The organism is Simiduia curdlanivorans (assembly GCF_030409605.1).
GTDB classification, from domain to species: Bacteria; Pseudomonadota; Gammaproteobacteria; order Pseudomonadales; family Cellvibrionaceae; genus Simiduia; species Simiduia curdlanivorans.
In genome coordinates, this window is record NZ_JAUFQG010000004.1 from 692058 (window position 1) to 749728 (window position 57671).

General features: G+C 51.0%; 54 protein-coding genes and 1 tRNA gene (2 of these 55 cut by a window edge). 18 read left to right on the forward strand and 37 right to left on the reverse strand.

Annotated features, from left to right (window positions below; genetic code table 11):
• The 7 genes in view from QWY82_RS03200 to QWY82_RS03230 are tightly spaced (at most 41 nt apart) and all read right to left on the reverse strand, a layout consistent with a single transcriptional unit that may run on beyond the window.
• A protein-coding gene (locus QWY82_RS03200) for a sugar phosphate isomerase/epimerase family protein (protein ID WP_290259833.1) crosses the window boundary here: on the reverse strand, positions 1 to 187 show its 5' portion. 668 nt of this gene lie to the left of the window's left edge; only the first 187 of its 855 coding nucleotides appear in the window; it begins with the start codon at positions 185 to 187; its stop codon lies off the left edge, out of view.
• 22 nt (positions 188 to 209) lie between these two features.
• Positions 210 to 1943: a GMC oxidoreductase gene (locus tag QWY82_RS03205; protein ID WP_290259835.1), complete on the reverse strand. Its 1734-nt coding sequence runs from the start codon at positions 1941 to 1943 to the stop codon at positions 210 to 212.
• Positions 1944 to 1984: 41 nt separating this feature from the next.
• A complete protein-coding gene (locus tag QWY82_RS03210; protein WP_290259836.1) occupies positions 1985 to 2626 on the reverse strand; it encodes a gluconate 2-dehydrogenase subunit 3 family protein in 642 nt (213 codons plus the stop codon).
• Positions 2627 to 2634: 8 nt separating this feature from the next.
• Entirely contained in the window at positions 2635 to 3567 is a 933-nt protein-coding gene (locus QWY82_RS03215) for an MFS transporter (RefSeq protein WP_290259838.1), read from the reverse strand.
• Positions 3540 to 3854, reverse strand: a complete 315-nt coding sequence (locus tag QWY82_RS03220) for a hypothetical protein (RefSeq protein WP_290259841.1) — start codon at positions 3852 to 3854, stop codon at positions 3540 to 3542. Before QWY82_RS03220 ends, QWY82_RS03215 begins: the two co-directional genes overlap by 28 nt.
• 21 nt (positions 3855 to 3875) lie before the next feature.
• Complete coding sequence (locus tag QWY82_RS03225) at positions 3876 to 4928, reverse strand: sugar phosphate isomerase/epimerase family protein (RefSeq protein ID WP_290259843.1); 1053 nt, start codon at positions 4926 to 4928, stop codon at positions 3876 to 3878.
• Positions 4925 to 6118, reverse strand: a complete 1194-nt coding sequence (locus QWY82_RS03230) for a Gfo/Idh/MocA family protein (RefSeq protein WP_290259845.1) — start codon at positions 6116 to 6118, stop codon at positions 4925 to 4927. Before QWY82_RS03230 ends, QWY82_RS03225 begins: the two co-directional genes overlap by 4 nt.
• A gap of 191 nt (positions 6119 to 6309) precedes the next feature.
• Between QWY82_RS03230 and QWY82_RS03235 the strand changes: the two genes are divergently transcribed.
• Positions 6310 to 7077: an AraC family transcriptional regulator gene (locus QWY82_RS03235; RefSeq protein WP_290259847.1), complete on the forward strand. Its 768-nt coding sequence runs from the start codon at positions 6310 to 6312 to the stop codon at positions 7075 to 7077.
• On the opposite strand, the gene QWY82_RS03240 is transcribed toward QWY82_RS03235, so the two are convergent.
• Complete coding sequence (locus QWY82_RS03240) at positions 7046 to 8110, reverse strand: MBL fold metallo-hydrolase (RefSeq protein WP_290259849.1); 1065 nt, start codon at positions 8108 to 8110, stop codon at positions 7046 to 7048. The two genes, QWY82_RS03235 and QWY82_RS03240, sit on opposite strands and share 32 nt — an antisense overlap.
• A 163-nt stretch (positions 8111 to 8273) precedes the next feature.
• On the opposite strand from QWY82_RS03240, the gene QWY82_RS03245 reads away from it, so the two are divergent.
• Positions 8274 to 8891 (forward strand): TetR/AcrR family transcriptional regulator, encoded by a 618-nt coding sequence (locus QWY82_RS03245; RefSeq protein ID WP_290259852.1) that lies wholly within the window; start codon positions 8274 to 8276, stop codon positions 8889 to 8891.
• Positions 8892 to 8894: 3 nt separating this feature from the next.
• Here the strand turns inward: QWY82_RS03245 and QWY82_RS03250 are convergent, their stop codons facing one another.
• Together QWY82_RS03250 and QWY82_RS03255 are read right to left on the reverse strand one after the other, a co-directional pair.
• On the reverse strand, positions 8895 to 10625 hold the full coding sequence (locus QWY82_RS03250) for a DUF3592 domain-containing protein (RefSeq protein ID WP_290259854.1): 1731 nt from the start codon (positions 10623 to 10625) through the stop codon (positions 8895 to 8897).
• Positions 10615 to 11568: a LysR family transcriptional regulator gene (locus QWY82_RS03255; RefSeq protein WP_290259855.1), complete on the reverse strand. Its 954-nt coding sequence runs from the start codon at positions 11566 to 11568 to the stop codon at positions 10615 to 10617. The genes QWY82_RS03250 and QWY82_RS03255 overlap by 11 nt, the downstream gene beginning before the upstream one ends.
• A 125-nt stretch (positions 11569 to 11693) precedes the next feature.
• Between QWY82_RS03255 and metE the strand changes: the two genes are divergently transcribed.
• Entirely contained in the window at positions 11694 to 14009 is a 2316-nt protein-coding gene (gene metE, locus QWY82_RS03260) for a 5-methyltetrahydropteroyltriglutamate--homocysteine S-methyltransferase (RefSeq protein ID WP_290259858.1), read from the forward strand.
• Positions 14010 to 14084: 75 nt separating this feature from the next.
• Here metE and QWY82_RS03265 read toward each other — a convergent pair whose 3' ends face one another.
• The 10 genes from QWY82_RS03265 to QWY82_RS03310 form a co-directional block, all read right to left on the reverse strand.
• On the reverse strand, positions 14085 to 14540 hold the full coding sequence (locus tag QWY82_RS03265) for a group I truncated hemoglobin (RefSeq protein WP_290259859.1): 456 nt from the start codon (positions 14538 to 14540) through the stop codon (positions 14085 to 14087).
• Between the two features lie 10 nt (positions 14541 to 14550).
• Positions 14551 to 15453: a DUF3034 family protein gene (locus tag QWY82_RS03270; RefSeq protein ID WP_290259861.1), complete on the reverse strand. Its 903-nt coding sequence runs from the start codon at positions 15451 to 15453 to the stop codon at positions 14551 to 14553.
• A gap of 4 nt (positions 15454 to 15457) precedes the next feature.
• Positions 15458 to 17791 (reverse strand): putative bifunctional diguanylate cyclase/phosphodiesterase, encoded by a 2334-nt coding sequence (locus tag QWY82_RS03275; RefSeq protein ID WP_290259864.1) that lies wholly within the window; start codon positions 17789 to 17791, stop codon positions 15458 to 15460.
• Positions 17784 to 18491, reverse strand: coding sequence for a cupredoxin domain-containing protein (locus QWY82_RS03280; RefSeq protein ID WP_290259867.1), 708 nt, complete (start codon positions 18489 to 18491; stop codon positions 17784 to 17786). Before QWY82_RS03280 ends, QWY82_RS03275 begins: the two co-directional genes overlap by 8 nt.
• An 80-nt stretch (positions 18492 to 18571) precedes the next feature.
• Positions 18572 to 19912, reverse strand: coding sequence for a chromate efflux transporter (gene chrA / locus QWY82_RS03285; RefSeq protein ID WP_290259869.1), 1341 nt, complete (start codon positions 19910 to 19912; stop codon positions 18572 to 18574).
• Between the two features lie 107 nt (positions 19913 to 20019).
• Entirely contained in the window at positions 20020 to 21066 is a 1047-nt protein-coding gene (gene rsgA, locus QWY82_RS03290; protein WP_290259871.1) for a ribosome small subunit-dependent GTPase A, read from the reverse strand.
• Between the two features lie 63 nt (positions 21067 to 21129).
• Entirely contained in the window at positions 21130 to 21453 is a 324-nt protein-coding gene (locus QWY82_RS03295) for a cupin domain-containing protein (protein WP_290259873.1), read from the reverse strand.
• Positions 21454 to 21512: 59 nt separating this feature from the next.
• On the reverse strand, positions 21513 to 22163 hold the full coding sequence (tmpT, locus tag QWY82_RS03300; RefSeq protein WP_290259875.1) for a thiopurine S-methyltransferase: 651 nt from the start codon (positions 22161 to 22163) through the stop codon (positions 21513 to 21515).
• Between the two features lie 42 nt (positions 22164 to 22205).
• On the reverse strand, positions 22206 to 22814 hold the full coding sequence (locus QWY82_RS03305) for an HD domain-containing protein (RefSeq protein WP_290259876.1): 609 nt from the start codon (positions 22812 to 22814) through the stop codon (positions 22206 to 22208).
• Between the two features lie 334 nt (positions 22815 to 23148).
• On the reverse strand, positions 23149 to 23787 hold the full coding sequence (locus tag QWY82_RS03310; RefSeq protein ID WP_290259877.1) for a glutathione S-transferase family protein: 639 nt from the start codon (positions 23785 to 23787) through the stop codon (positions 23149 to 23151).
• 93 nt (positions 23788 to 23880) lie between these two features.
• Here QWY82_RS03310 and QWY82_RS03315 point away from each other — a divergent pair, with 93 nt between their 5' ends.
• Positions 23881 to 24423, forward strand: a complete 543-nt coding sequence (locus QWY82_RS03315; protein ID WP_290259878.1) for a TetR/AcrR family transcriptional regulator — start codon at positions 23881 to 23883, stop codon at positions 24421 to 24423.
• Positions 24424 to 24538: 115 nt separating this feature from the next.
• On the opposite strand, the gene gcvH is transcribed toward QWY82_RS03315, so the two are convergent.
• Both gcvH and gcvT read right to left on the reverse strand, forming a co-directional pair.
• Positions 24539 to 24928: a glycine cleavage system protein GcvH gene (gene gcvH / locus QWY82_RS03320; RefSeq protein WP_290259880.1), complete on the reverse strand. Its 390-nt coding sequence runs from the start codon at positions 24926 to 24928 to the stop codon at positions 24539 to 24541.
• A 187-nt stretch (positions 24929 to 25115) separates the two neighbouring features.
• Positions 25116 to 26201 carry a glycine cleavage system aminomethyltransferase GcvT gene (gcvT, locus tag QWY82_RS03325; protein WP_290259883.1) on the reverse strand — a complete coding sequence of 362 codons (1086 nt, stop codon included), beginning with the start codon at positions 26199 to 26201 and terminating at the stop codon, positions 25116 to 25118.
• A gap of 183 nt (positions 26202 to 26384) precedes the next feature.
• On the opposite strand from gcvT, the gene QWY82_RS03330 reads away from it, so the two are divergent.
• The 4 genes from QWY82_RS03330 to QWY82_RS03345 are packed head-to-tail and all read left to right on the forward strand — an operon-like array spanning position 26385 to position 30632.
• Positions 26385 to 28499, forward strand: a complete 2115-nt coding sequence (locus QWY82_RS03330) for an AsmA family protein (protein WP_290259885.1) — start codon at positions 26385 to 26387, stop codon at positions 28497 to 28499.
• A complete protein-coding gene (gene mutY, locus QWY82_RS03335) occupies positions 28486 to 29553 on the forward strand; it encodes an A/G-specific adenine glycosylase (RefSeq protein WP_290259887.1) in 1068 nt (355 codons plus the stop codon). The genes QWY82_RS03330 and mutY overlap by 14 nt, the downstream gene beginning before the upstream one ends.
• Positions 29547 to 30323 carry a substrate-binding periplasmic protein gene (locus QWY82_RS03340; RefSeq protein WP_290259890.1) on the forward strand — a complete coding sequence of 259 codons (777 nt, stop codon included), beginning with the start codon at positions 29547 to 29549 and terminating at the stop codon, positions 30321 to 30323. The genes mutY and QWY82_RS03340 overlap by 7 nt, the downstream gene beginning before the upstream one ends.
• A 33-nt stretch (positions 30324 to 30356) precedes the next feature.
• Positions 30357 to 30632: an oxidative damage protection protein gene (locus QWY82_RS03345; protein ID WP_290259892.1), complete on the forward strand. Its 276-nt coding sequence runs from the start codon at positions 30357 to 30359 to the stop codon at positions 30630 to 30632.
• Between the two features lie 14 nt (positions 30633 to 30646).
• Here the strand turns inward: QWY82_RS03345 and QWY82_RS03350 are convergent, their stop codons facing one another.
• Positions 30647 to 30976, reverse strand: a complete 330-nt coding sequence (locus QWY82_RS03350; RefSeq protein WP_290259894.1) for a type 1 pili tip component — start codon at positions 30974 to 30976, stop codon at positions 30647 to 30649.
• 153 nt (positions 30977 to 31129) lie between these two features.
• Between QWY82_RS03350 and QWY82_RS03355 the strand changes: the two genes are divergently transcribed.
• Positions 31130 to 31205: transfer RNA gene (locus QWY82_RS03355), tRNA-Phe, on the forward strand.
• A gap of 2464 nt (positions 31206 to 33669) precedes the next feature.
• Here the strand turns inward: QWY82_RS03355 and QWY82_RS03360 are convergent.
• A complete protein-coding gene (locus tag QWY82_RS03360; RefSeq protein ID WP_290259897.1) occupies positions 33670 to 34557 on the reverse strand; it encodes a hypothetical protein in 888 nt (295 codons plus the stop codon).
• A 324-nt stretch (positions 34558 to 34881) separates the two neighbouring features.
• Here QWY82_RS03360 and QWY82_RS03365 point away from each other — a divergent pair, with 324 nt between their 5' ends.
• The 4 genes from QWY82_RS03365 to QWY82_RS03380 all read left to right on the forward strand — a co-directional run bounded on the left by QWY82_RS03365 (position 34882) and on the right by QWY82_RS03380 (position 37304).
• Complete coding sequence (locus QWY82_RS03365; protein WP_290259899.1) at positions 34882 to 35547, forward strand: phytanoyl-CoA dioxygenase family protein; 666 nt, start codon at positions 34882 to 34884, stop codon at positions 35545 to 35547.
• A 22-nt stretch (positions 35548 to 35569) separates the two neighbouring features.
• Positions 35570 to 36187, forward strand: coding sequence for a DUF1294 domain-containing protein (locus QWY82_RS03370; RefSeq protein ID WP_290259901.1), 618 nt, complete (start codon positions 35570 to 35572; stop codon positions 36185 to 36187).
• Between the two features lie 77 nt (positions 36188 to 36264).
• The gene (locus QWY82_RS03375; protein ID WP_290259903.1) at positions 36265 to 36630 is read left to right on the forward strand and encodes a DUF1304 domain-containing protein; all 366 of its coding nucleotides are present in this window, start codon (positions 36265 to 36267) and stop codon (positions 36628 to 36630) included.
• A 113-nt stretch (positions 36631 to 36743) separates the two neighbouring features.
• The gene (locus QWY82_RS03380) at positions 36744 to 37304 is read left to right on the forward strand and encodes a pyridoxamine 5'-phosphate oxidase family protein (protein WP_290259905.1); all 561 of its coding nucleotides are present in this window, start codon (positions 36744 to 36746) and stop codon (positions 37302 to 37304) included.
• A gap of 111 nt (positions 37305 to 37415) precedes the next feature.
• On the opposite strand, the gene QWY82_RS03385 is transcribed toward QWY82_RS03380, so the two are convergent.
• Complete coding sequence (locus tag QWY82_RS03385) at positions 37416 to 38564, reverse strand: alkane 1-monooxygenase (RefSeq protein WP_290259906.1); 1149 nt, start codon at positions 38562 to 38564, stop codon at positions 37416 to 37418.
• A gap of 129 nt (positions 38565 to 38693) precedes the next feature.
• On the opposite strand from QWY82_RS03385, the gene QWY82_RS03390 reads away from it, so the two are divergent.
• Positions 38694 to 39731, forward strand: coding sequence for an AraC family transcriptional regulator (locus QWY82_RS03390; RefSeq protein WP_290259908.1), 1038 nt, complete (start codon positions 38694 to 38696; stop codon positions 39729 to 39731).
• Positions 39732 to 39878: 147 nt separating this feature from the next.
• Entirely contained in the window at positions 39879 to 40289 is a 411-nt protein-coding gene (locus QWY82_RS03395; protein ID WP_290259911.1) for a PEP-CTERM sorting domain-containing protein, read from the forward strand.
• A 356-nt stretch (positions 40290 to 40645) separates the two neighbouring features.
• Here the strand turns inward: QWY82_RS03395 and QWY82_RS03400 are convergent, their stop codons facing one another.
• A complete protein-coding gene (locus QWY82_RS03400; protein WP_290259913.1) occupies positions 40646 to 42058 on the reverse strand; it encodes a flavin monoamine oxidase family protein in 1413 nt (470 codons plus the stop codon).
• A 27-nt stretch (positions 42059 to 42085) separates the two neighbouring features.
• Here QWY82_RS03400 and QWY82_RS03405 point away from each other — a divergent pair, with 27 nt between their 5' ends.
• Positions 42086 to 42583, forward strand: a complete 498-nt coding sequence (locus QWY82_RS03405; protein ID WP_290259915.1) for an FAD-binding oxidoreductase — start codon at positions 42086 to 42088, stop codon at positions 42581 to 42583.
• A gap of 988 nt (positions 42584 to 43571) precedes the next feature.
• Here QWY82_RS03405 and QWY82_RS03410 read toward each other — a convergent pair.
• The 7 genes from QWY82_RS03410 to QWY82_RS03440 all read right to left on the reverse strand — a co-directional run bounded on the left by QWY82_RS03410 (position 43572) and on the right by QWY82_RS03440 (position 51107).
• Complete coding sequence (locus QWY82_RS03410; protein WP_290259917.1) at positions 43572 to 45062, reverse strand: S10 family peptidase; 1491 nt, start codon at positions 45060 to 45062, stop codon at positions 43572 to 43574.
• 197 nt (positions 45063 to 45259) lie between these two features.
• Positions 45260 to 45700 (reverse strand): DUF2147 domain-containing protein, encoded by a 441-nt coding sequence (locus QWY82_RS03415; RefSeq protein ID WP_290259918.1) that lies wholly within the window; start codon positions 45698 to 45700, stop codon positions 45260 to 45262.
• Between the two features lie 117 nt (positions 45701 to 45817).
• On the reverse strand, positions 45818 to 47371 hold the full coding sequence (locus tag QWY82_RS03420; RefSeq protein WP_290259920.1) for a phosphoenolpyruvate carboxykinase: 1554 nt from the start codon (positions 47369 to 47371) through the stop codon (positions 45818 to 45820).
• Between the two features lie 293 nt (positions 47372 to 47664).
• Complete coding sequence (gene hslO / locus QWY82_RS03425) at positions 47665 to 48576, reverse strand: Hsp33 family molecular chaperone HslO (RefSeq protein ID WP_290259922.1); 912 nt, start codon at positions 48574 to 48576, stop codon at positions 47665 to 47667.
• Positions 48577 to 48647: 71 nt separating this feature from the next.
• Positions 48648 to 49037, reverse strand: coding sequence for an RNA-binding S4 domain-containing protein (locus QWY82_RS03430; protein ID WP_290259924.1), 390 nt, complete (start codon positions 49035 to 49037; stop codon positions 48648 to 48650).
• Complete coding sequence (gene yrfG, locus QWY82_RS03435) at positions 49030 to 49758, reverse strand: GMP/IMP nucleotidase (protein WP_290259926.1); 729 nt, start codon at positions 49756 to 49758, stop codon at positions 49030 to 49032. The genes QWY82_RS03430 and yrfG overlap by 8 nt, the downstream gene beginning before the upstream one ends.
• A 119-nt stretch (positions 49759 to 49877) precedes the next feature.
• The gene (locus tag QWY82_RS03440; RefSeq protein WP_290259928.1) at positions 49878 to 51107 is read right to left on the reverse strand and encodes a sensor domain-containing diguanylate cyclase; all 1230 of its coding nucleotides are present in this window, start codon (positions 51105 to 51107) and stop codon (positions 49878 to 49880) included.
• A 147-nt stretch (positions 51108 to 51254) separates the two neighbouring features.
• On the opposite strand from QWY82_RS03440, the gene cysQ reads away from it, so the two are divergent.
• Together cysQ and QWY82_RS03450 are read left to right on the forward strand one after the other, a co-directional pair.
• Positions 51255 to 52016, forward strand: a complete 762-nt coding sequence (cysQ, locus tag QWY82_RS03445) for a 3'(2'),5'-bisphosphate nucleotidase CysQ (RefSeq protein WP_380736122.1) — start codon at positions 51255 to 51257, stop codon at positions 52014 to 52016.
• Positions 52017 to 52161: 145 nt separating this feature from the next.
• Positions 52162 to 52377 (forward strand): hypothetical protein, encoded by a 216-nt coding sequence (locus tag QWY82_RS03450; RefSeq protein WP_290259930.1) that lies wholly within the window; start codon positions 52162 to 52164, stop codon positions 52375 to 52377.
• Between the two features lie 14 nt (positions 52378 to 52391).
• Here QWY82_RS03450 and QWY82_RS03455 read toward each other — a convergent pair whose 3' ends face one another.
• From QWY82_RS03455 to QWY82_RS03470, 4 genes are all read right to left on the reverse strand, one after another.
• A complete protein-coding gene (locus QWY82_RS03455) occupies positions 52392 to 53258 on the reverse strand; it encodes a DMT family transporter (protein ID WP_290259931.1) in 867 nt (288 codons plus the stop codon).
• 39 nt (positions 53259 to 53297) lie between these two features.
• Positions 53298 to 54029: a substrate-binding periplasmic protein gene (locus QWY82_RS03460; RefSeq protein WP_290259933.1), complete on the reverse strand. Its 732-nt coding sequence runs from the start codon at positions 54027 to 54029 to the stop codon at positions 53298 to 53300.
• Between the two features lie 94 nt (positions 54030 to 54123).
• On the reverse strand, positions 54124 to 57234 hold the full coding sequence (locus QWY82_RS03465) for an efflux RND transporter permease subunit (RefSeq protein WP_290259935.1): 3111 nt from the start codon (positions 57232 to 57234) through the stop codon (positions 54124 to 54126).
• A protein-coding gene (locus QWY82_RS03470; protein WP_290259937.1) for an efflux RND transporter periplasmic adaptor subunit crosses the window boundary here: on the reverse strand, positions 57231 to 57671 show its 3' portion. 756 nt of this gene lie beyond the right edge of the window; the window shows 441 of its 1197 coding nt (coding positions 757-1197); the start codon falls outside the window, past its right edge; it ends in the stop codon at positions 57231 to 57233. The genes QWY82_RS03465 and QWY82_RS03470 overlap by 4 nt, the downstream gene beginning before the upstream one ends.

Genomic DNA, 57671 nt, shown 5'->3' on the forward strand with positions numbered 1-57671 from the left:
CAAATTCAACCGCATCAAAATCCATGGCGGCAATCGTTTCCAAGGTAGCGTCAATACTTGCCTTTACATCTTCTTTTACAGACCAAAGCTGAACACTCACTTTTGGGTTCGTCGGCTCAGCCAGTACACTAGACATAGCAATAGGCATAAGTAATACCGCAATGGCGACCTGAATAAAATACTTCATCTTGGACCTCATTTATCTGTGTTTATAATCTTTTTTCTTTTAATTCTCGGACTGCATAATCTACAGCGCGAACCGTCAACGCCATAAACGTGAGCGAAGGGTTTTGCACGGAAGAAGAGCAAAAAGCGCTGCCATCGGTCACAAATAAATTGGGCACATCGTGACACTGATTAAATCCATTCAAAACCGATTGCTTGGGATCGCGACCCATCCTAGCAGTACCCACTTCATGAATCGCTAAGCCGGGTGCTCTATCGTGCACCGAAACTTCGCTTTTGACATTTTTTAGACCGACTGTTTCAAGCATTTGGTGGGCAGTTTCTCGCGCATCTTCCATCATGGCAATTTCATTATCAGACCAGCGACAGTTAATATGAAGCTGAGGCATGCCCCATTTATCCTTATTACTTGCATGCAGTGAAACTTGGTTTTCGTAACGCGGTAGCATTTCGCCCATCGCATATAATCCAAAGTTCCAAGCGCCGGGTTGCGATAATTTTTCCTTAAACGAAACACCCAAACCCTGACCATTGGCATTTCCGCGCCAATCCACCCGCGAGGCTTCGCCACCGAAGGCATATCCACGAATATAATTTTTCTTGTAACGGCTGGGTTCAAACTGAAAGTTGGGGATATAAATACCTGTTGGCCTGCGACCGGAATAGTATTCTGTTTCAAAACCCTCAACCTCGCCGCTGGCTCGTGCATTGTAGTTGTGGTCCATTAAATAATGGCCAAGCACGCCCGAACTATTCGCAATGCCATTGGGAAATTTCTTCGAGATTGAGTTCAACATGATATGGGTAGTGCCAAGCGTAGAAGCACACAGAAAAACAATTTTTGCGAAATATTCTCGCTCACTTAGATTTTCGTTATCGATGACCCGAATGCCTTTAGCGCGATTTGTTTTTTCGTCATAGATAACACTGTGCACAACGCTATTGGCGGCAATGCTCAAATTGCCGGTTTTGGCCGCCGCGGGCAAGGTTGAACTTTGGGTCGAAAAATAGGCCCCGAAAGAACAGCCCTTTTGACATTCATCCCGGGCTTGGCATTGCACCCTGCCCTGCGATAAATGCAACTGTGTTGGCTTAGACAAATGCGCGGTTCGTCCCATGATCATGGGACGGTCTGGAAAATGTTTTCTAAACGCTTCTTGCATCGCAAGTTCGGGCGAGGTCATTTCAAACGCAGGCAAAAATTCGCTGTCTGGTAATTGCGCTAAGCCTTCAGCGTGGCCGCTAATACCCGCATGCTTCTCAACATGACTATACCAAGGCACCAAATCCTTGTAGCGGATCGGCCAATCGATGCCATGCCCATCTCGACTATTGGCTTCGAAATCGTAGTCACTGAGTCGATAGCTTTGCCTATGCCACAACAAAGACTTGCCGCCTAGTTGGTTGGCCCGAATCCAATTAAATTGTGTGCCCTTTTCCGTGCTATAGGGTAGATCTCTGTCGTTGCCAAAAAAATGTTTCGTGGCATCGTTAAAGGCATAACACAGCTTTTGAACGTAGTATTGCTGCTCTACTAAAATGTTATCTACACGGGTTCGCAACGGGAAGTGCCACGCAGGTTTACCTTCTGTTATGTAATCCTTGCGATGTTCAACCAAGCGACCGCGCTCTACCATAAGAACGCGCAGTCCACGCTCACAAAATTCTTTCGCAGCCCAACCGCCGGAAATTCCGGAACCTACAACAATAACGTCATACTCTTCTTGCGACTCTTGAACATAGGTTGGCGTTGTCATTATTTTTTACTCTTATCTTTTATTCTTTTCTTTTGCTCGAGTTAAATCCAAAGGGTAGGCGCCCACGACGCCTCACCTTGACGGTAGGGGATAGACCCTTTAAACCCACCTGGAATCGCTTGATAGCGCAAGGCTTTAGTGGCACCCACTTCGCTGGTAAAAAAGCCAAACACAATGAGGCTCTTTAAAAAGCGAAAGCTATCTTTGCTCGCTGCATTAAAAGGCTGTTTGCCCACGTCTAATGCGTTTAACAGCGCTAGCTTTTGCTGCTCTGTGCAGTCGTAAAAATCGATTTGGTAATTTCTATTTGCATACTCATTTATTTGCGCAAGCAATGCCTGTATCTGCTGCTGTTGCTCAATGGCAAAACAATGCTGCAATTGATTATCGATAAAGCCATGCACATCCACGTCCGCTGCACTGGGCGTTGCTGTGGCGGGAATCACCAGCTCGCAAATGCGAGCCAATGTCGTCATCTCTTTTAAATCAAATAGCTTTCCTGCATTGATGCCAGCCTGCAGCTGGCGCGAGTAGCCGAGCGCAATGGTCAAACCCGCGCCAGATATCAAGCGCGAGGTGTAAGCCGCGCCTACTGCTCCCGCTAGACGTTTAAACAGCGCTCGTCGACTCGCAACATGAAACGCTGCGGGATTGTTGTTGTTTTTGGTTCTGTTAGCGTCCATAAGCGGCCTCAAGAAAGTGCCAGTTGTGCAGCATTCTTTTGTCGACGTAAAACCAAGGTTAGCGCCCCGAAAGCGATTACTAATACCGCCGGAAAAGCGGCTAGGTGCAACAAGGCCGCTTGCCCGGCGGCTAGCTCAGCCGCCGCACCGGTCAATTGTTGTGCCTCCGCTTCCATGCGCGCCGAATCGATCCAGTGACCGATGACCGGATTCCATAAGCTAACCGCAAACATGCCAGCGCCACCAAGTAGCGACATTCCCAGAGCGCCGGTTTGCGGCGTGTATTCGGCAACGAAACCCACCATCGTGGGCCAGTAATAGGTAACGCCCAAGGCAAAAATAATGGCTCCAACATACACCGTCGCGCCGGTCGCGATGCTCAAGGTATAAAGCCCGGCAACGGCGGCAATTGACGAGCCAAGTAACACACCTACCGGGTTAAACCGATGCACCAGTGGCCCGGCAAAATAGCGGCCCACGGCCATTAGGCCCGTCATCATCGCCATGATTAACATAGGCGAGGCACCGCTAGCACCTAAGATTCTTTCAATCCATTGCTGCGTGCCCAGCTCCGTGGTAGCGGTGAGCGTCATGCACAGCACTAAAAATAAATACAAGGGCGACAGCAAGCCGCGCAAATTGGTGCGGGTATCGGTTTCAATATGATTCGACGCCGGCAGCGGCTGGCGCAACAACAGATAACCGTAAACTAAGGTCGGTAAAATCATGACGGCTATTTGCAACTGCCAAGCCATACCCCAACGGGTCATAAAGTAAGAGGTTAAGGCGCCAATTAGAATGCCACCAGGAAACCAAACGTGAAAACGATTGAGCATGGTCGTTTTATTTTTATGGTAGATATCGGCAATCATTGGGTTGCACGCCGCTTCCACGGAGCCGTTGGCAAAGCCGATTAAAAACTCGAGCTCAATAGCAACCAAAAGCCATCGGCGCTAATGGTTAGCACTAACCCCACTAGATGACCGACAAAGGCCATCAGCATCAAGCGCTTGGCGCCGAGCAAGTTATACAGCAAACCACCCGTCATGGTAGCAATGGGAAAGCCGAGAAACGCCATGCCATTTATCCAGCCTAGCTCGGTATCCGATAAACCCAATTCGCGATTGAGCTGGCTTAAAATACCTGCCCGTATCGCCAGCGTCATGGCGGTGACCACTAAGGCTAAACTGCAGCCGATAAAGAGGCGCTGGGGATTCATTTTTTGCATGGCGTTGCCCTATTGTTATGGTTATATGCCTAATATTTTTCGATTCATTGCATCATCTTTTGGCACCGACGCAAAATCATCGAAGGCGCGATCGGCTTGGCGAATTAAATGCTGGGCAATAAAAGGGGCTCCCTCTCTGGCGCCATCCTCGGGATGCTTGATGCAGCATTCCCACTCCAACACGGCCCAGCCCTGATAGCCATATTGGGTTAGCTTGCTGAAAATTTGCTTAAAATCTATTTGGCCATCGCCGAGTGAGCGAAACCGCCCAGGCCTATCGATCCAATGCTGATAGCCGCCGTAAACCCCCGAACGACCATTGGGCCGAAACTCCGCATCTTTTACATGAAACGCTTTTATGCGCTCGTGATAAATATCGATAAAGGCGAGGTAATCTAATTGCTGCAACACAAAGTGACTGGGGTCGTACAGAATATTCGCGCGCGGGTGTTGATCGACGGCGGCAAGAAATCGCTCGAAGGTTACGCCATCGTGCAAGTCTTCACCTGGGTGTAACTCGAAGCAAAGGTCGCAGCCCTGCTGATCAAAAGCCTGCAATAGCGGCAACCAGCGCTTGGCCAATTCAGCAAAACCTGCCTCGACTAAACCCGCCGGCCGCTGCGGCCAAGGATAGGCCATTTGCCACAACAGAGCGCCGGAAAAAGTGGCATGCGCCTTCAAATTAAAATGACCGCTTACCCTAGCCGCCATCAACAGTTGCTCCATGGCCCACTCGCTTCGCGCACTCGCCTTACCCCGAACCGACTCGGGCGCGAAGCCGTCAAACATCGCATCGTAAGCTGGGTGCACGGCGATAAGCTGACCCTGTAAATGGGTTGATAGCTCGCTGATAACTAAACCGGCATCGGCAACCTGGCCCTGCACCTCATCGCGATAAGTGGCACTTTCTGCAGCGAGGGCGAGGTTGAACACGCGCGCATCCCAGGTGGGAATTTGCACGCCCTTGTAACCCATAGCGGCGACCCAACGACAGAGGTCGGGCAAGTTGTTATAGGGTGCCTCGTCTTGGCAGAACTGTGCCAGAAAAATACCTGGCCCCTGAATAGCGCTCATGACACCACTCCCTGTTCGATGTGCGACTGAGTATTTTTTGACGCCGCCAGCCGATGCCATTTTTGTGGCGACTTGCTGGCCTGCACCACGGCTTCAATAAACGCCATGCCGCTCAACGCATCGGTAATATCCGGCACATCGCGCTCGCTATCGGACGCATTTCGGTGACTTAAGTTGGCGCGAATTTGACCGGCAAAATTGCGGTAGTGGTTGGCAAAGGCTTCGATATAACCTTCGGGGTGGCCGCTGGGTGTGCGCAAATTTGCCTGCGCTAGCGCCGATAACTCACCCACACCGGCGCGCACGCGTTGCGCCGGCGCGTCGGCAAATTTTAACCACAAACTATTGGGCTCTTGCTGGCGCCACTCGAGCGACGCCTTGTCGCCATAGACACGCAGACGCAACTCATTTTCCTCACCAACACATACTTGGCTGGCAATCAAAACCCCGTTCGTGCCTTTTGCCGTGTTGAATAGAACCGTGCCCTCGTCATCCAATAATCTATCTGGCAGGGACGCCGTCAAATGCGCGCAAATTGTTTGCAATCTATCGGTGCAAACATATTCCACGAGATTGGCCGCGTGTACACCGATATCGCCCATGCAGCAGCTGAGGCCAGCCCGAGCTGGATCTAAGCGCCAAGCCGCTTGTTTATTCTCGACACTGGCGGGCGCCGCCAACCAGCCCTGACTGTACTCCACCACCACTTTCTGCACCGCGCCCAAGCGACCAACAGCGACTAGCGCGCGCGCCTCTTTAACCAAGGGATAGCCCGTATAGGTATGGGTTAAGCCGTACAGACGCCCAGTTTTCTCAACGGTGGCCGCGAGGTAGCGACACTCCTCCAGCGACAGGGTGGCCGGTTTATCTGACATCACATCAAAACCGCTTTCCAGTGCCATGCACGCCACCGGTAGATGCAAATGGTTCGGCGTGACAATGGCGACGAAGTCCATGCGCTGGCCCAGCGGCAACTGGGCTTCAGCGGTAAACAGGGTTTGGTAATCGGGATAACAGCGCTGGGGGTCTAGAAAAAGGGCGCGGCCAGAGCGTAGAGATCGCTGCGGGTCGGCGCTGAAGGCGCCGCACACCAACTCGATCTGGCCATCTAAGGCTGCCGCCATGCGATGAATAGCGCCGATAAACGCGCCCTCACCCCCACCGACCATGCCCATCCGAATCTTTCGCATCTGTATTCCTTGCCAACCCTTTGGCCAAACACAGGTTGGCACTAGGGATATTGTTATGATGACAAGAATACTATGCCAATGGCTCGGTCGGGCTGTAGTATGATTTCGGATACTTATGCAACAAAATCGGCGTTGTTGATATTTTCAGCAACTGGAAATAACCCCAATGAGAGCACGCAGAGGCGAGCGCAATGCAGGAACCATTGCTAGAAAACGGTAATCTACTCGACCTTCTTGGCGCTCGGCAGCTGGCAGACCTGTTTAGCCTGCTGCCCGATATACTTTTTTGGATAAAGCGCCGCAATGGACAAATTGCCTATGGCAACGCTGAGTTTCTCGCCTTAATTGGGGTCGATAATTTGCAAGATGCCATCGGCCTCACCGACTTCGACTTCGCGCCGCGCTACTTAGCGAGGCAATATATCGCCGACGATGAAAGGGTGATGAGCGGCCAGAATGTCACCGATCGGCTCGAGCTCAACCACGCGGCGAAGGGCGGCCTGGCGTGGTTTTCCACCACCAAGCGCTGCCTAAAAGCGAGTGATGGCGAAGTGCTAGGCACCTATGGCGTATCCCGCCATTTGGAAAAAACCTCGGTGGCACTCAATGCCATGCAGGCGCTAAAAACCCCGGTGGATTTTATTCAGCAACACTTTAGTCAAGACATCTGTCTGGCTGAATTAGCGGCGAGTACACACCTATCCATCAGCGCCCTCGAGCGGCGCTTTAAAAAATATCTCAATAAAACGCCGAAACAATATATTCACCAAGTGCGGCTCGAACACGCGCGCAAACTCTTAGCGGAAACCACACTGCCCATTGCACAGGTCGCGAGCGAATCTGGCTTTACCGATCACAGCTATTTCTCGCGCCTGTTTTATCGGCAGTTCCAGGAACTGCCCTCAGTATTTCGCATCAACCATCAACTTACCGAAGCTCAGCCGCAAGCTTTGGTGTAAGCTCGCACCACCAAGGCGATCCCCTATGGGGAGTCAATATAGCCACCGCCTCGCCCATCATAGGGGTCGTCACTGTCACACCTTGGTCGGTGGCGGCCTGTAAAACCCGTTCAAATGGCTCGGTCCAGGCGTGCATGGCGAGATCAAAGGTGCCGTTGTGAATGGGCATCATCCAGCGCCCGCCTAAATCTAAATGGGCTTGCACAGACTGCTCCGGCAGCATATGAATATCGGCCCAGCGCGGGTCGTAGGCACCGGTTTCCACAAAGGTCACATCAAAGGGGCCATAGCGCTCACCGATACGTTTAAAACCCTCGAAGTAGCCAGTGTCACCGCTAAAAAATAGCGAAACTGCCGGTGTTTTAATGACCCACGACGCCCACAAACGCGCATTTTTGTCGGTCAAGCTACGCCCTGAAAAATGTTGTGCCGGCGTAGCGGTAAGCCGCACGCCCTCAATCTCGCGGGATTCATGCCAATCCAATTCAACCACTTGCGAAGCCGCAACACCCCAGGCTTGCAGCAGCTCGCCAACACCCAAGGGCACGATAAAGTGCTTGGTTTTTGGCGCCAATGCAGCGATAGCGGCTTTATCCAAATGGTCGTAGTGGTCGTGTGAAATAATCACCGCCTCAATCTCAGGCAAGTCGTTTAGCTCAATCGGGCTGGCGTGAAAGCGCTTGGGCCCAGCCCAACTTATGGGCGAGACCCGCTCGGCAAACACCGGGTCTGTTAGCCAAAACCGCTGGTTGAGTTTGAACAAAAGTGTCGAGTGCCCCAAGCGCACAAATTGGTTATCCGGCAGGGCTAACAAGGCATCTCGGGTTAAGGACAATACCCTAGGCGAGGTCGAAGGCGCCGCATCTTTTGGCTTATTGAAGGTAAAATCCCAAAAAATGTTAAGCGCAGCCCAGAGCCCACCCACCTGACTTTCTGGCTGCTCGGGATTGAAAAAGTGCGCTGCCGCAAAATGGTCAGAGTCCGGATACTCGGGTTTACTTACCGGGGTACAGGCGGTGCAAACGAATGCCACTGTAATAGCTCCAATCAACGTAAGATTAAAAAACATAGAATTAACTCAATCAAAACCAGCCAAAAGTAAACTGACCAGTGTAACTTTTGCCAAGACTATCCCCGCCAATGGAAAAAGTAAACTCCTAAGTGTAATATTTGTTCTTTTCTACAGCGACGCCACCATGCCTCAGCCCAAAAAGCTCACGGAACAGAAACACGACGCCATTATCAACGCCGCCGTGCAGATCTTTCAGCAACAGGGTTTCGCCCACAGCAGCATGGATAAAATCGCTGCTGCAGCTGGGGTATCCAAGCGCACGGTGTACAACCACTTTGCCAGCAAGGAATTGCTGTTCGATGAAATTCTGCGACAGCTGTGGGAGAGAAGCGATCAAGAGATCGACTATAGCTACTATCCAGATCGGCCTATCAAGGCTCAGTTAACGGCAATACTGGCGGCTAAAACAGCGCTACTTGCCGATAAAAACTATCAAAATCTAGCCCGTGTGGTATTGGCCGAAATGATCCATTCACCGCAGCTTGCGCAAAGCGTGGTGCAAACTATTGCCAACAAGGAAACCCATTTGAATAAATGGCTTGAGCAAGCCAATCTCGACCGCCGTATTGCCTGTAGCGATATTGCGTTTGCGGCAAATCAACTGCATGGTCTCATAAAAGGTTTTTGCTTTTGGCCACAAATTACCATTGGCCTAGCATCGCCATCTAGCGCAGAAACCACACACATTATCGAGCAAACAGTGACGATGTTTTTGCTCCGCTACGGCACCGATAACCAGTAAGCCTTAACTCTTCTTGGCTTGAATGCCGCTCAACATGCTCACCGATTCAAGCGCCTCTTCGGCCATGGCGCGGCCGTCGAGAGATTCCACCACGCGATGCTTACTGCCATCGGTTAATTTGGCATTAATCACAAAGTGTTGAGTGGTTTTTTTGCCCACCTGCGAGGAGCCTCGGCTTTCAATTTCTAAATGCCGAATTTTTTCCGGTGCAATGAAACGTTTGCCGACAATCACACCACACAGTTTTCGAACCGTAAAAATACCACGCTTGCCAATTTTCACCTGATAGGCATTGAACAAACCGTACAAACACGCCAGCGCAATTAGGCCACCCACTAACATAAAGCACACAGCCATAAAGGTGGGCGCATCGGTGGGCCACATGAAAACGCCGCCAGCGAAAAACCCCGAGCCGAAAATAGCGCCAATCGCCTTGCCTAGAGCGCCGCGAAAATACCCGTAATTCAGCTCCACTCCATCGGGTAATTGCCGCGCATTTAGCAAAGCCTCCAGTTTTTTACCCCGCTCGACACTGGCGATGGGATGCTGGCTGGCATCGGTGAGCGCAAGGGATGATTGGGCCGTGCCAGGAAATACCGGAATTTCGTAATCGCGATCAAAATCGGCGCCGGGTAAATCGGCGTGTAAAGACAGGCGCCAAAAATAATAGCTGTCGTCACTTAATTGCGACGCCGGAAGCTTACTCGGCACGTCAAAACAAAAGGCGACCTTAGTGCCTTGGCTACTGGCACTGACCTGCGCGAAGCCATCTTTTTGCCACTGCACAGACTCGCGCCGCGAGCGATCTTTGCCCGAGCCAGAATAATAACTGTGCACGCAAGCCAAGGTAACTGCCACGGCCATGCTGGCATCGTAGGGCAAGCGCATATCCACCTCGCCCCCTACCTGCCCGCCGATGGCGCCGGGGTATGGATTGAGAAGGAGCGGGCTGGGGCCAAAGCGCTGCCACTGGCGCGTGGCGCTAATGGCCCAAATTAATAAGCCGATGCCAACAATGGGAAATAGCAAACCAATTAAGGCAGGATAGTTGCCCTTGGCCAACTCCTCTGGCAACACGAAGGGAATGGGCGAAGACACGGCATTCCAAAAAATGGCGAAAATCCAGGCACCCCATAGGCCCGCCTTGGCGTTAGAACGAATAGGATTGTGCCAATCTTCGTTGGCCAACCATGGCTCATCGGTGGCCGTTAAATTCGGTGCAATTTTATTGCGCTGATAGAAACTAAAAAATATCAAGCCAACGCCAACACCGCCAAATACAACTACAAAAATAAGCTTAAAACCGAGCATACCCCAGCGCAGTTCTCGGTAAACAACGGCTTGGTCGGGCTTATCGGGATCGACATAAACTGAAATGCTTCCGCCCTTCGCCAAGGCGCGCTTTAACTCATAGGCTTTGTCTTCCTGCCAACTGCCAATGTTATCCGAGCCGCTCATAATTCCCACCCGATCACTCTCATAGGCGGTGCCGCGAAAATAGTAGCGGTAGGACGCCAAGGCTTGATAGGTGGTGCTGTCATCGCCGTGATTGGTTTGCAGCTTGGCACTTAACAGCTGAGCATCCACTGGCTGCCACTGGTGCATTTGCTGCCACTCGTAGAGCGAAGGAATAATGCTAAAAAATAAAAAACCCACACCCACACCGGCGAAGGGCAGGGCAAACAAAATCAGAAATAATGGCGATGCCTGCTTGGTTTTTTTATCAACGGCCATGTTGTTCAGCTCCTCGTGGGGTTGGGGCTCGAATACCCTGTAGCTGGCTAAAGCAATGATCTCTGGCCAGCTGGATAAAACTTTTGGCGAAGGGCAGGGCGGCGGTGTCTTCTCTGAGTGCCAATTGCACTTTAGCCCATAAGCCCTCACCGAGTGGCAAGGCTACTAGCTGCCCTTGGGCGGCATATTCTGCCAAGACCCAATTGGGCAAACAACACACGCCGCGTCCCGACGCCACCATTTGTACCATCATCAAAGTCAGTTCTGCGCTGCGCACGCCGGCGGGCTCGACGCCCGCGGGCGATAAAAATTTGGTAAATATATCGAGCCGGTTGCGCTCCACTGGGTAGGTGATCAACTGCTCCTGGGCCAAATCCTGCGGCTGAATATGTTTGCGTTGCGCCAAGGGGTGCCGGGGCGAAACCGCCAACAGCATTTCGCATTCGAACAATGGCTCGTACAGCAAACCTTTGAGCGCCACGGGATCGGTGGTCACCACCAAATCCACCTCGCCGCGCACCAGAGCCGGCAAGGGCTCGAAGGTAAAGCCGCCGGAGAAATCCAATTCCACTTGCGGCCACAAAGATCGATAGGCATCGAGCGTGGGCATCAACCAGTTGAAGCAGCTGTGGCACTCAATGGCCATGAACAGCCGGCCGGCCTCGCCGTGCACCAGCTTTTGTATATCGCGCTCGGCGCTGGCCATAGCTTGAAGTACCTCGCGCGCCAAGATCAGCAAGCGCTCACCTGGCTCGGTAAAGCGGATAGGGCGGCTCTTGCGCACGAACACCGATTCGCCGATTTGCGCCTCCAGCTCCTTAATCTGATGGGACAAGGCCGACTGGGTTAGACACAAACGGTCGGCAGCGGCCACCAAGGTGCCGGTTTCTTTTAGGGTCAACAGGGTTTTGAGTTGGCGCAGGTCGATGTTCATGGTGGTCATTTAGCTACTTGGCATCATTTGTATTAATTATTTTAATAGTTATATCAAGGTTAATCAGTTTGATTCACCTTAACAGGGCAACCAGAATAGCGCCATCATCACATCGACCCCGTAAAGGATTTCACATGGCACTGATTCACAACCTCGGCTTTCCGCGCATTGGTAAACAGCGCGAGCTAAAATTTGCCCTCGAAGGCTACTGGGCCGGCAAGCTGTCTCGAGCCGAGCTGGAAAGCTGCGGCAAAACACTGCGCGCCCAGCACTGGCAGGCTCAACAAGATTTGGACTTGGTACCCGTAGGCGATTTTGCCTGGTACGACCAAGTGCTCACCCTGTCGGCAACCCTAGGCGTTATTCCCGCCCGGCACCGCCAGGGCGATATCGAACTCGACACTCTGTTTCGCACTGCCCGCGGCAGATCCAGCCAATCGAGTGAAGCCAATGGCTGCTGCGCCCATCAAAGTGAGAGCGCCGCCAGTGAAATGACCAAATGGTTCGATACCAACTATCACTACCTAGTGCCGGAATTTGAGCTAGAGCAAAACTTTGCCCTTGGCTACCATCAGCTGGTCGAGGAGATAACCGAAGCGCTGGCGCTCGGCGTTAAGGCCAAGCCGGTACTTATTGGCCCGCTCACCTATTTATGGCTAGGAAAATTTACCCAGCCCGAGCACAACACCACCGAACATAAACTGGCACTGTTAGAAAAATTACTGCCGGTTTATCGGCAACTCCTCAACGCAATTGCCAAAACTGGCGTCACTTGGGTGCAAATAGACGAGCCCATTTTAGCCCTCGATTTGCCCGCGGCGTGGCAGCAAGCGTTTGAATCGACCTACCATCAGCTGCAAATCCGCGAGCTGAATATTTTACTGGCCAATTACTTTGGCCCGCTCGGCGCCAACCTCAGCACGGCCATTCAATTACCCGTGGCAGGCCTGCATATCGACGCGGTGCGCGGCGCCGAAGAACTACCCCGGCTACTCGATCGCCTTAGCCCGCACAAAGTGTTATCGGTGGGCATTATTGATGGGCGCAATATCTGGGCCACCGATTGCGATAAAGCGCTCGCCACGCTGGCGCCCGCGCTTGAACAATTGGGCGAGCGGCTTTGGCTGGCACCGTCTTGCTCGCTGTTGCACGTGCCCTATGACCTTGCGTTAGAAAAAAATATCGCCGCCGACGTGCAACCTTGGCTGGCCTTTGCCACGCAAAAATTACAGGAACTCACGCTGCTGCGCGCTGCGCTGCAGCAACCGAACGCAGCGCTAATCAAGGAAAAGCTCGCCCATGGGCGCCGCATTCAAACAGCACGCGTAGAATCATCGCGCGTGCACAACCCAGCTGTGCAAGCGCGCCTAAAAAATCTTACCCCGGCAGCGGCAGCGCGCCAATCGCCCTTCGCAACGCGCATTTCGGCGCAACAACAGCGGCTCAAACTGCCCCTGTTGCCCACCACCAGTATCGGCTCCTTTCCTCAGACCAGCGAAATTCGAAATGCCCGAAAGCTGTATAAACAAGGCAAGCTAACGAGCAAGGAATACACCCAGTTGATGCAGTCGGAAATTCGCAAGGCCATTCACATCCAAGAAGAAATTGATCTCGATGTATTGGTACACGGCGAAGCCGAGCGCAATGACATGGTGGAATATTTTGGCGAGCAGCTAGAAGGCTTTATTTTTAGCCAATACGGCTGGGTGCAAAGTTATGGCTCGCGCTGCGTTAAACCACCCATTATTGTGGGCGATATTTCTCGGCCTAAAGCCATGACGGTAGATTGGGCCTGCTATGCACAATCGCTAAGCAAGAAGCCAGTAAAAGGCATGCTCACCGGGCCAATTACCATGTTGTGTTGGTCTTTCGTACGCGACGATCAACCGCGCTCGGCAACCGCCTTACAATTGGCGCTGGCTATTCGCGATGAAGTGTCCGATCTCGAAACGGCGGGCATTCATATCATTCAAATTGACGAGCCGGCCTTGCGCGAAGGTTTGCCACTGTTGAAAAAAGATTGGCCGGCTTATTTAGACTGGGCAACTCATGCGTTTCGGGTTAGCTCGTCTTCAGTGGCCGATAGCACACAAATTCACACCCACATGTGCTACGCCGAGTTTAACGATATTATCGAAGCCATTAGTGCTCTCGATGCCGATGTCATCACCCTTGAAACCTCGCGCTCCAATATGGAACTGCTGAATGCCTTCGAACACTTCGCCTACCCGAATCAAATTGGCCCTGGCGTTTACGATATTCACTCGCCCAATCAACCAGATCAACAATGGGTCAGCAACCTGATCGAAAAAGCCGCGCGCAAAATTCCACTCAACAACCTCTGGGTGAATCCAGATTGCGGCTTAAAGACGCGCACCTGGGATGAAACAAAAGCGGCACTTGCCACCATGGTATTGGCCACCAAGCAACTCAGGGCCCAACTGGGCTAGGGGTTAGGCTGGTCAACGAATGTGGTGCTGCGCCGTTGAACTTGCGACTTCGCGCTGTTCAGCGGCTTGCACTCATCAACTCGGCGCCACCACATCGCGCATAACATCTGCGTGCATCGCGGCCAGCTTTTCCAGCAGAGCGTTTTGCGCAGACACCTCCACATCGGCTTGTTCCATGGCGCTGATAAAGGCATTTACCACCGCGTCAAAATGACGATTGTTCATCGCCAATCCGGCGTGCACTTCGGTCATCTCATCACCGGAATAACGGCACGGGCCACCGCTTATTTCGCATAATTGTTCGCTCAGCTTTTCGTGAAAGCGCTCTATATCCGTGTGCACAAACAGCGGACGCAAGACATCGCTTTCGCCTATTTGATAGAGAAAATTATCAACAATGGTGGCGATTCCCGGCGCGCCACCGAGTCGTTGATATAAACTTTGTTCGCGCGATTGCTCTGTTAGATGACTGCAGCTGGCCAGCATAAAAACCAACAACAGCCATGTAATGGAAGTTCTAACGCTATTCATAGCAGACTCTTTAATGATTAATTTGTACCGATAAATACCAACCGCGTTGCTTATCCCAGAGCGCAATATTTCCTAGATCGGCATAGGCTGCCACCAGGGTAAAGCGCTGACTAGGAAACCAGGCCACGAAAGCATCGGCCCAAGCGTCTTCCTCGACGCTATTCAACAGGTTTGGTTTTTGCCTGTATTCAACACCGGTGGCCCAATGGCGATTGAATAACAATGCCGCTGAAAACTCGCCCACCAGAGCGGCAGATTTATCGCCACCGAAACCCAGCAAGCCAAGTTGATTGGCATCGGTATAGCGCACTGTTGCATTGAGTAATAGATTGCGCCCAGCCAAAGCGTTGAGATACAGCTTTGAGGCAGACACATAAATATCCGTTCCGCTATCGGACTCAGCCCCTAACACCTGGGTGGCTAAATCGGCATTGTGATTTATTTTATACTGCCCCCCCAGACTCACTTGGGGTAAGTCACCATAAATTAGATCGCCCGCCAATCTAACTTTTGCGCCAAATACATCTTGCTCGACCGTAAGATAAGGATAAGCGCCGGCGCTTGCGGCGCTAAGTTCACCCGCCGCCGTATCACCTAAACGCAGAGTTTGGTGTGCATAACTCAACTCAAACCGATTGTTAACTCCCACAAGCAATGCCGCATTGGTTAACGAAAAATCTTGCACAGCCACCTTAGTCAGTGCCGCCGATGCACCCCACTCACCTTCATTGGCATAGCTGCCAATGACCGCCCAGGGCACCAAACCACCACCAGCGGCGCCTTCAACTTGCATAGCGCCCGGGGTCGCGAGAATGCGGCTCTGTGCCAACACTGGCGCTGTGACCAGCGCTAACAACGCAACAAAGCTTAAGACTAATGCAGACACTATGCTGGGTAATATGCGCAGCAACATCTAATCAACCTCCTTCATTCGTGACACCGGCGTTAACATCAACACCGGTAAAATTGGGCAGCCAGGACATCAAGCTGTCCAGCGGCATGGGGCGCGCCAAAAAATAACCCTGCACTAGGTCGCAGTGAAACGATTGTAAAAGCTTGAGTGCGGCTAAATCTTCAACACCTTCAGCCACAACGTTTAATCCAAGTGCGTGCGCCATTTGAATGGTCGCTGCAACAATCTTTTGATCTTCGACATTGCCGGCCAGTTTCAGCACAAAGGACTTATCGATTTTCAGAATATCAATGGGCAGTATTTTTAACTGCGATAACGATGAAAAACCGGTGCCAAAATCATCCATCGCTAGCGATATGCCGGCGGCCTGTAATTTTGTTAAATTCTCAATCGCTAGCTCGGCATCTTCCACTAAGGCTGTTTCCGTGACTTCATAACCCAGCTGGATATGTCGCAACTGGTTGCTGTTATGATCGTCGATAAAGCCTTCGATCAACTCGCCGGACAGGATATCTTTAGCCGACAGGTTAACGCCGATTTTTAACCCAGCTGCCACCGAATCCAGCAACTCGGCATCGGCTTTGACTTTATTCACCACCCAGCGGGTGATATGAGAAATATTGCCAGACTCCTCGGCCAGCGGAATAAATTCGTCGGGAAACACTCTGCCCAACTCGTCGTCGGTCCAGCGAATGAGCGCTTCGACCCCGGCAATTTTTCCAGTGCCAAGGTGCAGCTGCGGTTGATAGAGTAGCTCGAAGCCACCCGCCTCTATGGCCCGCTGCAGTCGATTTGAAAGGGTTAGTTTACGCAGGTGACGCTCATCAGCACCGGCTTGATAGTGATGGTGATCTAGACCTTTTTCTCTCGCCTCGGTTAGGGCAATGTTTACCCGCCGAATCATATCCTCGTAGTTATTGGCCTGTGCCACGCATTCAATACTGCCCATTATGACTTCCAGACTAATCTGAACGCCCGCACGCTCTAAACTTTCGCTGAAGGCGCGCTGAATTTTTTCCCGCGCTTGAGTTAATTTATCGACTCCCGCTATGGCCATTAAAAATGTGCCGCTATCCAAGCGTGCCAGTCGATCCAAGGCGCCATTTGTCGCCGACAGACGCTGGGCAATTTCCGGCAGAAATTGTTGAATGTAAGACACACCATAGAGGTCGCCCAAGCGCTGCATATTTTCAATGCTCAACAGAATAACGGCGAAATCAGATTCTTGATGAAACCAAATGTCGAGCTGACGGCGCATTAAATCCCGATTCATTAAGCCGGTTTCTAGATCGTGTCCTGCCTGGTAGCTAATTTTTTCTTCGCGCTCTTTAATCGCCGTTTGCATCGCATTCAAACTGGTAGCTAACACACCAAACTCATCTTTGCTGTGCAGAGCAATGGGCTCTGAATAATCACCCTTGGTCATCCGCGCCGCAGACCTTGCCAATTGACCAATGGGTTTAGTGATACCCATAGAAATATAAAATATGGCGCCTAATACCAGCACCAGGGCGATGGCCGCAATCGTCAGCATGCGAGCTTCAAGCTGATCAAAGCTCGCGGTTAATTGATCGGAGGAGACAGACAGCAAAAACTGAATGTTGGCATCACTGGCATCGGTTAGCCTAACCCAGCGGTTGAGCCAGCCCTGCACGGATAACAAGGCCACGTATTCAGATAATCGATTTTCAGCCTTTCCGCTAAGCCGATCGTTAACAAACTCAATGTGAAACAAGGGCAGGGTAGTTGCGAGAATTTGGTGGTTTACTCCAGCGAATAGGCTGACATTCGCCTTGGCGATATCCTTCAAGCCGGTGAGTAATTTTTCATCCACAATAAAACCCAAACCCACCCAGGCAATTAAATTGGGCGCGCGAACGGGCACCAGCGCCAACTGAAACACTTGATCTTCTGCCAGCAACATGGTGCTAAAAGCGTCTTGGCTGGCGGCGATACGCGCACCCAGCTCTGCTTCCTCATTGGCAATATTGTGGCTGCTGAGTTGCACTTTACCTTCATTGTCAATCAACATTACGAGACCGGCGCCTATGCGATCGCCGTGATTGGCCAAGGCTGATACCAAGGTTTCTTGTTCGTTAGTTGCGACCGCTTGGCGAAAGCCATAGTCGTCGGCTAACAACGTCGCGCGCTCAATTAATTGGCGCCGATTTTCCAACATTAATTTTGCCAGAACCCGCTCGCCCACATCGAGTTCACTGTTGGCATAGCGCACAGCCGTATCTTGAGTTGACCTAAGCACGGCCCAACTCACCGCCGATAATGTCAACACCATCAGCAAAGCAAAGGTTAATAACAGCTTGCTACTAAATTTAGTCATGGTGTTTTTTGAACTGCTGCAATCGCTCTTTCAGGGAGGAGGGTTTAGCTGTGCCGCGATCGGGTAAATTGAAGTTTAGGCGCAATGGCCCAGTTGAATCATAGGGGTAGCTAACGGCGCCCTTAGCACCCATAAGCGGGTGCCAAATTAATAGTGTTTGGTTGGTTACTAGGGGGCTGTTTAATGGTAGATCGAGCCTGCCATCGGCGTCGGAAACGGCCTGCACCGGGGCATTACTAAGGTAGATATAACCCTTCATGCTGTCGTGAATATTGCAGCCTAACTCCACCACACCCTCGCGTTGAAACACCACCGGCGGGGCATCCTTTTCGCGGTAGAGCTTGAGCTCAAAATTGTTTGGCTCGGAAAAAGAATAGACATGGTGGCGGGTTTTATCGCTGTTTGGAAAATACACCGGCTTGCCCGTGGGCACCAAACTGACGTGAGGCACGAACTCGAGATTAATCTGATCGATGGAATAATTTATCGCCTCGCTACGCCCCTCAGCAGGCTCTGCCTGCGAGGGTACAATCACAACCGTATTGGGCGCTGGCTGGCCGCGGGCATCTAAAATTTGGAGCGATAGAGTGCCGCTAGGCTCGGCTAGCGTCACATGGCCATAACTAACCCCGCAGAGTGCAGCCACACAAAATAGGCAGTGCCGAATCCAATTTTGCCTGAGAGTAACGAAACAATGCATGAGCTTGCCTTTGCTAAAAGATTACCCTCAACTATAGGCCTTAGCAGTGACTTATGCCGACAAAAGACAGCTTCAGCAACTTAGGCTAACAGCAGGCTAGCGGCACCAGCCAACGCACTGGCGAAAATTACCGGCACGACACCTAGATTCCATCGCCACATGGCAACAAAGGCGCCCAGCGCAATCAGTAACGAGAGCCCATCAAAATCAGCCGCCATGCCCTGGGGCCAAAATACGTGCATGGCGAAGAAAGCTGCTAGATTGACGATAACGCCCACCACGGCGGCGCTAATACCGGTGAGCGGCGCGGTAAACGCCACCTCGTCGCGGCTTGCCTCTACCGCTGGGCCGCCCAGAAGAATGAATAAAAAGGACGGTAAAAAGGTAAAAAAAGTCACCACGCCGGCCGCCACTAGGCCTGCTAAGGGCAGCAGTGCTGCGCCAAAAATGGCCTTGGTCCAACCGCCCACAAAGCCGACAAAGGCCACCACCATAATCAATGGCCCAGGCGTGGTTTCACCCAGCGCCAGGCCATCCATCATTTGCGCAGTGGTTAACCAAGCGTAAGTTTCTACGCCACCCTGGTGCACATAGGGCAAAACGGCATAAGCGCCACCGAAGGTGACAAATGCCGCTTTGGTAAAGAAGCTTGCCATGTCTACCAAAACGCTGTCTGCACCCTGCCACGCGATTAAAGCGGCCAGTGCAATACACCAAAGCGCTAGGCTAGAGAGCAATATCAACACCGCTTTGCGCAATTTAAATACGGCATGGCCCGGTATCGGCGTGTCATCGTCAATTAGGGCGGCGCCAAGTGGCTGCAGGGTTGCGACTCTAGCAGCGCCCAAGCGAAATGTTTCCGGTGCCAATTTTCCGCCAAGAAAGCCGATAATACCGGCGCCAATCACGATGTAGGGAAACGGCAAGTTGAAAAAAAATAAAGCCATAAACGCCAGCAACGCCATTAGCCGCAAGGCGTTATTTTTTAACGCGCGCACGCCGATGCGATAAGCGGCGAAGACAACAATGGCGGTAACGGCCGGTTTAACGCCGTAGAGAATGGCCGCCACCCAGGCGAGATCGCCATAGGCTAAATACACCCAGGTTAACGCCACCAACATGAAGAAGGACGGCAACACAAACAGAACGCCGGCTAAGATGCCGCCCCAAACACCGTGCATTAACCAGCCAATATAGGTAGCCAGCTGCTGCGCCTCTGGGCCGGGTAACACCATGGTGTAGTTGAGTGCATGTAAAAAGCGATGCTCAGAAATCCAGCGGCGTTTTTCCACCAGCTCTTGGTGCATCATGCTAATTTGCCCGGCCGGCCCGCCGAAACTTATAAAGCCCAACTTTAGCCAATAATAGAAAGCCTCTAAGCGGGATACCGATTCAGCCCTGGCTGGGGTTTGGTCTATCATTTGCTAATTACCAGTTCGCTCAAGGTATAGAGGTGAGCAGGTTAACGAATTTAGACGAAGAATTAATGACTTAACGGCGTAATCGCTTCTAAGCAATAACACATTTATTAATAGCCTTTTTTGTTCTGCCGCGATTGTTTCTGCACCCTGCCAATCATTTTTCCAAAAGCTTTATCTTTCGATCGTTTCTCGGCTAGGCTTGCGGCGTTAAGCGCCTGTTCGCGCATTAATTTTTTATAGCTATCTAATCGGCGCTGGGCCACTGCGCCCGCCGCTATTGCCTTTTGTACGGCACAACCCGGTTCCTGTTCGTGCTGACAATCGGAAAACCGACAGTGCTCGGCCAACTCGACAATCTCGCTAAACGTATCGCTCACGCCCTGTTCGCACTCACTCAGCTGTAGCTCTCGCATACCCGGCGTATCCATCAATAAACCGCCACTGGGCAGCCATTTTAACGCCCGAGCCGTTGTGGTGTGACGGCCTTTGCCATCGTCAGCGCGAATGCTGTTGGTTTGCTGTAGCTCGAGCCCCATCAAACCGTTAACCAAAGTGGATTTGCCCACGCCGGATGAACCCAATAACGCCAAGGTGCTACCGCGTTGGCAATAACTCGCCAGCAGATCGAGATCTGTCGCGTCGAGCGCATTTATGGCGTGTACCATCAAACGCGGATCTAGAGCCTGAACCTGCTGATATTTATCATCCACATCAGCAGCCAAATCGGCTTTAGTTAACACCACAATCGGCTCCACTTCGGCTTCTTTAGCCAGCGCCAAATAGCGTTCGATACGGCTCAAATTAAAATCTTGATTGAGCGAGCACACTACAAACAAGCGGTCTACATTCGCGGCAATAAGTTGCGCATCGACTTTTGAACCAGGTGCTTTGCGTTTAAACAGCGACTGAGATTCAAGGCAGCGGTGCAAACGCAGCGCTGCATCAATTAAAACCCAATCGCCGACGCAAACAGCATCGCTCTGTGGCGGCACCAGAACATTAACCGGCCCCTGCTCGCCCAACACCACAATATGGCTGCGGTGATGTTCAACTATTCGACCAATACTAAACTCAGTGAGCTCATCCAAACTTAATTGCTGCTGGAAGAAAGGGCGCCAACCGAGATCCGCTAAGGTTGGTTGCACATCATCCATAATGGTCTCCAAAATTTACAGGAAAAAAATGTTTATCATCAAAGGAGAAAGCATCGCCGCATGCTAAATACTGCCCGCCTTTTCAACCACTAAAATTCTCGCCTCGCCAAGGGGGTGTGCCACATGTTCGGTGCCCACACTGGCGAAAAAAATATCGCCCGTGTGCAGTACCACGCTGCGCTCGATTTTTTCGTCGCCCAGACACTCGCGATAATACATTTCGACCCTGCCGTCTAACACCACGAAAACCTCTTCGCCGTCATTGATATGCCATTTATAGGGTTGATCGGTCCAATGCAGGCGCGTTGTCACGCCATTCATGTTTGCAACAGTTTTGGCGCCCCAAGCGCGCTCGGCGGTAAACTCTTTTGCTCGTATGACGTCCATAAAACCCTCAGACATTAACCCTAAAAAACAATCTATAACGGTGTATAGCGCGGTATAGATTATCTAGTCTCGCGCTTAGGTTGCAGTAACCACACCTGCTCTAAGGCCTCGCATTTGCCTTTCAAGCCGCCTTCTAAGGCGGAGCTAGCTAGGCGCTGCAACTGATAGCGACCTGAATACAAACGCTTAAGCTCAGCTTCAGGTACAGAAAAAGGTGGCCCTGGCATGGCCGCTTGTCGATAGTCAAAACTCACCAATAGCTGTGGTGGGCAGCGGCTAATATCCGCTAGATGCTTTGCATAGCGGCCACGCATGTCCGGCGGCAATGCCACCAGCGCTGCTCTATCGTATATGCCGTCCACTGCACCTATATCGGCGGCCCTTAGCTCAAAGATATCGGCGACCAGAATAATTAAGTTCTCGGCACTGAATATTTTACAGTGAGGCTTTTGTTCAAGGCTTGGCGTTAAATTTAGCTCGGCAAATAATTGCGTTACCGCCAGCTCGGAAAGCTCGACACCCAACACAGCAAAACCTTCGCTCAACAGCCAAGCGATATCGCGAGATTTTCCGCACAAGGGCAACAGAAGCCGGGATGACGAAGGTAAACTCAGGCGCGGCAGATATTCTACCAGCAGTGGGTTGACATCATTATTGTGAAAGCCAATTTCGTTGTTATGCCAGCGGCTTAACCAAAAGTCTTTTTGCACAGTTTCTCACCTTGAAACATTGAAACATTGAAGCGTCAAACGTTAAAGCTTTACGATAGCGCGAGCCAAATTATCACGCGCATTACGCTCAAACTTATCTCGAAAATAGTCCGTTTGAAAAATGCTTGCACGATTTAAAAAACCCACCAACAGTTGTTTACGCTTGCGCCGATAAATCGGCCTAGGCACCCAACGATATTCCCTGCGCACATCCTGCTCGAACTGTGCGTAAATCTGCTCCGGTGCACCGAGTATGCTCAGATCGATATCCACTAACAGTATTTGATCAAACTCTGCCACCGGGGCAGTGTGCAAGGTTGCCATAATCAACGTGTGGACATTGCTACAGCGCCTATCATCGGCACCATTTTTTTGTAAAAACTCGACGGCGAGATTAGCGCTATCTAATTCATTACTGCTGGAAAACGGTTTGTAGATACAGTCGTGAAACCAGATCGCAACTTCAACCTCTTCAGGCTGATGCGCTTGCGCGCGAACGGCGTCGTAGTGGGTTAATAAGGCGTCAATGTGTTGACCGGTGTGGTAGTGACGATGGGACTCTGAATAAGCGTCGTGCAGCCTTTGAAATACAGCGTCATTCGGTCCAAAGCCTAAGCGCGCCATCAGATCTCGCCAGCGCTCAATAGCCATTACTAGGTCTCAACGAGGCGTCCCTAGGCCACCCATCGGCAAGATCATCAACACAGGATTCACCCTGATACTTGGGATAAGTTAAGACATAACAGAGTGGCATCAGCACTGTTTGTAGCGTAACAAGCAGGCGCCGGCCACCGCTGCTTAATTTAATAGACGTGTTGCCAGCAGCTGGATTCATAAGCCTTACTCAATCAGAGACTGCAAAAGGGTAAGCGCAGCGGCCTACCCTTGCAAGCAGATTGAGACAAGCCCCTCACTGTGTCGTGTGGCGGTTGCTAACCCTATCCTTCAGGCAAACGCCCATTTGCTTTCATTGCACGTGTGCCATTTATTTCGCCAACAGCACTTTCTGCCCGGATGGACTGGCCATCATGCGCTTGGCGTAATCGTGTAATGTTGATTCAGCTGGCACCAGACTCACGCCAGCGGGCAGGCCAGTGGCATAGCAAACAATCGGTGCCGCAATGGCATCGGCAAGGGTGGGCTGGTCGCCAAATAAAAACGGCTGCGCCGCTAATTTTTCCTCGACAATGTTTAACGCCGCTACGGCAGCCGGCTTGCCCGCGGCCAACACATCGACGCGCGGCTTGCCATCTTCGCCCTTCGGGAAGACCAATTCCAATAGGTAATCGCGCACTACCGCCTTATCGATGTAAATACTCAAGAGTTGACACCAAGAATCCACTTCGGCTTTTTGCCATGGGTCTGCCGGTGTGAGACTAGTGCCAGGAAAATTGTCGTCGAGATAGCGGCAAATAGCCGAGGTTTCACCCAGTGCGCAGCCGTTGTGAATTAACACCGGAATTTTGCTATAGGGGTGCCACTGGCCGTGCTGCGGCCCGCGAAACTCCACCGCTTTACCATCGGGCTCGAAGCCTAAGGTGTAAGCAATGCCCTTTTCCTCGCACACCCACTGAACGCTGCGCACAAAATTACTGAATTGTGGGCCATAGATATGAACACTCATGGTCGAACTCCTTGACTGATGATTGGCTGAACGGTTTGGCAAAGCCTAACCAGTGTGGGAATATGTTCAAGAACATATTTTGAGGAATCAACAGTGGCCTGGTCTCCTAACCATAAGAAACAGACGCGGGAAAAAATTTTACACAGTGCCGCGCGATTATTTACCCAACGGGGTTTTGACCATGTGGGCATCGACGATGTGATGACGGAGGCCGGGCTCACCCGGGGCGCTTTCTACGCACACTTCAAGTCAAAATCTGAACTCTATGCCGAGGCCATAGTGACCGCCGCACTAGCGGCACAATCGACCTTGCTCGCGGCCTTACCCGAACGACCATCGAGACAGCAAGTTATCAACGCCTACCTGAGCAATGCCCATAGGCGCGGCGATAGCGCCAGTTGCCCCTTGGCCTTTTTAACCACGGACATTAGCCAGCGCGACCCCCTGATTCGAGCCGCCTACACCCAAGTGTTTAAGGGCTTTCTGAACGAGCTAGAGCCGAACAGCCAGGCGCGGGAAAATGCCCTGCGAAGCGCCGTATTAATGATCGGCGGCATGGCCATTGCGCGGGCGCTGGATGACGAAGACTTAGTTGGCGAGTTATTTAGTGCCTGCCAAGCAGGGGCAAGTCGTTAGTTGCCTCACGACACCGGCATTTAAACACTACAGCGACGGCAAATTGAAACACAAGCACCCAATAAAAAACCCGCAACAGGGTGCGGGCTTTTTTTAAACGGCGATGACTAAAAATCTATTCGTCTTCGCAGGCGGCGGCATAGCCATCCGCGTCTAGGGCATCGTCCAGCTCAGACAGGTCGGCGGGCTTTACCTTGTAAAACCAGCCGTCATCATAGGGCGAGCTGTTCACGGTTTCAGGTGCATCTTCTAACGCTTCGTTAACGGCAATCACTTCGCCGGTAACCGGTGAGTAGATGTCGGACGCGGCTTTCACTGATTCAACCACACCGGCTTCTTCGCCCGCGTTTACGGTAGAGCCCACTTCTGGCGTTTCTACATAAACCACATCGCCGAGCGCTTCTTGTGCGTGATCAGAAATACCGATGGTGACAGTGCCGTCGTCTTCAAGGCGCACCCACTCGTGGCTGGCCATGTACTTTAGTTCTTTGCGAATTTCGCTCATTGGAGGTTCCTCGTCGCGGTGAGCCGCTCAGTTTTCAGTCAGTTAGGGAAGCTTGGAAAAACGTTTTGCGGCTAAGGCCCGGCTAGGCAAATGTGGCCGAAAAGGCGCAGTTTACAGTGTGTAAATGCACATTTTAACCACAAATTTAACCGAGCCAGATTCAGCAAGGGTGTTTTTCAAAGATTCCTTAGAATATTTTTTTGCCGTTGCGGACAAAGCTAGGCTTAACCACTTTAACGGGCACATGCTTATTGCGCATTTCTACCAGACAAGTGTCACCCACTTCAACCGGTACACGCGCCAGAGCGATAGAATAGCCCAAGGTTGGCGAGAAGGTGCCACTGGTGATTTCGCCGGTTTCAGCCGCGCCTTCCACAAGCACTTTCTGATGCCCGCGCAACACGCCTTTCTCTTCTAGTACTAGGCCCACCAGCTTGCGCTTAACACCAGCGGCTTTTTGCGCCGTTAACGCGGCGCGGCCGATGAAATCTCGCTCGGCTGGCTCCCAGGCGATAGTCCAGGCCATGTTAGCCTCTAGCGGTGATATGGTTTCGTCCATGTCGCTACCGTACAAATTCATACCCGCCTCTAAGCGCAGAGTATCGCGTGCACCTAAGCCGCAGGGCTGAACGCCGGCATCGGCTAGGGCCTGCCAAAACGCCACAACTTCAGACTCTGGCACCATGATCTCAAGACCATCTTCACCGGTGTAGCCAGTGCGAGCGATAAACCAATCGCCAAACTCGGCTCCCTGGAACACTTTCAGCGCCGCCAGAATATCGGCGGCTTTAGGCAACACAGCTTGTGCCTTTGCAATGGCGTTCGGCCCCTGTACCGCGACCATTGCCAACTGCGGGCGCTCGGTGAGGCTCACATCAAAGTCAGCGGCGATTTTTGTCATCCAGGCCAAATCTTTTTCCCGGGTCGAGCAGTTCACTACGGTGCGATACCAGTCGCCCATGTAGTAAACAATCAAATCGTCAATCACGCCGCCATCGGCGTTGAGCATGCCGGTGTACATGGCTTTGCCGAGGGCCGACTCTATCTTGGCCACATCGTTAGCCAACAGCTTTTGCAGGTAGGCCTTGGCCGCAGGACCCGTGACATCGACAATGGTCATGTGGGAAACGTCGAACATGCCGGCATCAGTGCGCACCTTATGGTGCTCTTCTACCTGCGAGCCGTAATTGACGGGCATGTCCCAGCCACCGAAATCCACTACGCGACCGGCCATGGCCTTGTGGGTTTCATAAAGAGGAGTTTTGTTTCCCATAGTGATCACCTGTTTCCTATAGTGGAAAAACGCGCATTCTAGCCCCATTCGCCGTGGGAGAAAACAATTTAGACAAAAAAATTCAGCCCTGCCGAGTTTAGTGGGCAAGCCTAGCGGTGCATCATTGTTCTATCGTGACAGTAGGTTACACTGCGCCCAAATCGGACCGTCTTGGAGGCTATCGTGCTACGTGCATTGAAAATTTTGCTGGTGCTTATTTTACTGCTTGTGGCGGCGCTGGTAGTACTGGTGCTCACCTTTGACCCGAACCAATACAAGCCGCAAATTATCGACGCCGCGGCGCGCCATAACGTCAGCCTGAAAATAGACGGCGACCTAGGCTGGCAGCTCTGGCCGCGCTTGGCCATACAGGCCGAGAAAGTCTCCGTTGCCGCGCCGCAAAAGCCCGATGCCGTGATCGCCAGCATCGATAGCTTTGCACTAGCGCTACAAATTAAACCCCTGCTCAATCAAAACGTGGTGATCGACGGCATTCGCCTCACCGGTGCTAAGGTCAACTTGCGGGTCGATAGCGCCGGCAAGGGCAACTGGCAAAGCTTGGGTCAGATAGCAAGTGCAGATGCAACGCCCCAGCTACGTTTTGCCGTTGCCCGCAGCACCGATCACATGGGCGCCAAAACCGTGAGCGAAAGGCCGCCTTTCGATCTAGAGAAAAATCTGCAACTCGATCAGCTCGCCTTGGTGGACAGCCAGTTGAGTTATTACACGGCCGAAGGTTTGCAATTAGATCTCACTGAATTGAATGCCGAGTTGTCGCAACTCAAATTAAACGGTGATGCCTTCCCGGTGAATTTGAGCAGCCAATTTAATCTGGTGCGGCCCGAAGCGGCCACGCTAAAAGGTAACACCCGCGCCACACTGGATCTAAAAGTGCCGGCCAAACTCGATCAAATTATTATCGAAAAGCTCAAAGCACCCACGCAATTGGTTCAGGGCGGCAGCAGTGCCGAGGTGGAACTGGAACTCAACAGCAAAATCCTCTTGGGCCGCGCCAGTGACTCCGGCTTGAGCTATAGCGGTGATCTGGCACTCGCACCCACGAACCTGCAGAAGTTAATGATTGCCCTCGGCACACCACTGCCGCCCATGGCGGACGCCGAGGCACTGCACCATGTCGCACTCAGCTCGCCCTTTCAAGGCACGGATAAGGCCATCACCTTTGAACCGCTTACGCTGCAAGTGGATAGCTCGGCAATCAAAGGCAAAGTTGCCATTACCGACTTCGCCGCGCTCGCGCTCAACATCGACGTGCAGGGCGACAGCATTAACTTAGATCATTATTTGGCGCCGCCAGAAGCTACCGCACAGGGCAGCAGCGGCAAAACCAAAACCGCGCCCCGAGGCGCTAACGCAGCAGCCGATGACGCCCTGCCGCTCGAAACGCTGCGCGCTTTGAATCTGAACTTACTCGCGGGCTTCAATAAGCTGTCGGTTAAAGGCCTTGACCTGACCCAAGTTAAAGCCAGGGTTGCCGCCAAAGACGGGTTGATTAACCTGAGCGCTTTTGACGCGCTGTTGCACGATGGCCCGCTCAATGCCAGCGCTGTATTTGATGCCCGACCCTCAGTGGCAAGCCTCAACTTTAAAGCCACGGGCAGTAAAATGCCGCTGGAAAAATTGTTGGCCGACTTCGACGTCGAGCAGTTAGTCTCGGGCATTGGCGGGGTTCAGGTTACCGGCATGGCAAGCGGGCGCACCAGTACCGCGTTAACAGAAAGCATGAAAGCCGACATTCAATTAACCAGCCAGCAAATGCTGCTGCACAACATGAACCTCGAAAAAAGTCTGTGTGAGTTGGCGATGTTGGCGCAGCGGCAAGAGATGCCACAAATTGCCTGGACCGATTCAACAAAGTTAAAAACATTAACCTCCAGCATGCAATTCGCCAATCAAAAACTCACCATCAATAGCTTAAACTCCGGCGTGGAATCCATGGTATTAGCCGGGCTGGGTATGGTCGACCTCAACAAAGGCGCGCTGGATTTTAAATTTAATCTACGCGTAGACGAGGCCGCCAATAAATTATTGAACTGCCCGATTGCCAACAAAAAATTGTTGAACATGGACATTCCCATTCGCTGCAAAGACAGTTTCGCCAAATTAAATGCGCGCTCTTGCGCGCCGGACATGGCGGTTTTAGAGAAGCTGTATGGCGACGAAGTGAAATCCAAACTCAATAAAGAACTGGATAAACAACTCAAAGATAACCCCGAGTTAAATAATTTGCTCAAGGGTTTACTCGGCGGCAATAAAAAGAAAACCGATGACAAAAACTAAACCGGCGGTTTTCGCCAACACCGTGCTGACCTGGTTTGATCAGCACGGTCGCAAGCATTTACCCTGGCAAAAAAATATCAACGCCTACCGCGTATGGGTGTCTGAAATTATGTTGCAACAAACCCAAGTTAGCACCGTGATTCCCTATTTCGAGCGCTTTATGGCCCGTTTTCCCACGGTGCGCGAGCTAGCGCTAGCGCCTATCGATGAGGTGCTGCATTTGTGGACCGGGCTGGGCTACTACGCGCGCGCGCGCAATTTGCACAAGGCAGCAAAGCATGTGGTGCAACAACATAATGGCGAATTTCCGCGCAGTGTCGAGGCCTTAACCGAACTGTCGGGCGTCGGCCGCTCCACGGCCGGCGCCATAAGCTCCATCGCCTTTGGCGATCGCGCCGCCATTTTAGATGGCAACGTAAAACGCGTGCTGGCGCGCTACCACGGCGTGGACGGCTGGCCGGGCCAAACCCAAACCCTGAACGCTTTATGGGCGCTGGCGGAAGCGGCCACACCAAACGAGCGCAACGCCGATTACACCCAAGCCATGATGGATTTAGGGGCGACCCTCTGCACCCGCAGTAAACCCGCCTGCGAAACCTGCCCACTCATGGGCGGCTGCGTCGCCTTCGGCACCGGTCGCACCGCCGAACTACCGGGCAAAAAGCCACGCAAAACCCTGCCAGAAAAGCAGGTTCAGCTAATCATGCTACGCAACCCCCAGGGTGAAATATTGCTAGAGCAGCGCCCCGCTAGCGGCATCTGGGGCGGGCTCTGGAGCTTTCCCGAATTATCCATAGCGGCGTGCGCAAGAGATTTTGCCCAGAGCCGCTATGCTTGTGCAGGTACACCGGTCACTTGGGATAGCTGGCGCCACACTTTTAGCCACTATCACCTAGACATCAACCCGGTGCTGATTGAGCTGGCCCACATGCCAACGGGCGTCCAAGAATCCGGCCAGCGCTGGGTTAACCCGGCCCATCCCGGCAGCTTGGGTTTAGCCGCACCGGTTAAAAAACTGTTACAACAACTTGTGGATGCGACACCGCTTTGTTAAATATTTTTTACCTTCTTTTCGCACTTGCTTGGTCATTGTCTTGCCAAGCGCAGGCACTCACGCAACCGAGTGCTCCGATTAATTTTTCGCTGATGACCATTCCCGTGTACATCGAAGAAAACAAAACCGGCCCTATGTACGAGGCGCACCAGGAAATTATTGAAGCACTTAGCGCTACATTCGAAAGCGCAATTAATACAACGATTTCGCCACCCTTACGCGCACAGCAGAATTTTATTGCCGGCAGGGCGCAAGCCCTGATGCCTGATTTTTGCGATGCCAATGTCGGCGTGCCCAATCTTCACTCGGTGCCCTTTGCCAGAGTTATTCGCTATATTTTAACGCCGCCCAACTCGCCCAGTATCAGCGACTACGCGGCGCTAAAGGGCAAAAAAGTCGGCTTAGTGCGCGGCTACGCCTACGACATAGAGGGTAAGGCCGGCGAGGGCATGGAACTGATCTGGACCACCAGCCAACGGCAAACCGTGCGTATGCTCAATAGCGGTCGGTTAGATGCCATTGTGGCAAACTTGGAAGAAGTGGCTCAAATTGTGAAGTCGGAAGGCGGGCCGATGCCCAGTGTCGACATCAGTCACCCCGTATTGGATAGATCACTCTGTTATGTGTTTCACGATAACCAGCTGGGCCGGCATCTCGCGCTCGAGGTGAGCCGCCAAATCATCGAACTGCGGCGGCAGGGCAAGTTGGCTGCGTATATAGGCCAAAACCACATCCCAGACTTTCACCCCGGCCAAGCCGAAGTACGTTAAAATAGCCGCCATTGATTCAGCAAGGAAATCGCCATGGCGCGTCAGGTATTTTGTCGGAAGTATAAAAAAGAAATGGAAGGCCTCGATCAGCCACCCTATCCCGGTGCCAAAGGCCAAGACCTGTACAGCAATATCTCAAAGCAAGCGTGGCAGGAGTGGCTCAAACATCAAACCATGCTCATCAATGAAAAGCATTTGAGCCTGATGGATTTAACCGCCCGCGCCTATTTAACCGAGCAGATGGATAAATTCCTCTCCGGTGAAGACTACGATGCCGCCGAAGGCTACGTGCCCCCGGAAAGTAACTAGGCGGAAAGCGAGCTTCAGCCAGCCTTGCTGAATTTCTCGGCGAAGCTGGCGCGTAAGCGCAAGTACTCCGGCGTTAAGCCCACGTCCTCAAACATCGGATCGCCCATTTCGTCGTGCCCAACCACTTTTGGCCCCTCAATATAGGGCATGGTGGATTCAATCTCTTCCAAGGCCGCGTGCAGCAGCTGGTTAATCAGAGTTTGCTTGTCCACCGCCGGGTAGAGCGCCGCCAAAGCCTCCAACCGCGCCGCATCCTTCAGGGGTAATTTTAGGGTGTAACTCACCTCGCCATTCCAGCGCTCGGTGGTTGATGACCATTCTGTTAGCAGCTCGCGTACCTTCATAATTCGGCTCCAATTCGTTAACTCACCGGTGTCACTTATATGAGACGTTTCAAGGTCGCAAATACCTGAATTAAAACCAAAAAAAGCCCCGCCAAGGTCTTGACTCACCCCCGCCTAGCGGGTTTAATACGCGCCTCCTGCGAAAGCGGGGTTGCCCAGATAGCTCAGTCGGTAGAGCAGCGGATTGAAAATCCGCGTGTCGGTGGTTCGATTCCGCCTCTGGGCACCATATACAAAAGCCTCGTCCTCGGACGGGGCTTTTTTATTTGGTGCCCAGAGGCGGATGAGAAGCACCGCCTGGTTCGACAAAATGCGTCCAGCATTTTAAACAAGCGCCAGCGCAGCCCCAAAGGGGTCAAAACAGCCCCTAGGCTGCTTTGATTCTTCCGCCACTTCAAACACCACCCATTACTCTCAACTCCCACTCCATCCGACGGGGCTTTTTATATGGCGATCTGATGCGGATGAAAAAACGCCAAGGAAGGCGTTAGTGCACCCCCCAAGGGGTCAAAACAGCCCCTAGGCTGCTTTGATATTGATTCGCAACGTCCTCGTTGCTCACCCCTACGGGGCAGAATAGCTGTCCAAATTAATTATCCTATCAATTAGTCCGCCCCTGACTGCCCAAATTCACTACCACTCCTCTTCACCCATCCCGCTAAATACATCGGCAGTGAACCCATCACTGACTTGAAATTTCAAAAAACCAGCAAACGATGAACTTGATAGTCGCACTAGATACCACCAAGACATTTCACATCCCGCGAACTCGCAACAATTCAACCCAAATCGCACGGCCAACCCACCCCACTATTTCACCGCTCAATCAATGCTTCCCTGCATTGACTCGCTAGCGCCACTTCCCTGTGGCTTGTGAAATAGCGGGGTGAGCTGGCTCATAAGTTACGTGCGAAATTCCGCGCAAAGTCCCGCGTATCACAGGGGTATTTAAACAGAACCAAAAATTTATACATCCAGGGAAATATGGATCAAAGCCGTGATTTTTGCGGCTGGAGAAGTTGTAGTGTGATAACTTACTGACTTTATTGGCAACAATCAGAATGGGACATTAGTTCCAAGCTGGATATGTAGATTGACACTCTTAAAAGTCAGGATATTGACCAATAGAGTTTTACATAGGTAAACTCAGTCAAGAATTTACATATATGCGCTACGAGGGCGCATACGGGCGTCATGGAGGACGGACATCTGTCATAATGGGGGCAGCCGTGACTCTTAAAGACCACCTTTCTTTTGCAATTTTTGTTGTTTTCCTTTTTAGCCTTCTATGCCTTGTATCAGCACTTTGGTTAAGCTGGTTTGGTAAATCCAACGCGCCATATTTTCTTGCAGCAGCAATAGCGCTTTCATTGCTTGGTTCTGTCTTGTGTAGTCAAAAAGGTATTTCTCTATCAGAGGCCATATCAATTATTAAACTGGTACTTCGCAAGTGAAAACTTTTAACAAGGCCAAGCGCTATCAAACGCATTGCACTGGACGGCCTACACTACGCTTCGTTCGCCCTCATTGGCTGCGTTATTGAGCCTTACCCTTTTTCTACCGTAATTGGTTAAGGACTTGAATTCCAAAGTGTGCCACCAAATCGGCATGCCGGTATCAAGGAACCCGAAGCAATAAATGTATAGCGCAACTCAGTTTGAAAGTCGATTCAAGAACTTAGTAAGCAGCGCTTAAAAACTTAAACAAGCCTATTAGAAACTGGGGCATCAACGCACACCTAACCTAGTCATTTTTCGATTGCTGAATTAAGCTGCAGAAAACCCCTCTGTACGTCTCGGCTGCCATTGACAGGTTTTCCTATTATTTGAATTTGCCATTTTTAGGGCCTAATAACTTTTTCAATAATTCCTGCAACACCGTCACTCAGCTTGATATTCAAATTGCAGACCAAAAAGCGCCGACGTCAGATGTGGATACTTAGCGTGGATGTCGCTGCGATACTACGGTCAATTAGTCCGCTTTTTAGAATGGGAAAGACGAAGTGATATTCATAGCGACTTTATAGCACATCTTAGTTTGCATGATATCAAAGGAAGCCTAAAACGCTGCGTGACCTAAGGGTGCATTATATTTGCATCAAAACTGAACTTCATCATTCGCGCAATATCATCTCGATACGATCCAACACCGATTTCTTTGTTACCGACAATCGAACTCTTAGGATCAACCTTATCATTACATAAGCGGCCCATTAGCAAACGTACCTCTGGGGACAGCTCGCCGTAGGGCAGCGCAACTGGATAACCAGAGCCCTGCCTCGCTAATGTCGGGCTTACCAGCTGAGCCGTCAAAACAATCGCCGCTAACGCCAAAACTCCCACAATAGTTCGCATATCCTTTGCCTCGATGAAAGAAGAGTCGCCAATCTGGATCAATAACGCTAGAAGCCGCGTTGGGTCTATTGATTTAGGTTGAGTTTAAGATCAGCGCCTAGGATGCCCTTATCGGCCGGCGGTTTGGCTGGGTAATCGGCCAGATGTGGCGAAACATCGGCATATGACGCGGCCGTTTACATTCGCTAATAAAGCATGAGGCTGATTGTCGATGGTAGAGCAAGTTTGTAACGAATAAGTGCCAAGAAGGTCTAGCTTGGGTTGCAAGAAACGGCATGATCATCCCTGACCTTGCGTTTAGTTAAGGAAAGAAACTCGTGGCAGTTCTTAGCTCAAGCCTTAGCTTTTTCTTACGCTTATCACAAAGGCCGCAACATCGGCCAATAGCAGGGTGACGGCGGCACCGAGTTGGGCGAGTTTTGCACCATAACTGCCGCCGGCGGTGGCAATCATTAGCGCCAAGGATGCCAAGAATTGCACAACGGCAACGGCTTTTTCAAATCGCGACATGGCGCTGAAGAAAGTCGTGACGAGAACTCGCAAGTTTGCAGTGCCGCGCAGGCTCGATAGAATCCGCTGAATCAAAAGCCAGTTGTCACCGGCCTTCTTTAAACGCTCTAACTCCCTAACATTTTTTGCATTAAATAGCGTGGCGATGAATCGTTTTAACGGGCTTTTAAGGCTTTTTGCTATCTTTGATTTATTGACATGGACATTAATGCTGGCGATAGCAGCGGCTATGCAGAAGCAATCGATGACGATAAAAATCGCATTAAGCGCGGCCTCGCCATTACTTGATGCCTTCTGGGCTGAATCGACTGACAGCGGAATCTCCAGCGCCACCTCACCGTCGACATAGTGAACCAGGGAATCATTCTCTGAAACCACTTTATAGTCAACGCGCAAATTCTGATTAAGTTGCTTTTGCATTGACGCAGGTAGTGCTTTTGACAGGTTCGATTGAAACTCAGATAGGCCTTTTTCTTTCGTATAGCTCGCATGCTTTAACGCTTCGGACAGCTCTGGATCACTGGCCACTTCATCCCAGGCAGCGGTAAATGCGGTCGCTTCACTTACCTCAACACCGGCTAGCTGAGCCGCTAGGTCTAGGTCCACTGAAGCGGGCATTTTAGCAACTTCTGCGCTCGGCTTGAGCAGCAGACCGATGATGTCTTCGTCAAAAAAATCACTTGAATATTTAACACCTTGGTGCGAGTGCAACTTCATTTGATTATCCCCACTGTGCCTGCTGTCGGCCATACTTAGATTCCGCCGCACAATGGTATGCGACCTTAGACAAATCTTCCTACCTAGCGAAATCAGCGTATAACAACTGCCAACACGATAACACCAAGCAAAAGACTTAAAATTATGGCTTAAGAAGTCATAACTAGCGCAAAATCGATAGCGAAGGCGAAATTGTACTTCTAATGTAGCCTCTGTACGGCTACAAAAAGTTTTATATCACATAGGTTTCAGCTGCCTAAAGATGGCTATTACAATATAGAATCGACAATTTAGCAGTTTAATAATATTAGTACGCTGACCCTTATGACGACTAACGACCTAGGCTATGACCTCATAGAAAACTTCATTTTCCAAAGCGAATTAACCGCCATTTTGGAAGAGACAAAGGCGGCACTGCTCAGCGAAAAAGGCGGCGGCATCAGAAATGCTGAGAAGAAATTCAGAACGATTCTGGCATTTGCTCAGTCAAGTAGAGTAATTAAGTGCGCCGAAAGATTTCTTTCCGGACAACCGCAGCTAGCTAGAGCCATCCTTTTTAATAAGCGGCCGGGGAAAAACTGGCTTGTCACTTGGCATCAAGATAAAACAATTGCGCTATCATCTAGATTTAACAAGTCTGGCTGGGGACCCTGGAGCTTAAAAGACGGCGCACATTGCGTACAACCACCCTCCCACGTGCTCGATAATATGATCGCCCTTAGAGTTCATCTCGATGAATCTACGGCAGCAAACGGAGCTTTAAAGCTGATTCCGGGGAGTCACAACCGTGGCATACTTAACCAAGAGCAAATTGATCAGTTCCTGGCAACGCGCGATGCCATAACTATCGAGGCTCCGAGAGCTTCAGCATTGGCGATGCGACCACTTATTTTGCACGCATCCAGTAAGGCGCATATTCCAACAACCCGACGTGTTTTGCATTTGGAATACAGCGCCGCGGAATTACCGGCAGGCGTAACTTGGGCTTAGCGATTTCTGTTACGAGGTACATATGGACCACTCGGGAAAACTCATTTCTTGGAATTTAACCAAAGGTTTTGGCTTCGTTCAGCCGAAGTACGGTGGCAAAGATATTTTTGTGCATATTTCTGATTTCTTGGATGCAAGCAATACGCCACAAGCAGGTCAGGCTGTCACTTTCACCTTATCGACAGATGGCGCGGGCCGCCCCTGTGGTAAAAATGTTGCTCGGCTGAACGATAGGAAGCCTACAGCCCACTCTCATTTTTCCGGCAATCTTTCCGTGGCATTGGCCATTCTATTTACCTTTGCGGTGTCTTACTCAGCCCTCCGCCTGAAAATGCCCATTGCCATACTCTGGCTTTACCTCGCCATTAATTGTTTAACCTTTACGCTGTATATCACCGATAAGGCGGCGGCCAAAAGTGGCGCATGGAGAACACAGGAGCGGTCACTACACATGCTCGCGCTGTTAGGTGGTTGGCCCGGAGCCGCCTTTGCGCAACAGATATTTCAGCACAAGACTAAGAAGCTCGGCTTTAGATTCGTTTATTGGCTAACGGTTTTATTAAACATTGCGGGTTTCTGGTGGCTGCTCACGCCGAATGGACAAGCGTTTCTTGCTTGGCTCGTCGGCGCCATCGGTTAATAATCATGGCCGAGCATCGCTGCAAGAATGTTAGGTTCAAAAGCGGTTTTTTCGTATAACTACCAGAGATAACGCCCATGTTGCTACTTGCCAATATCCTTGTCGCCTTTGTCGCCCTACTGCATCTGTACTTTTTAGCACTGGAAATGTTTTTTTGGGATAAGCCCCTAGGGCTCAAGGTTTTCGGACAATCCAAAGCGCAAGCCACTACAACGAAAGTACTTGCCGCCAACCAAGGCCTGTACAACGGTTTTTTGGCCGCCGGATTAATTCTTGGATTGCTACAAGGCAGCAATGGCACAGACTTTAAACTTTTTTTCCTCAGCTGTATTGTAGTGGCTGGGCTCCATGGCGCTATGAGTGTGAGCCGGAAAATATTTTTCATTCAGGCGCTGCCAGCAATTTGTGCCCTATGCCTACTTGCCCTCGTGGAGCTATCCTAATACCATCCGGTCCCACTACACAAAAAACATTCTGCGGCCTGCTAATAAGCCTTGGCCTGCCGAATTTTAATTCATTGTGAATCCATGGACTGCTTTACTTAAGGACGATAGATATGGGCCAACAATTCAACGCGCTTTCAGACAAACATATCAACTTCATTGCCGCGCAAAAGGTATTTTTTGTTGGCACGGCGACTGAAAACAGTAAGGTTAATATTTCACCCAAGGGCATGGATTCCATCCGTATCCTTGGGTCAAACCGCGCTATTTGGCTTAACGTGACCGGCAGCGGCAACGAAACCGCCGCCCATGTGCAAACCTGCCCGCGCATGACCATTATGTTTATGGCCTTCGAAGGTAACCCGATGATTTTACGCCTGTATGGTACAGCCCGGGTCATCCACCAAGGCGATCCAGAGTGGCCAGAGCTCTACAGCTTATTCAAACCCCTACCCGGGGCCCGACAAATTTTTGATCTTTCCATAGAGCTGGTGCAAACCTCTTGCGGTATGGCTGTACCCTTTTACGATTATGTTGGCGATAGAGAACTTCTCTCAGACTGGGCGAGCAAACAAGGGGACGAGGGAATAAAAAACTACTGGGAGAAAAAGAATCAGGTAAGTCTGGATGGCGAAGCCACCCATATTTTATTAAAAAGCTCGGCACCACAGTAAAAATCTAACGTTTACATAAGTAAAACTTAGACGCTTATAAAACCCTAAGCGATTGCTATTTAACCACTTAGGGTTTTTAATTTCACGAGTGCCTAAACGCGGTGCGGCTGACTATGCTGAGCCACCCAATCGATTTACTCTATCAACATCGCCACCGGCCCACACCATCACCTTTGGGTCCATGATTCTACGCCAGAGTGGCGGTATATAAGCCAGAATGTACATACCAAAATAGCCGCTCGGCAATTGCGGTGCTGAGTCAAAGGTTCTCAAACTTTGATAGGCGCGAGTCGGATTTGCGTGGTGATCTGAGTGACGCTGTAAGTGAAACAACAACCAATTAGAGACCTTGTGATTACTGTTCCACGAATGCTTGGGCTGCACCGGTTCGTAACGACCTGTTTGGTTTTTCTGGCGCAGTAAACCGTAGTGCTCAATGTAGTTTGCCGAGGTCAATTGGAAGGCGCTAAAACTTATGACCACGGCGAGGTAAACCAGCATTATCGAACCAAAGGCGATGAGCAGACTGGCATATAGCACTACGGAGATTAAGGCGCATTGAATAATCTCATTGGCTAAGCTCCAGGGTCTATGACCTTTCTTCGCGATGCGTTTTGTTTCTAAATGCCACGCACGCAAAAAGCATTGGGGTATCTCCCGCTGTACAAATTGGTATATTGATTCACCCATTCGCGCCGATGCAGGGTCTTCCTTAGTTGCAGCAAAACGATGATGGCCCCGGTTATGCTCGATAGTAAAATGCCCATAAGCACTGAGGGCTAACACGGTTTTGGCTAAGTTGCTGCTGAGCCAATGGGTCTTATGCCCCATTTCATGGGCTAGGTTAATGCCGAAGCCACATATTAGCCCAGAGGATAACGACACCATCAAAACCTCAAACCAGCGCAGATCTTGGCTGCCAATAAACCAGGCGGAGAACAAAAATGAAACCCAAATCACTGGCACCAACGCGATAGTGATGGCTCGATAATAGGGGTCTGATTCCAACTGAGGTACAACAGATTCCGGCGGGTTCGAATCATCCTCGCCTACCCAGTAATCGAGCAAGGGTACGCATCCGTAAAAAATCAGAAAGGGTAAAGCGAGCAACCAAGTGTTTGGCTCAATGAGGTAGAGCAAAGGGCCGAGTACGGTGACCAGAGGTACAAACAATGATGCCAGCCACCAATGGCGTTTGTGGTCTATATAGTAGCGTGGTTCTGTTTCCGCGGCGGCGGTCGTTGGAATAAAGTATTTCATACAAGCAGCCTGTGTGTCATAGATTAAAATCTCGATGACGCCTAATCTAACTGGATTAACGCCAGCCAGACACCGCACACACAGCCAACAATTCGTCATTTGGTGTCACTTTGAGTAAACTCGATTTTTATGGATATAAATAGACATCGACTTTCGGTACACAGCCTCTACATTAAAATTCTTTGCAATGAGCTGTTGCAAGAAGGCATTGTCGTTGAGGAGTCATTAAAAGCGGCACAGTTGCCGTTGACCTTTATGAACCAAGGCGACGATTTAGTATCGATTTTTGCCTTTCAAAGGCTTATCGATTTTGCCCGCGCGCGCACCGGCAAGCAGTGGCTGGGGTTGGCACTAGGCGCCAAAATTGCCTCGACCCATCACGGCCCCCTAGGCTATTTAATGGCTTCCAGTGCCAATTTTTCTACGGCGCTGAATGCGCTAGTAAAATATATACCCCTAAGAACCCAGTTACTGCGCTTACAGCTCTGCCAAGACGGTAAAGAAGTTCGGCTCTTGGTGCAGGAAGAGGGCGACATAGCGCTTATTCGCGAAGTGTTTCTCGAAGCTTTTATGGTGATTACGCTTGGCATATTGCGGCTTATATTCGCTCGGCCTATCACCGGGCTGCGCTTGGAATTAGCCTATAGCGCGCCAGCTTACGCCGACCGCTATGCTCAACACTTTGATTGTCCCGTTCAATTTTCATGCAAGCAAAGCGCTATTATTTTTTCTATCGAGGCTTTATCGACCAACAATATAATGGCCGACGCAAAAGCCTACCGTTTAGCCGACATTGAATGCCAGAACCTTTTAGAGCGACAAATACATCATCAAGGGTTTATTACAAAGATCGAGCGTATTATTCTCGACCCCTCACACCCCTTTCCCACTTTAGATGCGGTAGCGGTGCAATTGTGCGTGTCAAAAAGTACGCTGATTCGAAAGCTGGCCAAGGAAAACACTAGCTACACGCGCCTCATCGAAGATATTCGTCAAACCTTAGCCAGTTATTATTTAATAGAAACAGACCTATCTATTGAGCAAGTTGCGGAAAAATTAGGCTATGAAGACACCTCTAATTTTTCCCGCACCTTCCAACGCTGGACCAGCACCACGCCCTCTCGATTTCGCGCAGGCTACAGGCCAACACTGAAGAAATCACCTTGAAAGCATTTTTTCGCTCATACACTCAGCCGAATCTTGCCCAGAAAACGCAGCTAAAATTTAGCGCACAGCGAACAGGTCGAGTGAGACGGTGGTCAGCACAGATGTTTGGTGCTAATCTCAAGGCTGACTAATGCTTTTGGCTTAAACGTGCGCCATCTACTAATCACATTACTCGTCGTGCACTCCCTCGCCCGCGCCGATGTCATTGACTCGACGGACGACACTCTCGGCGTGTCTTCGGCAACGCAACAGCCGTTGCGCGGCATTGTGGCTGAAGCCGTTGCCACTAACAGCGCCGCAGTAAAGCCGCTTTTTTGGCTATCAATTTTACCCGTGCAAGACCCGTTGCTAGCTCAGCAGTCACTCCCTGCTTCCGCAAACCCGCTGCCGCTTTCCAGCCAATATTGGCAACCAACTGAATCACAAGTGCCTTGGCCGCTGCCAGAGCCCGGCACACTCTTATTATTTGGCGCAGGCATCTTACTGGTATTCGTAGCGCGTCACGTGCGCTTTGCCAATCAACGCAGAAAGTCGCGCCGACAGACTAGAACTGACTAAAACCTACAGCTGGCAGCGTATCCACTAGCACTTGAAAGCTGGAGGGCCTAGTAGTGCTCAGACCTCAATGGCGCAGCAAAGTATTCGGCCCTAGTGCGCTATATAGCGTTGACACCAACTCACTATTACAGGCCAGCGATGGGCCGGTGAATCAAAACTGCGAGGCCTTAGGCGTTAACCTCGCAGCATCAAACTGCTAGTGCCCAACAGGCGTAGAGACCCTAAGCGCGCATATATACGTCGTCGTTAGTTCGGGGTTTTGCACCTCGATGGCTGCATGGCAGGTTCATCACCGGCCTTGGCGCGACGATTTTTTTGCGCCAGCGCGTATTTACAGGCAAAGGTGACGCACAGGGTTATTTTATTGTCCGCTCTAAATGGCGGCTCAGCAATGAATGCACCTCGGCGCTAGCGCGCTCGGCGGCCTCTAACGCACCTTCCATATAGCCGTACCATTCGGTCGCCATTTCAGTTCCAGCCCAATGTACATTCAACTCAGGGCTGCGCAGTTTATCGCCGCCACCAGTCCAGGCGCCTGGAGTCATGTGTGCGGCATAACAACCGCGAATGTAGGGTTCTTCGGACCAATTTTTTTCAACAAACTCCGCGGGATTTTTTGCATTTTCGCCAAAGAAACGCACAAAACAGGCGAGTACTTGTTCTTGCCGCCACTGGGCTGATTTAGCCGACCAAGCGCGCGCCGTGTCGCCATCGACAAAGCCCATGAGCAGGCCCGCATCTTTGCCTTTTTCACCATTATCAAACACCACGTGAACGGGGCCATTGGTGCTGGCCACTTGGCCCGACAATTGTTCATCTCGCCAGAATGCGTGCTCGTAGCGAGCAACATATTTTATGCAACTGCCAGAGGGCATGCGCTGAAACAATTGATCGCGCCAAGCCGGTAAAGGTGGGTTAAAACTGATGCGATTTATCTGGTTCGGTGGTATTGCCATAATAATTTTGCGCGCCGACACGCAGGCCATCACACCATTTTGTTCATAACATAGGCTAACGCCATCGGCGTGTTGATCGATTTTTTTTACCGCCGCATCGAGTAGGCAGCGTTCACCTAGCTGCTGCGCCATTTCATAACAGATGGACCAAGTGCCGCCGTGAACACGATCTTGTTGCGCACCACCGGTGACGCTTAAAAGGTGCTCCATACTTTCGCCGCTCGACGCATAAAAAAGTGCGTGTAGTAGCGACATATCGCGCGCTTCACCGGCAAAAACGGCACCAATACCGATGTTAAAAACCTGCCGCGCGGTTTTAGTCAAACTGTTGCGCTGCACCCAAGAGTGTAGGGTTTGAGAATCCCAGCGCTGAGCTTTTGGGTGAGCCCAGGGTCGCTGCGGGTCTATTTGCCGCGCCATGCCTTCAAATCGCGCCAACAACTGGCCGAGATCGGCTAATGCCACCGGGCCTATTTTTGGAATGGTGCCTTGGTAGCGAGTTTTCTTGGTGCCAAGTAAAAACAAATTGTCGCCGCGGTTATACAAGGGAAAGATGCTGCGTTTCGCTTCGCCCGCCAGCTTGTACATGCGATCTTGGCCTGGACCCAGCCACTGGCCACCGATGTCCACCACATCGCCATTGGCAAACTGGTGGTTGCGCACCCGGCCACCCACTTGCTCGCTCGCCTCTAAAAGCAAGATTGAGTATTTACGCGCTAAGATACGAGCAGCATATAGCCCAGAAAAACCAGCGCCAACAATAACGACGTCGTAATGACACAAGGGTTGTGGCGAATCGAAAGGTTTTGACATGCTGATTCTTGCCTAGGGAACAATTGTATGGCCTTATTAGAAAAATATAGCAGTTCTGGTAACTATCAGCGAATGCCGCACGTTCTTCGATATGCAATTCCTCTACTATTTATTGCCAATCTGCAGGCGCAAACAGCTGGATTGCAACCCTTTACCAGCGACGGCTGCAGCATGTTTCCCAACGGCTCGACCCATCAAGAGGAGCTTTGGCTGGATTGCTGCCAAGCACATGATGCAGCTTACTGGGCAGGAGGCACTCTTGATCAGCGCGACAATGCCGATCAAACCCTGCGGGCGTGCGTGGCGAGCAAAGGTGAAACCACAATAAGTTGGTTGATGCTGGCGGGGGTAAATCTTGGCGGCTCTCCCTTCTGGCCTACAAGCTTCCGCTGGGGCTTTGGCTGGCCCTATTTACGGGGTTACCAAGAACTGAGCGCCACAGAAATACGAGACATACAAAAAGGTTGGCCTACAAACATCGACTTGCCTGCTTACCTACAACCAACTCAAGAGCCAACACCCTAAACGCGTTTGGTTTTACTCTTCCTAGCGCTCGCGTTTTTTAACGCAACTATTACACCTACTGGCAACCTAACGCGCGCACTTGTTGCCTTCTGTTAGCAATTAGTGAGCGGGCCATGAAATACCAGCTCGGCTTGATATCATGCGATAGACTTCGAATACAACTACATTTCACAGGCGCAATATGCGAAACAAAAGGCAATACTTAGGGCTATACGTCATCTTATCCAGCGCGCTGTTTGCCTACGCTGCGTTTGCACAATCCCCGAGTTCATCCGTTAACCCTGTGCACGACGAACACAACACGACGGCCGTGCACGGCATGGTTCTGTTTGGTACGCAACAGCTCTACATTTCCCATCTAGGGTTATACCACCCCCCCTCATGATCGCCAAATTGTTGCCGCTGTAGAAATTCTTCATTCCGACCACAAACGCCATTTCGACAAATTAAGAGAAAACTACAAGGGCTTAATCACTATCGCACCTAAGGCTTTCCCACTTGCGAATCTAGCACCTGGCTCGTCGAGCTTTCAATCCGAGATAATAGCGGATGTTTATAAAGGGCACTTCGAAAGAGGTGGTAAAAAGGCACTATCGGATGTTGCCCTCAGCGTACAAAAACCTATCATTTACCAGCCACTGGACGCGAAACAAGCGCTGCGTAAACAGGCCCAATTTTGGCAGCTAGGTCAAGGCGACAGCGCCTTCATTATCTATAAAATTAGCGCCGCACCGGATCAAGACTATATAGCAAAAGTTGATAGCCCACTCATCTGCGAAAGCCTTTGTGAAATATCCTATAGTGAAAGGCACAAGGGTCCAGATTTAAGATTCCCCAGCCAACAAGCGCAGGTTTTTATGGCCGACGGTAAAACTGTTGCAATTGTTATTGAAAGAAATATTTATTATGAAACACAAGATTTCATACAATAGTCTCGCGCCAACTCTGTGCGATTCGCGCACAGAGGTTGAGCGACAACTTAATTGAGTTAACGAATAAACGCAGCCAAATCAGATTTTAGTTTTTTCAAATCATGTTTTCGAATGTACATCATGTGACCCGACTCGTAGTAGGCCATGGTGACATTATCTTGCAGTGACGCCGGCAGCCCCATGTGCGAAAAGTTAAACTCGGTGGCAAAGAAAGGCGTCGCTAAATCATAGTAGCCGTTGGCAACAAAAACACGCATATCCGGGTTGCGCAACATGGCGTGCCTTAGCTTGCGGCTCATGTCGAACATATCCTCGGCAAAGTCTTCGTAGTTCCAAGATTTCACACCACCGCCAAGTATGTGATAGGTAAGATCGCTCTCAAATTTTAGATCAGAGCGCAAATAATCCATAATGGCGGCGGTATAAGGCCCATGTATCGCCATATAAGATGGGTCGCGATAGCCAGGCTGATCTAGCGCATCCAATTCTTCAGTGACAAAACGGCTATCCAAACGGCCCACGGTTTTGCCATCTGCCCGCAATAGATTGTGAACAAATTCGTTCAGGCTAATGCGCATATTCTGCTCGCGCACATACTGTTCAGATAAGCCGGTAAAGGCCGACAATTTTTTAATGACTTGGTCTTTTTGCGCTTGCGTTGCCCAATCGCCCTGCATCAAAACTTGTGCATATTCACCAAGCGCAAAGTCGCGCGCCAGCTGCACGGTTTTCACGAGGTCTTTTTGTAAATCACTGTTGAGCTTGTTGTGATACCAAGCTGTGGCGGTATAAGCGGGCAACAAGGTTAGCGGCGACATCACTTGGGTGGGATCATTGGGGTCGTTTTCTATAGCGTAATTTAAGACGCTGGATATCAGCATCACGCCGTTGAAGTACACACCCATCTTTTCACTCATGTGATGGGCAACACCGGCCGAGCGCAAGGTGCCGTAACTTTCACCAATCAAATATTTGGGCGAGCTCCAACGCTCGTTGCGCGTCATATAAAGGCGAATAAATTCGGACACACTTTTAATGTCTTCCCACACTCCGTGAAAATCTTCCGCCTTGCCTTCGCCGCCCACGCGGGAGTAGCCGGTACCCACTGGGTCGATAAACACTAAATCTGTTTTATCTAAGATGGAATATTCGTTATCCACTACTTGGTAGGGCGGCGGCGTGGGAAAACCTTCATCGCCAAATAGCACGCGCTTGGGGCCAAGCGTGCCCATATGCAGCCAAACAGATGCAGAGCCTGGGCCGCCGTTATAGGCGAAAGTGATTGGCCGAGAACCCGGCTTCTCACCTTTTTTTACGTAGGCTGTGTAGTAAATGGAGCCAATTTTTTCGTGCGCGTCGTTATAGACAAAGGAAATGCCCGCCGTGGCTTGATAGCTCAGGGTTTTTCCGGCGATAGTCACTTTATGCTCGGTGATTTTTTGAATTTCTTCAGGAAATAAATCGATGGGTTCATCTTGGCCTTTTTCCTCTGCCCATGTCGTCGCAACGAGCAAGGAAAGAAAAAATGTAATAAGCAATTTAGTCATAGGAACACCCAAGAATGTTGGTACACATTAAGAAAGATAACAATGGTTCAACTTTAGACGAATGTCCCGAAAAATGCTTCAATAGTCGCTATTAACTGAAAAAGTTCTAATTGTCCTAAGCCTTTGCTCGACAGACGACGGAAAATCGCCTTTAGTATCTTAACTTAACGGCAAAAAGTGCATCACGAAGTGCTAAGCTAAGGCTGATAGCGCTGCCAAATCTGCGAGCGGCCAACAAAAGAAAAGCCTATAAAGCCGCGCACCTCCAATTGCTGCCCCTGTGCTTTTAGCTCGGCACTGGCGCTGTAGACTTTGCCATTTTCGGGGTCGAGAATATGCCCATCGCGCCAGCGCGCGCCATCTGGCTTCAACCCCCAGAGAAATGCCAAACCAATGATCGGTTGATTTTTCTTATCGCCGTCGCATTTGTCACACACGGGATTGGCGACCTCGGGCTCATACAACTCGAGAATCTTGCCCTGCAGAGCGCCATTGTTCAGGCTTATTTCGATCAGGCTCTTCGGCTTTCCGTTGGCCTCGCCAAAGGTTTGCCATAAACCCACAGGCGACATTTCCTCAGCCCCGAGTACCGCGCAAGACCAAAGCAGTGCCGCGATCAGTGCGTAGATAGTTTTCATACTATGCTCCCGTTAAAAAGTCGTAGATCTTAGCCAATTACAATTTAACAAACACAAAAAAGGCGACCCTAAAGTCGCCTCGTTTGTTGCACCACTTTTTGCTGGTTGCCCAGCCAATTAAGCCTGAGGGCCCGCCGCTTCTACGTCGGCAGATACCTTGAACTTTGTGATATTTTTTGCGAATAAGCCCGCCAATTTTGCCGCTTGCTCGTCGTAGGCCGCTTCGTTATTCCACGCTTTGCGCGGATTTAAGTACTTGGCGTCTACGCCGGCTATGGCCTTTGGTATATCCAAATTTACCGCCGCCAAGTGCTCTGTTTCAGCGCCTTCGAGTGAGCCGTTTTGAATCGCTGCCACAACGGCGCGAGTGACCGGAATGGGGAAGCGTTTGCCGGTGCCATTAGCACCGCCAGCGCCACCGGTCCAACCGGTGTTAACCAAGTACACTTTGGCGCCAAACTCTTCGATACGCTGCATCAGCAGCTCGGCATATTCACGCGCCGGACGCGGCATGAAGGGCGCACCAAAACAGGTGGAGAAAGTTGGGTTAATACCCGCTTCTGCACCTAGCTCGGTCGATCCAACACGGGCGGTATAGCCGGACAAGAAATGGTAGGCCGCCGCTTCTTTTGACAAGATGGACACAGGTGGTAAAACACCGGTCACGTCACAGGTTAAGAAGATGACGTTCTTCGGCTCGCCGGCGCGGTTTTCTTCTACCCGCAATTCAACGTGCTCGAGTGGGTAGGAGCAGCGACCGTTTTCGCTCAAGCTGGTATCGCAGTAATCGGCTAACCGCTCTTCTTCGCTGACCACCACGTTCTCAACAATGGCACCAAAGCGAATGGCATCCCAAATCACGGGTTCATTTTTCTGCGACAGGTCGATGGTTTTGGCGTAGCAACCACCTTCCATATTGAACACAGCGCCCTTGGCCCAGCCGTGTTCGTCGTCGCCAATCAAGTAGCGCTCTGGGTCGGCCGACAGGGTGGTTTTACCGGTGCCGGATAAACCGAAGAACAAACAGGTATCGCCGTCTTTACCGACGTTGGCCGAGCAGTGCATGGGCATAACGCCAGCCGCCGGTAAAAGAAAATTCTGCACAGAGAACATCGATTTTTTCATTTCACCGGCATATTTCATGCCTGCTAACAACACTTTGCGCTGGGCAAAGTTGATACATACTATGCCTTCTGAGTTGGTGCCATCGCGCGCTGGATCGCATTCAAAATTGGCCGCATGCAGGATAGTCCACTCAGCCTTGGCCTTTGGGTTATAGGCTTTGGTGCGGATGAACATATTGTGCGCGAACAGGTTGTGCCACGCGGTTTCCGTGGTGACTTTAACGGGGATGTAGTGATTTTCGTCTTCCGCCACATGTAGGCTGGAAACGAAACGATCTTTATCCGCCAAATAGGCTTCGACGCGCGACCAAAGCGCATCGAATTTTGCGCCATCGAATGGGCGGTTTACGTTGCCCCAGTCAATCGATGCTTCGGTGCTGGGCTCTTTTACAATAAAGCGATCAGCAGGCGAGCGGCCGGTGCGGGCACCGGTTACGGCCAGTAGAGCACCTGTGTTGGTAAGACGGCCTTCGCCGCGTTTCAGCGCCTCTTCAATAAGCTGCGCTGAGCTAAGATCCGCATATACGGTCGCAGTAGCTTGGGTCATTTTCTCTCGTCCTGTCAGCGTGATTGCGTTAACTATTTATGGCCGCCCATTGTGTTCGCTGGTTAAGCCAACATAGACGTTCCACAGGTGCGGTCTGTAGCCGCTTTCCCTGCCTGCAGCGGGTGCCCACAGTCAGGATAGCCCCAAGTTCATGCCTGGGTTTTAGTGATGTTGAGCGAACGCCCAACGTCTTTATGTGTTGCCCTATCTCTAAGGTCGCGCATTATGCCAGAGAACATTCACCGGAGCGATAGTGTTACGTTTACGAATAACCAAACTATAGTTTGGCAATATCAATGTAAGGTCGGTTCATCACCGCTAAACAATGCGTCTATGTGGGCCTGTTCAAAGCGGTAATGCTGATTGCAAAACTGGCAATCAATCGTTATATGCCCTTGATCTGTAAGTATTTCTTGTAACTCGCTCCGCCCTAGCTGAGCTAGCGCGTGCAAACTTCTGGTCTCGGAACAGGTGCAATCGAACTGCAATTGCGCCGGTTCAAACAGCCTAATGCTGAATTCATTGAATAGCAGATATAATTTCTGTGAATGATCAAGATAAAGCAATTCATCCGGCTTTACAGTATTCGCTAAGGTAACCACCGTTTGCCATTGATCGGCATTCTGCTCCTCATCGGCTACTAACTGCTTAGGCAATGCCTGCAGAAACAGCCCGCCAGCGCGCTGACCATCGGCCATCAGCCAGAGCCGAGTGGGCAATTGCTCGGACTGGGTAAAGTAGGCTTCTAGGCAACCGGCCAAGGTAGGCGCCTCTAAGGGCACTATGCCCTGATAGCGCTCGCCCTTATCGGGGTCGATGGTGATAGCCAGCACGCCTTTGCCCAAAATGCCCTGCAAGCTGGTGTCATCGGTTAATTGAAATTCGCCGGACTCGGGCGGCCGGACTATACCGCGTATGCCCTTGTGGTGATTGCACTCGGCCATGATCAGGGGCACGGGCCCATCGCCCTGGGCCTGCAGGGTTATCACGCCATCGAATTTAAGGGTTGAAGACAGCAGCGCCGCAGCCGCCAAGAATTCACCGAGCAGGTTTTGCAGCGGCGCGGGTAGGGCGTTATTGGCCAGCACTTCAGCGTAACTATCAGTAAGGGTAACCACTTCGCCGCGGATATCGCTCTGCTCAAACAAAAAGCGAGCGATTGAGTCGTTGGCACTGGATTCAGCGGTGACAGGTATCTCAGACATGGGAAAAGACCACTAAGCAAAAAGGCTATTTTAACCCCGTCAACTCAGTATAGGCACCTAGTGGCGGCCTATTAACCCTCATCCACAACTTTACGCACGAAACGGTGAATTTGCCGGCGCTGTTTCTTGTTCGGCCGGCCTTCTGTGTGAATTTCCCCGGCATTGGCCTTGCGCAAGGCGGCATCCTCACTGCGCAATTTCAGGCTCGCGTCTGTCTCTTGGTACAGGAGCGCCGCCTCCGGCGCGCCCCGGCGCTGATCTGACAGCGCCAGCACTTCTACCTCTTGTTCGTCAAAACCACGCCGAATCGTCAACATCATACCCACGGCAATCTCTTTGCTAACCTTAGGCCTGTCGCCATCGACTTTTACCTTACCGCCTTCGACCGCCGCCTTGGCTAGACTGCGGGTTTTAAAAAAACGCGCCGCCCAAAGCCATTTATCTAAACGCAACTTATCCACCCTTGGCACCTGTTCCGATGTCATTATTGGCGCGACTTATATGCGCCACTGAAGCGTTTAAGCCAGCAAACAGTTCATCGAAATGGTCGATGGATGGGTAGTCATCAATACGCCGATGGATTTGACTGTCGGGCTGATGAATACACAATAAATGTCCGATGCCGAAGGTTTTAGCCGAGTCTAAGATGCGCACGGTATCATCGATAAACAGGGCGTTTTGCGCTGTGAATTTTTCTTTCTTTACCAACTCGCACCAAAACGCCTGTGCCTCTTTCGGCTCCTTAAACTCATGGCTTGAAATAATAATATCTAGCCATTTATCGAGCGCCGTCACCTCAAGTTTCAACGACAAACTTTGAGGGTGCGCATTGGTAATTAAAATCACTTTCTTTTTTGCGGCCTTTAACAACTGTAAAAATTCCGCCACGTGAGGCCGCACCTGAATTTTATGTTTTATTTCATCTTTTAGCGCGCGTATATCCAACTGCAGCGTTTGCGACCAGTACTCTAAGCAATACCAATTTAACGTGCCCTCCTGACCTTTAATACACGACGTCAAATAGTCGCGGGCTTCGGCGTCAGAAACATTGTGGATAGCGGCGTAGCGCAGCGGCAGATGGGTTAACCAAAAGTAGTTATCGAAGTGCAGGTCGAGCAAGGTGCCGTCCATATCCAGTAGCACGGTATCGATGGCATTCCAATCTAGGTTAATGGCTTGCATAAAAAGGCTTTACATTTTCTGGCGAATTAGGGAATTCAAGCTACGCAATATAGCAGCTAAAGACAACTCGATCGAAATTTTTCAACGCCATTCAATAGGAATTTGATACAAGGCTGTTATCAAGAACCGGCACGGTAGACCCTATAGGTGTTCTTCCCTGCAGCCTTGGCCTGGTAAACTGCCAGATCCGCCTTTTTAATAACCCCATCGATGGTCTCATGAAAGCCATCGGATATGGCCAAACCAAGGCTAGCACCGGCCTGATGGCTGTGATCACCCAATTGGATTTTTGGCTGTAGTGCAGCCAGAATGTTTTCACACAGCGCCTCACCCTGCGCCCGATCATTAAGCTCAAGTAGTATCACGGTAAACTCATCGCCACCCAAACGACACACTACATCCATATCCCGCACCGCATTTCGGGTTCGGTCTGCAACAATTTTTAACAGCCAATCACCCCGATCGTGGCCTAAGTTATCGTTTACCCATTTAAAATTATCTAAATCAATAAAGACCAAGCCAAAAAATAATTTGTTGATACGCGCGTGAGCAATGGCGCGCGCGAGCTTCTCCATAAACAGCCGCCTATTCGGCAAGCCTGTAAGGGTGTCGAAGTAGGCCAGCTTTTCCAGTGCCACCTTATCTTCTTCCAGCCGGCTAAGCATGCTATTGAACGCATCCACCGTATCCCCTAACTCGTCTGGGGAGGTCTTCACCGCGCGTACCGTGTAATCACTCTGCTTGCCAATAAGGCGAGCAACCTCACCGAGATGCACAATCGGCAGGTAAATTTTTTGCTGTAGCGGGCGCGTCAAAAAAAAGGCAAACAGACTGGCCAGCACACTAATGATTAACAAACTCAACGCCACCCGTTTAACCCTTTTGAGTAGCGGTTTAAAGCTTCCAACCACGGAGAGATAGCCCAGTGTTGTTGCCTGACTGACGACGGGAAGCACCAAGAGAAATTCATTATCTGTAACGAAAACTGGCTCGGCTAAGGCTTCTTTATAACATTGAACGTCAGCGATCTTTGCAGACGATTGCCATTGCGCGATAGCCTGATTGGTTTCTAACGAATACAAACAGGCTGCTTGCACCCCCTCAACCAAAACAAAAGATTGCAAATTTTCCAGGGCGCGCTTTTTATCGCGAAAGGCCACGGCGGCGCTACTTCGCTGCGCGGTGACCTGTGCAACCGCTGAAATATTGGCCAACATCTCCTGCTGTTGATGACGCATGTCATAGGTAATAAAAGCGAGGCCAGACAAGCAAACAGCCAGCACCATGGTAACAATGATAACGGCCAGAATTTTTTGCCTCACGCCAAGTTTTGCAAACCACTGACTCACAATCATCTACCCTAATTGATGTGCCTAATTGAGTTAGAATAGCTCAACATCACTGGAGCTCTTACTTTGCAGCCGCTAACACAACAACATTTCCTGGCCTTAGAACCACAATTGAACCAACTGGCGCGCGCTGCAGGTGCTGCCATCATGGCGGTTTATCAACGCAGCGAAGCGCTGGATGTGACGCACAAGGCCGACAGCTCACCACTCACAGAAGCAGATCTAGCCGCCCATCACATACTTGTCAAAGGCCTAGCCCCTTTGTTGGACGAGGTACCGGTTTTGTCTGAAGAATCTCAACTACCGAGCTATGATGTGCGCGGCAGCTGGCACCGCTACTGGCTGATTGACCCGCTCGATGGCACCAAAGAGTTCGTCAACCGCAACGGCGAATTTACCGTTAATATCGCGTTAATTGACGATGGCGCGCCGGTATTAGGGGTGGTTTATGTGCCCTGCAAAGATGTGATGTATATGGGTAACTACCTAACCGGCGCATTTAAAGATACTGGCTCCGGCCCAGTCGCCATCCACTGCCGCCAGGTGGATGCGGCGTTGAAAGCCGACCAGCCCATCGCCTTAGTGGCCAGCCGTAACCACGGTGCAAAGGCCGTCGATCAGCTCATGCAGAAACTCGAGAAACTAACCGGTAAACCTGTGCAGACCCGCAACATGGGTTCCTCCCTGAAGTTGTGTTTGGTCGCCGAGGGGCTAGCCGACCTCTACCCGCGGCTCGCGCCCACCAGCGAGTGGGATACCGCAGCGGCTCAGGCCATCGTCGAAGCGGCCGGCGGCGTTGTGGTAGACACCGACTTTAAAATTCTGCGCTACAACCAAAAATCCGACATTTTGAACCCCTTTTTCTATGTCATAGGCGACACTCGCTACCCTTGGCAAAACCTCCTTTAGCGCAGCTTAGAGCCGATTTGCGCCAATTGCCCTCTATACAAATAACCGAATGGTCTGGATAAACTCAGGCCATTGGCGAGCTTTTAACTATGCTTGTTCAGTGACAGATCAATTGATGATCTCTGTATTGAAGGAAAGCTAATTTATGTCTCGACAAAAACATGAGTGCCATATCGGCGTCGGCTACAACCGCACCAGCAGGCTAAAAGAAAAACTCATTAAGGAAATTACAGGCTTTGAGCGGCAACTCGATGCGCTGCGCATGAAGAGCGGGCCGGTGGACTTTTCAATGCTGCAAACCTACAAAGAGATGATCGCCTGCCGGCAAAATGTATTGAAGTCGCTACCGCGCGAGCGCTAAACATCCAGTAGGCACTAAGCCGGTGGTCTTGGGCTTACAGGTGTATCTGGGTCGCCCAACCACAAAATAACGCAGGCGCTAATCACCACCAAGGCGGTACCGATAAAGCTCCACAGGCTCGGCAGCTCGAGCCAAAACAGCCAGCCCCAGGCGCCGGCGAACACCACGCTCATATAAGACACCGGCGATAAAACACTGGGCTTGGCGGCTCGATAGGCCAAGGTATAAAGCCAGAGCGCTAGCGCCAAGCCTAAACCCAATACTAAAAGCAACAACCAAACCCAAAGCGGGGCGCTGGTCGCGGTGTAAATGGCCATAGGCGCGCTCACCAATAGAGCAATGGTGAAATAGTAGAGCAGCACCGTGGTGTTAGATTCCGTTTTCGTGAGCAGGCGTGTGGTTATCATAGATGCCGCCATCATCCAGGCAGCGGAAAAACCTACCAAATGCCAAATATTCAGGTTCGCTGGCGAAGGTCGCAGAATCACTAAAACCCCAGCAAAACCAATAGCCAGAGGCCACCAGCGCTTACTCGGCACCCGAATGCCCAGAAACCACAAGGCTAACAAGGGCACGAGCAAGGGCGCGCTGTTGCGCAGTAAAGTGGCATCTATTAAGGGCACATGCAAAATAGCGGAATAGTAGGCATAAAAAGCCCCCAAGCCGGCTAAGCCACGCCCCAGGTGCAGCCCCAAGCGCTGAGTTTGAAATGCGCCAGTGCCGCGTTTTATCAGTAGGGGTAAATACAAACAAAAGCCAACCAAATATTGGCTAAATACCACCATATGGACAGATACATGCTGTGCCGCGAGTTTCGACCCGGCAGCGACAAGGCTCGCGACAAAAGACGTCAACAGTGAAAACGCGATGGCACGTTGCAAATCAGATGAGAAAATAGTAGGCGCCCTAGCTAGAAAAAATTACTTAAAGCCCTGCACCGCATTGTTCAAATAGGCCGACAGGGCACCTGTATTTTGCGCTTCAACAATGGCGGCGTTAATACGCTCATGCAACGCTCTACCCTTGGCATTATCATGCAAGACGTAACCCAAATGTTTAGTCAACAGAACCGCTGAAGGATCGACGCTGAGCGCCTCGATCTGCATCGCTTTTTGTAAAGCATTGACTTCTATATCACTTAAAATTACCGCATCCACCCGGCCGCTAAGCAAGAGCGTCATCAGTGTCTGGCTATTTCTCGCATAGGTAATAAAGAGATCTTCCTGGGCGGCGAAATCTAGCTGTAATTGATAGTGTTGAATTAACCCAAGCCGACGGCCTTTTAAATCCGCCAGTTTAGAAAAAGCCGCAGCGCCAGGCTTCGAGTAAATGAAATGATCTACCTGCATAAATGGCGCAGTGTAGAGCGCATTGACTTTATATTTTGCAGAAATCCAAGATGGGTAGAGCCCATCAACTTTTTCCGCCTCGAACATTGCCGTTGCGCGCCCGCCAGGCACCACTGTTAAATCGGACTGAACAACGGCTCTAGCCATAAGCCATTGATGCATAGCGATCAGAAAACCCGACTTATCGAGCTCTAAATGGAGCGGCACGCGAGGGGCAACAAAGTGCCCCTCGAGCGACGTCTGAGCTAGGGTTGGCGCGCTAATAAATGCGCACAAAGCCCATGTAAGTATTGTATGTCGCATAAGATAAGGCGTATTGAGATGAATCGACAAAATAGCACAAATGACTAAAAAGTGCGTATGGCTAGCCTCAAATTTCGCCCCTTGTTACAACAGATCAAGCAAACACTCGCTCCCTCACCCAGTACTTTAACTTATACCCAGCCAAGTACAGATTTGGCACCAAGATTAAAGTCACCGCGGACGCCAACAAAACCCCAAAGGCCAGTGAAATCACCATGGGAATGAGAAAGCGCGCCTGCACACTGGTCTCCGCCATAATGGGTACAAGCCCAACGAAGGTAGTTACCGAGGTTAAAACAATGGCCCTAAAACGATCTTGCCCGGCTTGCGCCACGGCTTTGGCGACGTCAAAACCCTGTTTACGCAGCTGATTAATCCGGTCGATTAGCACTAAATTGTCGTTCACCACCACGCCGGCACAGGCCAAGAATCCCAACATAGAAAGCATGCTGATCTCGCGCCCCATCAATAAATGCCCCAGCACCGCGCCCATAAACCCGAAGGGAATTGCGGACATCACTAACAAAGGCTGACCGTAAGATCTAAAAGCAATGGCCATTAAGGCGTAGATCACGAGTAGTGATATAAAAAAGTCGCGCACCAATTCAGCTAAAAATTCATTTTGCGCCTTCAAATCGCCATCGACACTTAAACTAAAGCCAGCGTAGGTTTTGCGCCAGTTATCGCCATTGCGCTGCATTAAATCTTGCACTATGGCAAACGCCTCGGCGCTGCTATCGCCATCTAATTCAGCGGTCACAGAATTCGACCGCTGACGATCGATACGATTGATTTCACTAAAGCCTTTAACAAAGTCGATTTGCGCCACCGTCTCCAGTGGCACTTCGTGTTGGGCGGCGGTGCGAATGCGAATGTTACCGAGATTATCTGCGCTTTCGCGTTCTTCGCGCACATAACGCACCATAACCCGCACATCTTCTTTGCCGCGTGGAATACGCTGCGCTTCATCGCCGTAAAAACCCTGCCGTACCTGTCGCGCCACATCTTGCAAACTCAAGCCAAGCAGTTCCGCATTATTGAGTAACGACAGTTCTAATTCGTTGCGTGCCGTTTGCAAGCTATCTTTAACGTCTATAACGCCTGGGTATTGCGCTAGCGCTTGTTTAACCGCATTCAATGCCTGCTGCTGCCGCTCCAAATCATTTTCATTAATGGCGACTCGCAATCGAATCGCCTTATCGCGCGAATTAATGGTGAAACCCACATCGAAATCTTGTGCCCTGTCCACCTGGCCGATCAACTCGCGCCAGCGAGCGGCAACCAAAGGCGAGCTGACGCTGCGGTATTCAGCATCTTCGAGCGCCAACCGCACTCGCACCTGAGTTGCCGTCGCCCATGCCTCGATCGAGCGAATAAAATTTTTGTCGCCATTATTGGCAGCAATTAATTTCTCATCCTGCTTAAGCTGCTCGGCGGCGGCCTCTATTTTCGCCAAGGTTAATTGCGCGTGCGCGAACGGCAACCCCTCTTCGAGCACCACGTTGGCTCTGATGAAATCACTGGGCACCTGCGGCATAAACGATTGCTTAATCCAGCCGCTGCTATAGATCGACATGACAATTAAAAATAACGCCACAAACACGGCGATAGGCACGGAAGTATTGCGCAGGCAACGCTCAATAAAAGGCTGATATTGATCTCTGGCGAACGACGTCATGCGCTCGGACAATTGACCGCGAAAAGCATTTAACTTTCTCATCGCGGCAAAGCGGCTTTCTGTTTCCGGTTTCAAATGCGCCAAGTGACTGGGCAAAATGAACATGGATTCAATCAATGAAAAAGCCAAACAGGCAATCACAATCACCGGTATTGGGTAGACAATATCACCCAGGGCATTGGGCACATACAACATGGGCACGAAGAAAATCATGGTTGACACGACGGCAAAAAAAACCGGCCCTGCCACTTGCTTGGCACCTCCCGCTGCAGAGGCGTTGCCCTGCAGACCATGCTGTTGCGACGTGTAAATACTTTCACCCACAATAATCGCGTCGTCTACCACAATGCCGAGTATTAACAAAAAGGCAAACAGCGACAGCATGTTAAAGCTGACACCAAACAAGGGTAACAACCACATAGCACCGGCGAAGGCAACCGATATGCCGGCGCATACCCATAGCGCTAAGGCCGGCCGCAAAAATAGCATAAGCACAACAAAAACCAGTAGCAAGCCGCTGACGGCATTACTGGTCAATAAATTTAAGCGGCCAACGAACGTTTTCGACCAGTCGCGGCTGATTTCTATGTTGACGCCCGCAGGTAGGCGATCTTTAACCTCGGCCAAATAATGTGTTACCACCTCAGCCGTGGCCAAAACATTCGGGTTTTCCGTCACGTAGAGTTCAATAAACGCCGCGGGCTTGCCCTGAAATCTGGCCACAACATCGGTTTCGGTGAAGCCATCGATAATACTGGCAATGTCGCTGAGAAATAGCTTGGAGCCATCCTCCTGCACCGCCACCACAATGGCAGCAAAATCCTGTTCATCGTAGGCCTGACCGCGGGTCTGTATTTGCACGTCGCCTTGGCTACTTTTGATCACCCCAGCCGGTAAATTTAGCGACGACGTTTGAATGGCCGATACAACTTGGGCAAAGGTTAGGTTGTAATTACGCAGCGTGGTTTCCTCCAACTCAATCGCCATTTCGTCGCTGCGGGTGCCATCAATCTCCACAATTGTGACGCTGGGTAATAGCGAAATTTCATCGCGCACCCACTGTGCTGTTTCTTTAAGTGCACGCTCGTCCACATCGCCATAGAGCGCGATGCTTATAAGTTCACTTTGAAACAAGCGCTCGCGTATTTGCGGCCGCTCAGCATCCACTGGAAAGGTCGTAATGCTGTCCACTTTGGTCTTAACATTGTTTAGCAATCGCTGGGTGTCGTAGCCACTGGTGATTTCCACAATGACGGTGCCGGAGTTTTGCACCGCCTTACTGGTAATTTCTTTTACCCCATCCAAAGAGGCCAGCGCCTCTTCGATGCGAATGCAAATTTGCTCTTCGACTTCTCGCGGCCCAGCCCCAGGGTAGGGCACATTGATCTCAATACTGTTGGCGAGGGCACCGGGAAAGACTTCTTTATCTGTTTTGGCAATGCTAAGTGCGCCGCACAACAGAATAAGGATCATCAATAAATTTGCGGCGATGGGGTTTTCAACAAACCACTGAATAATTTTATTCATGGCCTAGTCTGCACCTCGGCCTCGTACTGCGCGTCAGGTTCAAGCTGCACTAGCGGCTCAACTTTTAAACCTGGCTGCAAATACCCCTGCCGTTCGGTTATCACCCAAGCGCCAGGCTGCAGATCAGCCTGCAGCCATACCTGATTACTGGTCTTCGACAGTACTTTTGCGCTCAACTCCACAACGCGGTTGTTGTCATCCAGCGCCAGCAGTAAATTGTTTTTAACTAAGGCCGAACGCGGCAATTGAATAACATCGTCAATCAGACGCCCGTCTATTTTCGCGTCCACAAATAAACCCACAACAGGTGCAATAGCCTCTGCACCCAATTCACTTTTTACCACTTCCGCAATGGCGTGATACATCCGCGTTTTCGTATCTAAGCTCGCTTCGGTTCGCGTTATTCGCCCTGGCCAACGAACCTCTTTACCGGCCAC

Bases quoted from the DNA above. Each gene is read 5' to 3' on its own strand.
- QWY82_RS03205 (WP_290259835.1), bottom strand. From the start codon at position 1,943: ATGACAACGCCAACCTATGTTCAAGAGTCGCAAGAAGAGTATGACGTT.
- QWY82_RS03210 (WP_290259836.1), bottom strand. From the start codon at position 2,626: ATGGACGCTAACAGAACCAAAAACAACAACAATCCCGCAGCGTTTCAT.
- QWY82_RS03220 (WP_290259841.1), bottom strand. From the start codon at position 3,854: ATGCAAAAAATGAATCCCCAGCGCCTCTTTATCGGCTGCAGTTTAGCC.
- QWY82_RS03225 (WP_290259843.1), bottom strand. From the start codon at position 4,928: ATGAGCGCTATTCAGGGGCCAGGTATTTTTCTGGCACAGTTCTGCCAA.
- QWY82_RS03230 (WP_290259845.1), bottom strand. From the start codon at position 6,118: ATGCGAAAGATTCGGATGGGCATGGTCGGTGGGGGTGAGGGCGCGTTT.
- QWY82_RS03235 (WP_290259847.1), top strand. From the start codon at position 6,310: ATGCAGGAACCATTGCTAGAAAACGGTAATCTACTCGACCTTCTTGGC.
- QWY82_RS03245 (WP_290259852.1), top strand. From the start codon at position 8,274: ATGCCTCAGCCCAAAAAGCTCACGGAACAGAAACACGACGCCATTATC.
- QWY82_RS03250 (WP_290259854.1), bottom strand. From the start codon at position 10,625: ATGGCCGTTGATAAAAAAACCAAGCAGGCATCGCCATTATTTCTGATT.
- QWY82_RS03255 (WP_290259855.1), bottom strand. From the start codon at position 11,568: ATGACCACCATGAACATCGACCTGCGCCAACTCAAAACCCTGTTGACC.
- metE (WP_290259858.1), top strand. From the start codon at position 11,694: ATGGCACTGATTCACAACCTCGGCTTTCCGCGCATTGGTAAACAGCGC.
- QWY82_RS03265 (WP_290259859.1), bottom strand. From the start codon at position 14,540: ATGAATAGCGTTAGAACTTCCATTACATGGCTGTTGTTGGTTTTTATG.
- QWY82_RS03270 (WP_290259861.1), bottom strand. From the start codon at position 15,453: ATGTTGCTGCGCATATTACCCAGCATAGTGTCTGCATTAGTCTTAAGC.
- QWY82_RS03275 (WP_290259864.1), bottom strand. From the start codon at position 17,791: ATGACTAAATTTAGTAGCAAGCTGTTATTAACCTTTGCTTTGCTGATG.
- QWY82_RS03280 (WP_290259867.1), bottom strand. From the start codon at position 18,491: ATGCATTGTTTCGTTACTCTCAGGCAAAATTGGATTCGGCACTGCCTA.
- chrA (WP_290259869.1), bottom strand. From the start codon at position 19,912: ATGATAGACCAAACCCCAGCCAGGGCTGAATCGGTATCCCGCTTAGAG.
- rsgA (WP_290259871.1), bottom strand. From the start codon at position 21,066: ATGGATGATGTGCAACCAACCTTAGCGGATCTCGGTTGGCGCCCTTTC.
- QWY82_RS03295 (WP_290259873.1), bottom strand. From the start codon at position 21,453: ATGGACGTCATACGAGCAAAAGAGTTTACCGCCGAGCGCGCTTGGGGC.
- QWY82_RS03305 (WP_290259876.1), bottom strand. From the start codon at position 22,814: ATGGCTATTGAGCGCTGGCGAGATCTGATGGCGCGCTTAGGCTTTGGA.
- QWY82_RS03310 (WP_290259877.1), bottom strand. From the start codon at position 23,787: ATGAGTGTTCATATCTATGGCCCACAATTCAGTAATTTTGTGCGCAGC.
- gcvH (WP_290259880.1), bottom strand. From the start codon at position 24,928: ATGAGCGAAATTCGCAAAGAACTAAAGTACATGGCCAGCCACGAGTGG.
- gcvT (WP_290259883.1), bottom strand. From the start codon at position 26,201: ATGGGAAACAAAACTCCTCTTTATGAAACCCACAAGGCCATGGCCGGT.
- mutY (WP_290259887.1), top strand. From the start codon at position 28,486: ATGACAAAAACTAAACCGGCGGTTTTCGCCAACACCGTGCTGACCTGG.
- QWY82_RS03345 (WP_290259892.1), top strand. From the start codon at position 30,357: ATGGCGCGTCAGGTATTTTGTCGGAAGTATAAAAAAGAAATGGAAGGC.
- QWY82_RS03350 (WP_290259894.1), bottom strand. From the start codon at position 30,976: ATGAAGGTACGCGAGCTGCTAACAGAATGGTCATCAACCACCGAGCGC.
- QWY82_RS03360 (WP_290259897.1), bottom strand. From the start codon at position 34,557: ATGAAGTTGCACTCGCACCAAGGTGTTAAATATTCAAGTGATTTTTTT.
- QWY82_RS03365 (WP_290259899.1), top strand. From the start codon at position 34,882: ATGACGACTAACGACCTAGGCTATGACCTCATAGAAAACTTCATTTTC.
- QWY82_RS03370 (WP_290259901.1), top strand. From the start codon at position 35,570: ATGGACCACTCGGGAAAACTCATTTCTTGGAATTTAACCAAAGGTTTT.
- QWY82_RS03375 (WP_290259903.1), top strand. From the start codon at position 36,265: ATGTTGCTACTTGCCAATATCCTTGTCGCCTTTGTCGCCCTACTGCAT.
- QWY82_RS03380 (WP_290259905.1), top strand. From the start codon at position 36,744: ATGGGCCAACAATTCAACGCGCTTTCAGACAAACATATCAACTTCATT.
- QWY82_RS03385 (WP_290259906.1), bottom strand. From the start codon at position 38,564: ATGAAATACTTTATTCCAACGACCGCCGCCGCGGAAACAGAACCACGC.
- QWY82_RS03390 (WP_290259908.1), top strand. From the start codon at position 38,694: ATGGATATAAATAGACATCGACTTTCGGTACACAGCCTCTACATTAAA.
- QWY82_RS03400 (WP_290259913.1), bottom strand. From the start codon at position 42,058: ATGTCAAAACCTTTCGATTCGCCACAACCCTTGTGTCATTACGACGTC.
- QWY82_RS03405 (WP_290259915.1), top strand. From the start codon at position 42,086: ATGGCCTTATTAGAAAAATATAGCAGTTCTGGTAACTATCAGCGAATG.
- QWY82_RS03410 (WP_290259917.1), bottom strand. From the start codon at position 45,062: ATGACTAAATTGCTTATTACATTTTTTCTTTCCTTGCTCGTTGCGACG.
- QWY82_RS03415 (WP_290259918.1), bottom strand. From the start codon at position 45,700: ATGAAAACTATCTACGCACTGATCGCGGCACTGCTTTGGTCTTGCGCG.
- QWY82_RS03420 (WP_290259920.1), bottom strand. From the start codon at position 47,371: ATGACCCAAGCTACTGCGACCGTATATGCGGATCTTAGCTCAGCGCAG.
- hslO (WP_290259922.1), bottom strand. From the start codon at position 48,576: ATGTCTGAGATACCTGTCACCGCTGAATCCAGTGCCAACGACTCAATC.
- yrfG (WP_290259926.1), bottom strand. From the start codon at position 49,758: ATGCAAGCCATTAACCTAGATTGGAATGCCATCGATACCGTGCTACTG.
- cysQ (WP_380736122.1), top strand. From the start codon at position 51,255: ATGGCGGTTTATCAACGCAGCGAAGCGCTGGATGTGACGCACAAGGCC.
- QWY82_RS03450 (WP_290259930.1), top strand. From the start codon at position 52,162: ATGTCTCGACAAAAACATGAGTGCCATATCGGCGTCGGCTACAACCGC.
- QWY82_RS03460 (WP_290259933.1), bottom strand. From the start codon at position 54,029: ATGCGACATACAATACTTACATGGGCTTTGTGCGCATTTATTAGCGCG.
- QWY82_RS03465 (WP_290259935.1), bottom strand. From the start codon at position 57,234: ATGAATAAAATTATTCAGTGGTTTGTTGAAAACCCCATCGCCGCAAAT.